At 26.5% G+C, this 57,671-nt stretch carries 66 protein-coding genes, 1 tRNA gene, 2 pseudogenes and 1 riboswitch (1 of these 70 only partly in view); of the genes and pseudogenes, 10 read left to right on the top strand and 59 right to left on the bottom strand.

All coding sequences use genetic code 4. The features are described 5' to 3' along the window. Window positions 1-319 precede the first annotated feature (319 nt). The 17 genes from AAHM98_RS00650 to AAHM98_RS00570 form a co-directional block, all read right to left on the bottom strand. The gene (locus AAHM98_RS00650; protein WP_342276598.1) at window positions 320-1,027 is read right to left on the bottom strand and encodes a hypothetical protein; all 708 of its coding nucleotides are present in this window, start codon (window positions 1,025-1,027) and stop codon (window positions 320-322) included. Between the two features lie 11 nt (window positions 1,028-1,038). Beyond that, window positions 1,039-1,395, bottom strand: coding sequence for an MG284/MPN403 family protein (locus AAHM98_RS00645; RefSeq protein WP_342276597.1), 357 nt, complete (start codon window positions 1,393-1,395; stop codon window positions 1,039-1,041). 447 nt (window positions 1,396-1,842) lie between these two features. Beyond that, window positions 1,843-3,303 carry a proline--tRNA ligase gene (proS, locus tag AAHM98_RS00640; protein WP_342276596.1) on the bottom strand — a complete coding sequence of 487 codons (1,461 nt, stop codon included), beginning with the start codon at window positions 3,301-3,303 and terminating at the stop codon, window positions 1,843-1,845. Window positions 3,304-3,311: 8 nt separating this feature from the next. After that, a complete protein-coding gene (locus AAHM98_RS00635) occupies window positions 3,312-5,096 on the bottom strand; it encodes a hypothetical protein (RefSeq protein ID WP_342276595.1) in 1,785 nt (594 codons plus the stop codon). 15 nt (window positions 5,097-5,111) lie between these two features. Beyond that, entirely contained in the window at window positions 5,112-5,834 is a 723-nt protein-coding gene (locus tag AAHM98_RS00630) for an acetyltransferase (protein WP_342276594.1), read from the bottom strand. 49 nt (window positions 5,835-5,883) lie between these two features. Further along, window positions 5,884-7,407 (bottom strand): cardiolipin synthase, encoded by a 1,524-nt coding sequence (cls, locus tag AAHM98_RS00625; protein WP_342276593.1) that lies wholly within the window; start codon window positions 7,405-7,407, stop codon window positions 5,884-5,886. 114 nt (window positions 7,408-7,521) lie between these two features. After that, window positions 7,522-7,612: transfer RNA gene (locus AAHM98_RS00620), tRNA-Ser, on the bottom strand. 177 nt (window positions 7,613-7,789) lie between these two features. Further along, entirely contained in the window at window positions 7,790-8,380 is a 591-nt protein-coding gene (gene coaE, locus AAHM98_RS00615) for a dephospho-CoA kinase (RefSeq protein ID WP_342276592.1), read from the bottom strand. Continuing rightward, window positions 8,343-9,329 carry a tRNA (adenosine(37)-N6)-threonylcarbamoyltransferase complex transferase subunit TsaD gene (gene tsaD, locus AAHM98_RS00610; protein WP_342276591.1) on the bottom strand — a complete coding sequence of 329 codons (987 nt, stop codon included), beginning with the start codon at window positions 9,327-9,329 and terminating at the stop codon, window positions 8,343-8,345. The genes coaE and tsaD overlap by 38 nt, the downstream gene beginning before the upstream one ends. Then, window positions 9,304-10,131 carry a purine-nucleoside phosphorylase gene (locus AAHM98_RS00605; RefSeq protein ID WP_342276590.1) on the bottom strand — a complete coding sequence of 276 codons (828 nt, stop codon included), beginning with the start codon at window positions 10,129-10,131 and terminating at the stop codon, window positions 9,304-9,306. The genes tsaD and AAHM98_RS00605 overlap by 26 nt, the downstream gene beginning before the upstream one ends. 882 nt (window positions 10,132-11,013) lie before the next feature. After that, window positions 11,014-11,955 carry a hypothetical protein gene (locus tag AAHM98_RS00600; protein WP_342276589.1) on the bottom strand — a complete coding sequence of 314 codons (942 nt, stop codon included), beginning with the start codon at window positions 11,953-11,955 and terminating at the stop codon, window positions 11,014-11,016. Window positions 11,956-12,198: 243 nt separating this feature from the next. Beyond that, window positions 12,199-13,113, bottom strand: coding sequence for an ABC transporter permease (locus AAHM98_RS00595; RefSeq protein ID WP_342276588.1), 915 nt, complete (start codon window positions 13,111-13,113; stop codon window positions 12,199-12,201). Next, window positions 13,113-15,314, bottom strand: a complete 2,202-nt coding sequence (locus AAHM98_RS00590; RefSeq protein WP_342276587.1) for an ABC transporter permease subunit — start codon at window positions 15,312-15,314, stop codon at window positions 13,113-13,115. Before AAHM98_RS00590 ends, AAHM98_RS00595 begins: the two co-directional genes overlap by 1 nt. Next, window positions 15,307-16,836, bottom strand: a complete 1,530-nt coding sequence (locus AAHM98_RS00585) for an ABC transporter ATP-binding protein (RefSeq protein WP_425289596.1) — start codon at window positions 16,834-16,836, stop codon at window positions 15,307-15,309. Before AAHM98_RS00585 ends, AAHM98_RS00590 begins: the two co-directional genes overlap by 8 nt. Window positions 16,837-16,901: 65 nt before the next feature. Continuing rightward, window positions 16,902-18,188, bottom strand: coding sequence for a BMP family ABC transporter substrate-binding protein (locus AAHM98_RS00580; protein WP_342276585.1), 1,287 nt, complete (start codon window positions 18,186-18,188; stop codon window positions 16,902-16,904). A gap of 361 nt (window positions 18,189-18,549) precedes the next feature. Next, complete coding sequence (locus tag AAHM98_RS00575; RefSeq protein WP_342276584.1) at window positions 18,550-19,887, bottom strand: BMP family ABC transporter substrate-binding protein; 1,338 nt, start codon at window positions 19,885-19,887, stop codon at window positions 18,550-18,552. A gap of 77 nt (window positions 19,888-19,964) precedes the next feature. Then, entirely contained in the window at window positions 19,965-20,381 is a 417-nt protein-coding gene (locus AAHM98_RS00570) for a helix-turn-helix transcriptional regulator (RefSeq protein ID WP_342276583.1), read from the bottom strand. Between the two features lie 83 nt (window positions 20,382-20,464). On the opposite strand from AAHM98_RS00570, the gene AAHM98_RS00565 reads away from it, so the two are divergent. Then, a complete protein-coding gene (locus AAHM98_RS00565) occupies window positions 20,465-20,977 on the top strand; it encodes a hypothetical protein (protein ID WP_342276582.1) in 513 nt (170 codons plus the stop codon). Window positions 20,978-21,090: 113 nt separating this feature from the next. On the opposite strand, the gene AAHM98_RS00560 is transcribed toward AAHM98_RS00565, so the two are convergent. Both AAHM98_RS00560 and AAHM98_RS00555 read right to left on the bottom strand, forming a co-directional pair. Continuing rightward, the gene (locus AAHM98_RS00560) at window positions 21,091-21,891 is read right to left on the bottom strand and encodes a hypothetical protein (protein WP_342276581.1); all 801 of its coding nucleotides are present in this window, start codon (window positions 21,889-21,891) and stop codon (window positions 21,091-21,093) included. A 417-nt stretch (window positions 21,892-22,308) separates the two neighbouring features. Next, complete coding sequence (locus AAHM98_RS00555) at window positions 22,309-23,700, bottom strand: peptidase M17 (RefSeq protein WP_342276580.1); 1,392 nt, start codon at window positions 23,698-23,700, stop codon at window positions 22,309-22,311. Window positions 23,701-23,875: 175 nt separating this feature from the next. Here AAHM98_RS00555 and pepF point away from each other — a divergent pair, with 175 nt between their 5' ends. Then, window positions 23,876-25,705, top strand: coding sequence for an oligoendopeptidase F (gene pepF, locus AAHM98_RS00550; protein WP_342276579.1), 1,830 nt, complete (start codon window positions 23,876-23,878; stop codon window positions 25,703-25,705). 16 nt (window positions 25,706-25,721) lie between these two features. After that, window positions 25,722-26,711 carry a GMP reductase gene (locus tag AAHM98_RS00545; protein WP_342276578.1) on the top strand — a complete coding sequence of 330 codons (990 nt, stop codon included), beginning with the start codon at window positions 25,722-25,724 and terminating at the stop codon, window positions 26,709-26,711. A 110-nt stretch (window positions 26,712-26,821) separates the two neighbouring features. Here AAHM98_RS00545 and AAHM98_RS00540 read toward each other — a convergent pair whose 3' ends face one another. The 7 genes from AAHM98_RS00540 to AAHM98_RS00515 all read right to left on the bottom strand — a co-directional run bounded on the left by AAHM98_RS00540 (window position 26,822) and on the right by AAHM98_RS00515 (window position 29,387). Beyond that, the gene (locus AAHM98_RS00540; RefSeq protein WP_342276577.1) at window positions 26,822-27,433 is read right to left on the bottom strand and encodes a hypothetical protein; all 612 of its coding nucleotides are present in this window, start codon (window positions 27,431-27,433) and stop codon (window positions 26,822-26,824) included. 107 nt (window positions 27,434-27,540) lie between these two features. Further along, window positions 27,541-27,792 carry a hypothetical protein gene (locus AAHM98_RS00535; RefSeq protein WP_342276576.1) on the bottom strand — a complete coding sequence of 84 codons (252 nt, stop codon included), beginning with the start codon at window positions 27,790-27,792 and terminating at the stop codon, window positions 27,541-27,543. A gap of 387 nt (window positions 27,793-28,179) precedes the next feature. Beyond that, window positions 28,180-28,305: a hypothetical protein gene (locus AAHM98_RS00530; protein ID WP_342276575.1), complete on the bottom strand. Its 126-nt coding sequence runs from the start codon at window positions 28,303-28,305 to the stop codon at window positions 28,180-28,182. A 2-nt stretch (window positions 28,306-28,307) separates the two neighbouring features. Beyond that, the gene (locus AAHM98_RS00525) at window positions 28,308-28,589 is read right to left on the bottom strand and encodes a hypothetical protein (protein WP_342276574.1); all 282 of its coding nucleotides are present in this window, start codon (window positions 28,587-28,589) and stop codon (window positions 28,308-28,310) included. Window positions 28,590-28,612: 23 nt separating this feature from the next. Beyond that, complete coding sequence (locus AAHM98_RS00520) at window positions 28,613-28,957, bottom strand: ATP-binding protein (RefSeq protein WP_342277241.1); 345 nt, start codon at window positions 28,955-28,957, stop codon at window positions 28,613-28,615. Continuing rightward, window positions 28,935-29,057, bottom strand: coding sequence for an ATPase/DNA packaging protein (locus tag AAHM98_RS08980; RefSeq protein ID WP_425289589.1), 123 nt, complete (start codon window positions 29,055-29,057; stop codon window positions 28,935-28,937). The genes AAHM98_RS00520 and AAHM98_RS08980 overlap by 23 nt, the downstream gene beginning before the upstream one ends. 186 nt (window positions 29,058-29,243) lie before the next feature. Then, window positions 29,244-29,387 carry a hypothetical protein gene (locus AAHM98_RS00515; protein ID WP_342276573.1) on the bottom strand — a complete coding sequence of 48 codons (144 nt, stop codon included), beginning with the start codon at window positions 29,385-29,387 and terminating at the stop codon, window positions 29,244-29,246. A gap of 195 nt (window positions 29,388-29,582) precedes the next feature. On the opposite strand from AAHM98_RS00515, the gene AAHM98_RS00510 reads away from it, so the two are divergent. Continuing rightward, window positions 29,583-29,813 carry a helix-turn-helix domain-containing protein gene (locus AAHM98_RS00510; protein WP_342276572.1) on the top strand — a complete coding sequence of 77 codons (231 nt, stop codon included), beginning with the start codon at window positions 29,583-29,585 and terminating at the stop codon, window positions 29,811-29,813. Between the two features lie 535 nt (window positions 29,814-30,348). Further along, window positions 30,349-31,977, top strand: coding sequence for a DEAD/DEAH box helicase (locus AAHM98_RS00505; RefSeq protein ID WP_342276571.1), 1,629 nt, complete (start codon window positions 30,349-30,351; stop codon window positions 31,975-31,977). A 47-nt stretch (window positions 31,978-32,024) separates the two neighbouring features. On the opposite strand, the gene AAHM98_RS00500 is transcribed toward AAHM98_RS00505, so the two are convergent. Then, a complete protein-coding gene (locus tag AAHM98_RS00500; RefSeq protein ID WP_342276570.1) occupies window positions 32,025-32,387 on the bottom strand; it encodes a hypothetical protein in 363 nt (120 codons plus the stop codon). Between the two features lie 308 nt (window positions 32,388-32,695). On the opposite strand from AAHM98_RS00500, the gene AAHM98_RS00495 reads away from it, so the two are divergent. Beyond that, window positions 32,696-33,199: an IS1595 family transposase gene (locus AAHM98_RS00495; RefSeq protein ID WP_342276569.1), complete on the top strand. Its 504-nt coding sequence runs from the start codon at window positions 32,696-32,698 to the stop codon at window positions 33,197-33,199. Between the two features lie 105 nt (window positions 33,200-33,304). Here AAHM98_RS00495 and AAHM98_RS00490 read toward each other — a convergent pair whose 3' ends face one another. Continuing rightward, the gene (locus tag AAHM98_RS00490) at window positions 33,305-33,958 is read right to left on the bottom strand and encodes a hypothetical protein (protein WP_342276568.1); all 654 of its coding nucleotides are present in this window, start codon (window positions 33,956-33,958) and stop codon (window positions 33,305-33,307) included. Window positions 33,959-34,126: 168 nt separating this feature from the next. Here AAHM98_RS00490 and AAHM98_RS00485 point away from each other — a divergent pair, with 168 nt between their 5' ends. Continuing rightward, complete coding sequence (locus AAHM98_RS00485) at window positions 34,127-34,705, top strand: hypothetical protein (protein ID WP_342276567.1); 579 nt, start codon at window positions 34,127-34,129, stop codon at window positions 34,703-34,705. Between the two features lie 284 nt (window positions 34,706-34,989). Continuing rightward, on the top strand, window positions 34,990-35,730 hold the full coding sequence (locus AAHM98_RS00480) for a hypothetical protein (protein WP_342276566.1): 741 nt from the start codon (window positions 34,990-34,992) through the stop codon (window positions 35,728-35,730). Between the two features lie 179 nt (window positions 35,731-35,909). Here AAHM98_RS00480 and AAHM98_RS00475 read toward each other — a convergent pair. The 19 genes and pseudogenes from AAHM98_RS00475 to AAHM98_RS00385 form a co-directional block, all read right to left on the bottom strand. After that, window positions 35,910-36,599 (bottom strand): annotated as a pseudogene (locus AAHM98_RS00475) (IS256 family transposase). Window positions 36,600-36,715: 116 nt separating this feature from the next. After that, window positions 36,716-37,036 (bottom strand): transposase, encoded by a 321-nt coding sequence (locus AAHM98_RS00470; RefSeq protein WP_425289595.1) that lies wholly within the window; start codon window positions 37,034-37,036, stop codon window positions 36,716-36,718. Between the two features lie 504 nt (window positions 37,037-37,540). Further along, entirely contained in the window at window positions 37,541-38,008 is a 468-nt protein-coding gene (locus AAHM98_RS00465; RefSeq protein ID WP_342276565.1) for a hypothetical protein, read from the bottom strand. A gap of 22 nt (window positions 38,009-38,030) precedes the next feature. Further along, window positions 38,031-38,474, bottom strand: coding sequence for a hypothetical protein (locus AAHM98_RS00460; RefSeq protein WP_342276564.1), 444 nt, complete (start codon window positions 38,472-38,474; stop codon window positions 38,031-38,033). 198 nt (window positions 38,475-38,672) lie between these two features. Continuing rightward, window positions 38,673-39,578, bottom strand: a complete 906-nt coding sequence (locus tag AAHM98_RS00455; RefSeq protein ID WP_342276563.1) for a hypothetical protein — start codon at window positions 39,576-39,578, stop codon at window positions 38,673-38,675. Between the two features lie 183 nt (window positions 39,579-39,761). Next, the gene (locus tag AAHM98_RS00450) at window positions 39,762-40,643 is read right to left on the bottom strand and encodes a hypothetical protein (RefSeq protein ID WP_342276562.1); all 882 of its coding nucleotides are present in this window, start codon (window positions 40,641-40,643) and stop codon (window positions 39,762-39,764) included. 2 nt (window positions 40,644-40,645) lie between these two features. Next, window positions 40,646-40,837 carry a hypothetical protein gene (locus tag AAHM98_RS00445; protein ID WP_342276561.1) on the bottom strand — a complete coding sequence of 64 codons (192 nt, stop codon included), beginning with the start codon at window positions 40,835-40,837 and terminating at the stop codon, window positions 40,646-40,648. A gap of 9 nt (window positions 40,838-40,846) precedes the next feature. Continuing rightward, window positions 40,847-41,047 carry a hypothetical protein gene (locus AAHM98_RS00440; RefSeq protein WP_342276560.1) on the bottom strand — a complete coding sequence of 67 codons (201 nt, stop codon included), beginning with the start codon at window positions 41,045-41,047 and terminating at the stop codon, window positions 40,847-40,849. Between the two features lie 10 nt (window positions 41,048-41,057). Then, complete coding sequence (locus AAHM98_RS00435; protein ID WP_342276559.1) at window positions 41,058-41,339, bottom strand: hypothetical protein; 282 nt, start codon at window positions 41,337-41,339, stop codon at window positions 41,058-41,060. A gap of 11 nt (window positions 41,340-41,350) precedes the next feature. Then, window positions 41,351-41,605, bottom strand: coding sequence for a hypothetical protein (locus tag AAHM98_RS00430; protein WP_342276008.1), 255 nt, complete (start codon window positions 41,603-41,605; stop codon window positions 41,351-41,353). 21 nt (window positions 41,606-41,626) lie between these two features. After that, a complete protein-coding gene (locus AAHM98_RS00425) occupies window positions 41,627-41,827 on the bottom strand; it encodes a hypothetical protein (protein WP_342276558.1) in 201 nt (66 codons plus the stop codon). A 1-nt stretch (window position 41,828) separates the two neighbouring features. After that, entirely contained in the window at window positions 41,829-42,062 is a 234-nt protein-coding gene (locus AAHM98_RS00420) for a hypothetical protein (RefSeq protein ID WP_342276557.1), read from the bottom strand. Continuing rightward, entirely contained in the window at window positions 42,062-42,187 is a 126-nt protein-coding gene (locus AAHM98_RS00415; RefSeq protein ID WP_342276011.1) for a hypothetical protein, read from the bottom strand. Before AAHM98_RS00415 ends, AAHM98_RS00420 begins: the two co-directional genes overlap by 1 nt. 1 nt (window position 42,188) lies before the next feature. Then, window positions 42,189-43,049 carry a hypothetical protein gene (locus AAHM98_RS00410; RefSeq protein ID WP_342276556.1) on the bottom strand — a complete coding sequence of 287 codons (861 nt, stop codon included), beginning with the start codon at window positions 43,047-43,049 and terminating at the stop codon, window positions 42,189-42,191. 103 nt (window positions 43,050-43,152) lie between these two features. Further along, window positions 43,153-43,356 carry a hypothetical protein gene (locus tag AAHM98_RS00405; protein WP_342276555.1) on the bottom strand — a complete coding sequence of 68 codons (204 nt, stop codon included), beginning with the start codon at window positions 43,354-43,356 and terminating at the stop codon, window positions 43,153-43,155. Then, window positions 43,349-43,618, bottom strand: a complete 270-nt coding sequence (locus tag AAHM98_RS00400) for a hypothetical protein (RefSeq protein WP_342276554.1) — start codon at window positions 43,616-43,618, stop codon at window positions 43,349-43,351. The genes AAHM98_RS00405 and AAHM98_RS00400 overlap by 8 nt, the downstream gene beginning before the upstream one ends. 395 nt (window positions 43,619-44,013) lie before the next feature. Then, on the bottom strand, window positions 44,014-44,946 hold the full coding sequence (locus tag AAHM98_RS00395) for a rolling circle replication-associated protein (protein ID WP_342276553.1): 933 nt from the start codon (window positions 44,944-44,946) through the stop codon (window positions 44,014-44,016). 621 nt (window positions 44,947-45,567) lie between these two features. Further along, window positions 45,568-46,203 (bottom strand): ribonuclease H family protein, encoded by a 636-nt coding sequence (locus AAHM98_RS00390; RefSeq protein ID WP_342276552.1) that lies wholly within the window; start codon window positions 46,201-46,203, stop codon window positions 45,568-45,570. 285 nt (window positions 46,204-46,488) lie between these two features. Next, entirely contained in the window at window positions 46,489-46,719 is a 231-nt protein-coding gene (locus AAHM98_RS00385; RefSeq protein ID WP_342276551.1) for a hypothetical protein, read from the bottom strand. A 293-nt stretch (window positions 46,720-47,012) separates the two neighbouring features. Beyond that, window positions 47,013-47,181: riboswitch (cobalamin riboswitch) on the top strand. A 212-nt stretch (window positions 47,182-47,393) separates the two neighbouring features. Between AAHM98_RS00385 and nrdF the strand changes: the two genes are divergently transcribed. Continuing rightward, window positions 47,394-48,413, top strand: coding sequence for a class 1b ribonucleoside-diphosphate reductase subunit beta (gene nrdF / locus AAHM98_RS00380; protein WP_342276550.1), 1,020 nt, complete (start codon window positions 47,394-47,396; stop codon window positions 48,411-48,413). Window positions 48,414-48,432: 19 nt separating this feature from the next. Beyond that, entirely contained in the window at window positions 48,433-51,045 is a 2,613-nt protein-coding gene (gene nrdE, locus AAHM98_RS00375; protein ID WP_342276549.1) for a class 1b ribonucleoside-diphosphate reductase subunit alpha, read from the top strand. A gap of 163 nt (window positions 51,046-51,208) precedes the next feature. Here the strand turns inward: nrdE and AAHM98_RS00370 are convergent, their stop codons facing one another. The 12 genes and pseudogenes from AAHM98_RS00370 to AAHM98_RS00325 form a co-directional block, all read right to left on the bottom strand. Continuing rightward, window positions 51,209-51,349 carry a hypothetical protein gene (locus AAHM98_RS00370; RefSeq protein WP_342276548.1) on the bottom strand — a complete coding sequence of 47 codons (141 nt, stop codon included), beginning with the start codon at window positions 51,347-51,349 and terminating at the stop codon, window positions 51,209-51,211. A 135-nt stretch (window positions 51,350-51,484) separates the two neighbouring features. Further along, on the bottom strand, window positions 51,485-51,832 hold the full coding sequence (locus AAHM98_RS08975; protein WP_425289594.1) for an HNH endonuclease: 348 nt from the start codon (window positions 51,830-51,832) through the stop codon (window positions 51,485-51,487). Between the two features lie 126 nt (window positions 51,833-51,958). Beyond that, entirely contained in the window at window positions 51,959-52,210 is a 252-nt protein-coding gene (locus AAHM98_RS00365; protein WP_342276547.1) for a hypothetical protein, read from the bottom strand. A gap of 8 nt (window positions 52,211-52,218) precedes the next feature. Beyond that, on the bottom strand, window positions 52,219-52,590 hold the full coding sequence (locus AAHM98_RS00360) for a hypothetical protein (protein ID WP_342276546.1): 372 nt from the start codon (window positions 52,588-52,590) through the stop codon (window positions 52,219-52,221). Beyond that, window positions 52,577-52,765, bottom strand: a complete 189-nt coding sequence (locus AAHM98_RS00355) for a hypothetical protein (protein ID WP_342276545.1) — start codon at window positions 52,763-52,765, stop codon at window positions 52,577-52,579. Before AAHM98_RS00355 ends, AAHM98_RS00360 begins: the two co-directional genes overlap by 14 nt. After that, window positions 52,766-53,131, bottom strand: a pseudogene (locus AAHM98_RS08970) (DNA adenine methylase); the annotation flags it as partial. A 74-nt stretch (window positions 53,132-53,205) separates the two neighbouring features. Next, on the bottom strand, window positions 53,206-53,463 hold the full coding sequence (locus AAHM98_RS00350; protein ID WP_342277239.1) for a hypothetical protein: 258 nt from the start codon (window positions 53,461-53,463) through the stop codon (window positions 53,206-53,208). Between the two features lie 25 nt (window positions 53,464-53,488). Beyond that, window positions 53,489-53,641 carry a DNA adenine methylase gene (locus AAHM98_RS00345; RefSeq protein ID WP_342276544.1) on the bottom strand — a complete coding sequence of 51 codons (153 nt, stop codon included), beginning with the start codon at window positions 53,639-53,641 and terminating at the stop codon, window positions 53,489-53,491. Further along, complete coding sequence (locus AAHM98_RS00340) at window positions 53,634-53,981, bottom strand: DNA cytosine methyltransferase (RefSeq protein ID WP_342276543.1); 348 nt, start codon at window positions 53,979-53,981, stop codon at window positions 53,634-53,636. Before AAHM98_RS00340 ends, AAHM98_RS00345 begins: the two co-directional genes overlap by 8 nt. Before the next feature lie 109 nt (window positions 53,982-54,090). Beyond that, on the bottom strand, window positions 54,091-54,600 hold the full coding sequence (locus tag AAHM98_RS00335) for a DNA cytosine methyltransferase (protein ID WP_342276542.1): 510 nt from the start codon (window positions 54,598-54,600) through the stop codon (window positions 54,091-54,093). 212 nt (window positions 54,601-54,812) lie between these two features. Continuing rightward, on the bottom strand, window positions 54,813-57,197 hold the full coding sequence (gene secA, locus AAHM98_RS00330; protein ID WP_342276541.1) for a preprotein translocase subunit SecA: 2,385 nt from the start codon (window positions 57,195-57,197) through the stop codon (window positions 54,813-54,815). Between the two features lie 156 nt (window positions 57,198-57,353). Beyond that, window positions 57,354-57,671, bottom strand: partial view of a DNA alkylation repair protein gene (locus AAHM98_RS00325; RefSeq protein WP_342276540.1) — the 3' portion only. Its footprint extends 363 nt past the window's final position; 318 of the gene's 681 nt are visible here — the last part of the coding sequence; its start codon lies beyond the right edge, outside the window; its stop codon occupies window positions 57,354-57,356.

The following is a 57,671-nucleotide window of genomic DNA, read 5'->3' as shown; positions in this document are numbered from 1 at the left end:
TATACTGTAATTGGTATTTTTCTTTAAACTATCATCATAGGGATCAACAATAGGATTAAAATCGTTAATTAGTGCAGCATTAACTTTCTTATCTTGATAAGATTTACTATTTTCTTCAGAAATATTTAAACTAGTGTTTTGGGCTAAATTAAAATTATTATGAAAAAAAATGATTTTTTCTAAATCAGTTTTTTTAAAATAACCTAAGTCATTAACACTATGGTTAATTATGATTGGGGCAATATTACCATTATAATATTATTACCAGTTATTTCAAAACTTTCATTATTTATATGTACATTATTAGGAGAACAACAAATTAATGAAAGTTTTGAAAATCATCAATATTGGTTCTTAAAACAATAGGATTATTAATTTCTAAGTTAAATATATTATTACTAAAAATACTAGGAGTTATTGTTAATTGATACAAAGGATTCTGATTGAAATAGAAACTTAATGTTCCATAATTATTATCACTAACATAAAATGCATCATTAATGTTACTAGGTTTATCACTAGTAAAACTATAGTTTAAAACATTAACATCATCTTTATTAATTGTCTTTACTGGTATCATAATTTTATATGTGTTTCAAAATAAATTATCAGCATTGCCAATATGACCAACAATGGGAGTTAAATTATTATCAAACAAAGTTGCATTCTTATTACCTGCTCCATTATCTTTTTGGTAGGTAACAGAAGTAGAAATACTAATACTACCACGCGCTTCTTGCACATCACTATAGTTAATATCATATTGAAAAATAACATTTTTTAAAATATTGTTTTTAGGTTCAACATAAGATGATGACATTCCATAACCTTTTTGTACGGTTAATTCAATATAATAATATGCTGTTTTTTCAGCATTTGCAATAGGAAAACCAACAACCCTGAAAGTTGGTATTAAAAATACTTGATTTACCAATTGTGAACCATCTCATTTACTTGTTTCTTTAAGATTAATTTTTTGTTCTAAATAACTACTTTTATTTAATAAATCAACATTATTATAATCCATTATCACACCACCTAAACCAAATATAAATACAAGAAACGATTAATAACTGTTTTTTGTAGTTTTTCATATTCATGGGGATGATAATGATTTTTTCATCAATTTTTATTAGATTTAGTTAAAAATGTTCTAACAATATAACTATATTCATTTTTAGGAAGTAAGGCCAAAACCGTATCAACAATTTGGACATGTTTTTCATAATTCTTTAAATTAATAGTTGTTATTTTTTCTTTAGCATAGTCAACAGATGTTTCTTGAATAATGCCTGTTTGACTAAAGTTATTAGTTTCTATTACTTTCTTAGCTTGAGTATATTTGGTAAAAATAGCTGCGACCACTCTTTGAACAATACTTATTTGTTCTTTCATTATTATCACCTCAATAACAACTAAAGAAAAAACTTAAAATTTCCTTTTTTAATTTTTATTTTTTAGTTTTTTACTAAATTACGTGAAGGTTATAGGGTAATAATAAATTTCAAACTTTATGTCTCTAATTTTCCTTACTATAATGATTTATTTTTTTAAAAGTTGGAATTATTTTAAATAAAATTTCAGATAAATATTACTAACACCATTAAAAACCTTAAGAAAAGATCACCTCTAAAATAAGCACTAATTAAAATTACCACTTAACCTTCAGTTAATTTGTCCAAGTTATAAATAACTGTCATAACTATTCCAACTAAGTCGGTTACAATAAACCTGAGTTAAAATTAAATGAGACAGTTAACAACAATTACATTTGATGACATGTTTTAGTGCTTTTACCAAAAACTTTAATGATTTTAAAATTAAAATCAAACATTTTTTTCCTTAATAAGCACGAGCAAAATAAGTTCAAGCACTATTAGGGGTTTTACATTTAAAACAATTACTTGGTGTTTTATATACTTCTAAGGGAATGCATCTTGAAACAGTAGATGTTAATTCCTTAACTTCTTTTTCGCAAATCACTTGATTACAAAAGGGAACAATGAAAAAACCTTTATGGATTTTTACTAGTTTTTTATATTCATCAAAAGTTGTAATTTCTTTTAAATTATTTTTTAAATTAGTTGCTGATTTAGTTAATAATTCTTGATTCATAGTAACAAACAAATTATTAATTATCTTTATAACTTGTTTTTCATCGTTAAAATTAGTAAATGTTTCACTTAAGTTATGACGTAGAACTAGTTTAATTTGATTAATTTCAATTTCTTTAGTTCCAATTTCAATTCATAATGGAATACCTTTAATTTGACTCTCACTTTTTTTAAAAGAAAAACTTTTATCATCATTATTTACCAAAACTTTAAAATGTGGTTTTAAATAATCATTTACTTTTTGGACAACTTTTTGAACTATTTCATTTTTTAGCGATAAGTTTAAAATCATAATTTGTGTGGGAGCAATGGTAGGTGGTAATACTAAACCTAAATCATCACTATGCACCATTATCAAAGCGCCAATTAATCTTGTTGATACTCCTCATGATGTTTGATAAGCTAATTCTTGTTTATTATCTTTATTAGTAAACTTAATATCAAAGACTTTCGCAAAACCTTGACCAAAATAATGACTAGTTCCTGCTTGTAATGCTTGTCCATCTTGCATCATACTTTCGATAGTATACGTAGCTTTAGCGCCTGCAAAACGTTCATAAACGCTCTTCTGTCCAACAATAACTTTAATAGCTAAGTGCTGTTCAACAAACTTAGCATATAATTTAATCATTGATAGCGTAAATGCTTGTGCTTGTGCAGCATTGTTATGAATAGTGTGTCCTTCCTGTCATAAGAATTCACTAGTTCTTAAAAAAGGGCGAGTATTTTTTTCTCAACGAATAACACTACATCATTGATTGTAAATTAATGGAAGTTGTTTGTAACTACTAATAATTTTGGAAAAGTGACGGCAAAATAAAACTTCTGATGTCGGACGGATAATAAATGACTCTGGTAAAATAACATCACCGACTTTAGTAACTGTGGCACATTCAGGGGCAAAACCTTCGATATGGTCTTTTTCCACTTGAAAAGCTTTTTGACTAATTAACATTGGTAACATCACATTTTCAACATTTAATTTACGAAATTCTTGATTAAGAATTGTTTGCATATTTTCTCATAATGCATAACCACGAGGACGGAAAATGATAGTTCCTGCTGTACTACCATTTTCAGCACCATAATCGCAAAGTTCACCTTGTTTAATGACATCAGTATATCATTTAGCAAAATCAGTATCTCGTAATGTAATATTTTTATTTAATTTTAAAGCATGGATTTTCATAATTTTATTTATTCACCTTTCATGTATTGACTCTTATGTCATTTTCAATAGTTTGGATAATTTAAAGCATCCAACGCTTTACTTGCTTGCTCTGATTCTAATATTTTTCCTAATAAATAATCAACTTTTAATGATTTTAAAACAATAATTTCAGGAACATTAATTAATCCTCGCGCTAAAATATTTTTAATACCTAAGATGTTTAAATAGTGAATACAAATAATAACATCAATATATTTACTAAAACTAAATGTTACTTGTTCTAATAAATTAGAAGTTAACACAACATAATCGGGTTTAAAATGGTTAATTAATTTAAAATTATCGATATGACGTAAATCATGGGTAAAACTAATTTTAATTTTATTGCTACGAATGATTTTGATAATAGGGTCATACTTATTTCAACTGTTGATTTCACCAATATCTTGGAAATCGAAAATTAAATCACAATTTTCAAATAAACTTTTGCGTTTATTAACAATGGAAATAATTTTGGTTAAAATTGTTTTGTCTTGTAATTCAACTAAACTAATAGGGATAATTAAATTTTTGTTTTGTTTTAGTTTGGCAAATTTTTCTAATGATTCAATGAATAATGGTTCACTAACTTTTCATCATAAACCAGAATTTTGAATGTTACGCATTAAAACTAAATATGAATCATAATAAGAATTTTTTACTAGATTTCATCAAGCATAATAACAGTTAGGTTCATTGGAATTATCACTTTTAAAAACGGGTCTAATACTAACATTTAACATTTTTTCCATTTGCTCTGATTGTAACACAGAATAATGATTAAAGTCAGGAAAATTATTAATATCATTAGTTCGTAATTTAATTTCAATTAAATCAGTTTTTTGAACTATCTCTGATTGATTTTTATCAATAATTTGATTGTACAAAATATAGACATTAGAACTTTCACTTTTAGCAGTAGCATATATACACAAAACTTGCGTTTGAATTTGTAAATAACTACTTTTTTCTACTAAATTACGTTTGATATAAGCATTTAATTGTTTTTGAAAACGATACAAATTAATACGTTTATTACGTGAATAAATCAGAAATTGACCATCGTAATAACGACAAATAATACTATTATCTAAACCTAAAGTTATTTTACTATAATATGAAATTAATAGTTCCATTCGTTCAATATTATTAACTGTTAAAATGTTTTCTAACGCTAAGTAATTTTTAATTTTAATTAGTATCATATATTCGAATTGACTAGTTGATTTTTTGCTATATTTTTTTTGACTAAAATTATCTAAAATACTTTGCACAAAGTTAGCTTTAACTACTGTTAATTCGCTTTGTTGTAAAACAATGGCTTGCGAAATAGCAAACCGATTATAGCGAATATTACTTTGCATTTGACAATAAAGGATTTTACTACTATTATCAAAATAATGAACTGATAAATCGTAAATAATAATTTTATTATGCAATTGAAAAGAAACCGAAAAATGACAAGGCTCAAATGGAATTTTGTTTACTAGCAAATCTTGAATAAAAATCTCAATTTCTACTTTTGTTTTTCTATTAATCATGGATTTAAAAACAAATAATGAGATACGTTTCTTACGGTTTAAAACTTCTAAACGGTCAGAAAAAGTAATAATTTCATTTTTTAAATCAATTTTTAATGGTACTAAACTTAATAAATCGCCGTGAATAATATTGTAATATTGATTGTTACGATGATTTAAATGTACAAACAAAATAATAATGATGGTCATAAAGGGAATTAAACTAATAATAACTATGGCAGATCAATTCATTTGTTATTTCCTCCTTTAATCGTTACCAGAAATAATATTACCGTTATTACCTTGATAAAGTTTTAGTTTTAAGTTTTGATTGTCAATATAAATTTTTGCTAAGCGAAACATTTTACGATCTTTTACTAAGATTCAATCAATAGCGGCGGCGGGAATAGTTTCATAAATTTGGATACGATTAGTATCAGGGTTTAATCCCCAATCTTTCGAAGTGTTTTGAAATAATTTATGAACATCAACGGAAACAATAGCAATTTTGTTAACATCAACATTTTGTTCGGCACATCATTTTCAAAAGAAATGACGAGTTGAATTTCCAAGTTCTAATTCTAAATAAGTAGAGTGTTCTAAATAAGTTCAAACCGTATATTCTTGTTTTGGTAATAACTCAATTTTTTCAGTAGGACGAATTCCTTGTTCTAAAATTAATGGAATATTATTAATATCAGTATAAAAAAAACAATTAAAGACATTTTTGCTTTCTAAGTGTTTAATAATCTGAATAGTTGGTCTGCGACGAAAATTTAAAAAAGCATTATTACGTTTTTTATTACGTTTTTTATTAAAAATTTTATTAGAAGGGTTAGTTTCAGGTTGTGGTTTATTTTTAAACTTAAATTTATCAAAAAAAGAATGTTTTTCCAATTTTGTTTCTGGTAAATTCGAGATTTCTAAATCTGGTTGATTTTCATCATTAAAGTATTCTTTAATTTTTTTAATTCTACGTTTTCAACCCATATTGCAACGACCACCTTAATAAATATTAATATAATTATACTAAATTTTATTAAAACAATGGTGCTAAAATGCGAAAAAGGGGTAAAAATACACGACGATAAAAAGTACTTCGTTTCATTAAAGGATTGATTTTAATCAAAGTAGAATGGGTAAAATCTTTTTCAAATTGGATTCCTAAATCGTTATTAGTTTTTTTATCATAAACTAATACTAATGTTTGATGGTCAGAATAAAGACTACGATAATCAAGATTAGTAGAACCAATAATAGTGATATTTTCATCAAAAATACCACTTTTAGAGTGATTAAAAACACTATTATATTCATAAATTTCCACTCCTGCTTCAATTAATGAATCATAATATGTGCGTGACATATCTAATGACAAAAATTTATCAGTAATTCCTGGCAATGTTAAACGCACATCAACTCCTGAATAAGCACTATTACGTAAGGCTGTTATTAAGTCACTAGTGGGAATTAAATAAGGAGTATTAATTCAAACCCGAGTTTTAGCAGAACTAATAAACTTAATAAACAAATCTTTCTGAATTGTTTCTTTGGTAACAGGGCCATCATCAATGACTTGGACAATAATATTATTTTTTATTTTTACTTTAGGATTTTCAACAGCAATATCAATAATATCTCCAGTAATAAAATGTCAATCTTGACGGAAAATTAAATCAATGGATTTAACAGCTTCACCAACAATCCGAATGTGAGTATCACGCCAAAACCCATATTTAGCTGATAAGTGAATATAATCATCACTTAAATTAATACCACCAGCATAACCAATAGTACCATCAATAACAATATCTTTACGATGGTTACGAAAATTATAAGTACCAGTCATAAAAGGTAAACGCACAGGTGAGAATTTATGAAAATGAATTCCCATTTTTTTAATTTTTCAAATTTTATATTTTGATAAACTAAAATAAGAACCAACCGCATCATAAATAATATAAATTTTAATACCAGCAGTAATTCGTTCTTTTAAAATTTCTAGCATTACTTCTAATAATTCACCTTCGGCAATAATAAAATAATTAATAAAAATATAAGTTTTAGCATTACTTAAATCTTCAAACAACTGATTAAATTTTTTAGGGCCATTACTTAAGATTTGCACATCGGTATTTTTATAAAAAGGGCGATGAGAAATTCTCGTTGTATAACGAAATAAACTAGCCATATCACTATCTAAATTTGAATTTTCTTGATTTAAACTTGCTTTAGAAAAAGTTCAATCTTCTTGTTCATAAAAATAGTTGTTAACTTTTAAATATGCTTTTTGTTTTTTACGATAGCGATAGGGACGACCAAAAGTTCAATATAAGAAAATTCCTAAAATAGGTAAACACAAAGTAACCATAATCCATGATAATTTAACATTTTCCACTCGATTGGTAATAAAAATAATAATTCCCGTTAAAATGGTAACGCTAATAATAATAATTAAAAATATTCATGAATAAGCAATATAGTTAAATACTAAAAAAACAAAACCAGAAATAAAAGCAATATATAAAATTAATGATAAAAATAAATTTACTCGTTTACGCATGAATAGTTTTTCTCCTAATTTAAATTTAGTTTTGTTTAATTCAATTATAACTAATTATTGCTTTTTTTATTTGATAAAATAAAAAAAGCAATTTCTGCTTTTAAATAAATATAATGGTGGAATGGGAGAGATTCGAACTCTCGCGACAGTTTCCCGTCCTAACTGATTAGCAATCAGTCCTCTTCAGCCTCTTGAGTACCACTCCAAATTAAGTTACTGTAATTATTTTTACAATTAATATTATAACTTTAATTTTTATAAATACCATGCCTTTTTGAAATTTTTTTAAGTAATTACTTATTTTTATTAATTAACTGCATTAAACTGACATATTAATATTTTAAAAATAGAACTGATGGTTAGTTTAAACTAACCATCAGTTCTATTTACCTACTATTAATTTTTTTTCAATTCTTTGTAATTGTCTAATTAAATCATTAATCGTACCGTTATTTTTAATAGTGTAATCAATATCTTTATTTAGAATTAAATATTTTTTTTGTTGACTTAATAGAGCAATAACTTGTAAATCATTAACATTATCTCTTGTTTTTACTCTTTGTACTTTTTTATCTTCATCAGTTTCAATTAACAATACTTTATCTACCAAAACATTAAGATTAGCATTAAATAAGACAGCACAATCAATAACAATTAGTGTCTGTTGACACTTATTACGTTCAATATCAGTTTTAATAATATTAATCATGGGCGGTCAAATAATTTGTTCTAATTTTCGTAAAATTTCAGGATTTTGAAAAGCTTCTTGACGTAACTTTTTCTTATCAATATTTTTATCGCTGCTAAGAAAATGGTTACCATATTCATTAATTAATTCAATTTTTGTCTCTTTTAATGAGTAAATATGATGCACAATCTTATCAACAGATATGACATATGCTCCCATACTTTGAAAAAATTCCGTGGCAGTAGTTTTACCTACGCCTGCTTCTCCAACAATTCCAATAATCATATTTTTCACCTTTTTTGTTTTCGATTTGATAACTAGCAACCATTCCAATCATTGCTGCATTATCAGTACAATATTCTAATTTAGGAACGATAATTTTTAAATTAGGAAATTTCATCTTTAATTTTAATACTGCACTTCTCAAACCTTTATTAGCACTAACGCCACCAGCTAAAACCAAAGTTTTAGGATGATATATGTTAATGGCTAATTCAATTTTATTAATTAAAACTTGAATTACTGTTGTTTGAAAAGAAGCAGCAAAATTTTTAACTTGAATATGTTCTTTTTCTTTGTCTATAAGATTGGCACAAGCTGATTTTAAACCACTAAAACTAAAATCTAAAGTATTATCATTTTTTGGTAATGGTAATTTATAAGCTGCTATTCCCTTTTGAGCACGTACATCAATTTCAGGTCCACCAGGATATGGTAAACCAAGCATTCGTGCTACTTTATCATAACACTCACCAACCGCATCATCTAATGTTTGACCAAGTACTTTAAATTGTAAGTGTTTTTCTGCTAACATTAATTGTGTATGACCACCACTAACTAATAACCCTAAAACTGGAAATGTTCACGTATCTTCAATTAAAGAAGCATATAAATGACCATACAAATGATTACAAGGTAGTAATGGTTTTTCTAAATATAAAGCAATGGTTTGAGCAATAACTTTACCAACATGTAAACAACTAGCAAGACCTGGTGTACTAGTATAAGCGACATAGTCAATGTCGGATAGTTTAATTTTAGCTTTTTTAATTGCTGTTTGCAAAACTGTTGGAATGTTTTCGCTATGTGCTCTGGCTGCTAATTCAGGAACAACACCGCCATATTTTTGATGGAGTTTGATTTGTGAAGCAATAATGTTACTTAAGACTTTTTTGTCTTTTATGATAGCAACACTAGTTTCATCACAACTAGTCTCAATTGCTAAGATTATCATCAATTTCCTCTTCTGCATAATGAGCAATGGCAGATTCCAATGCTAATATCATCATTTTTCGAAAACTAGTTTCACGTAAATCAGCAGAAATTGATTCACCTGTCACAAAAGAATCTGAGATAGTTAATAAGCAAGCAGCATTTTTCTTTAAATATTTGGCATTAGCAAATAAAGCAAAAGATTCCATTTCCACTGCTAAACATTTACTAATCATTGGGTCTTCACGACGATCATCTTGATCTGCACGATAAAAAACATCACTTGAGTGAATTAACCCATTTTTTAAATTAAGTTTTTCTGCTAATAAACGATCAACTGCTTTGATTTTGTGATTGTTGAAATTGGCATCAATCGTTTTAGCTGTTTTATTAATTGTTTCATAAATAGTCCCAACAGCGCAGATTTGGTTTTCGTCAATGTTAGCAGCATACTTAGCGAATGTTGATTCGCTGTAGGCTTTAGTAGCATTAAGAATATCATAAACTTTAATATCTTTTTGATATGCTCCTGCGCTTCCTACTCTAATAATACAATCAACTTCATAAAATTTATATAATTCATATGAGTAAATACCAATTGAAGGCATTCCCATGCCACTAGCAGCAATAGTAATATTACGACCTTTATATTTTCCAGTAAACATTAACATATTACGAACACTATTTACTTGGGTTCAACCTTGCAAAAAATTAGTAGCAATGTATTCAGCACGTAGCGGGTCACCTGGCATAATTACCACTTTGGCAATTTGTCCTGTTTCTGCTTTAATATGCGCAGTTGGTGTTGTTTTATCTGTTTTCATAGACTCTCCTTTTATTTATTAAATATCCTACTTATTATAATATATACTTCTATTTCTAACAACTTATTATTTTCAACAAGGTGAAAAATAGTAATTACGAAAGTGTCACCCCTAGGTTGGACAAAACTTAGTAAGGAGACCTCTTTTTATGAGACAATATAATAAAACAGAAAAATCATTTATATATGATTAAATAAAAACAACAAGGTGAAAAAATTTTAATTTCTAAAAGCGAAAATTAAAATTATGGAAAAGTCCATCTATACCAAAACCAGAACCAAAAAAATATCAAATTGGCAAAAAAAATTTAAATGCTATGAATAGACTAGGTTTACATCATAATCGTAAGAAAAAATCATATTGAACAAAAGGTAAATTAAAACCTGAAAATAAATTATTTAGTTAAAATTACAAAAAATATTTCTTTTATAACTAGTAAACCATTAGAAAATAGTTTTAGATACTAGTGAATTTAAAATTAACAATGAGAAAAAGTATTTATGAGCATTTGTTGATTTTAATTCAAGAAAATTGTTTCATCATCTTTGGTCTGATAACCAAGAGAAATCTAACTTATGACAGCATTAAACGAATTAAAAACTAAATATGATTTAATCAATTCAATCCTTCATACTGATCGTCGTTTATAATTTAGAAATTATGATTATTAAAAATTTATTGAAGATGACTAGTGGTTACGTTTCGTATCAAAATGCTAGAATAGAAACAGTTTTTAACACATTAAAAAACTTACTTTAAAAGACGAAAATTTGAAAACATGGATACCTTTATTTTACATATTAATCATTCAATTTGAAATGCTAGAAATTAGGGTATAATTATTCCAACCTAGTGGTTGAAACTCTCATAATTCCTTGATTACTACATATTTAAAGTTAATTTCACTTTATCTTTAAGTTTTTCTACTTCTTTAACTTTTTGTGCTAATTCTGCAACATTAGTAGCATCTCCACTGTTGTAAGAAGCAAGTGCAGGTGGTTTACCAGATGACTCTTTCATAGATGGCGTTTGAGTCATTGGTGGAAGTTTTTTTGATTTATTTGGCGGACAAATTGTTAATAACCTGTCACCAATTAGTGTACTATCTTTTTGACTAATTCCAAGATTTATAATTCGTTTATTACTAGAAACCTCTTCGTTTTCAGAAAACACAGTTTGTTTTCTTTTATTTGTTTTTTCATTTAAACTATAATCATGTGTATTTTCTTCAACATTTTGACTGTTAATAGAATATAGATTTTTACATTCTTTTCTTTGAAGTTTTAATGCTATCATTTTATTTTTTGCTTCTTGTAAAAATTTTTCTCTTTCACTAGAACTAAAGACTATACCAGTTGAAGTTGATGGTTCTTCTAAAGAAGAGGAAAATAATGAATTATTTTCACAATTTTCCATACTCATTCCTTGTTCACTTTCAGTATCATTTGTTATTGATTCTGGGTCATCATAAATATAATTATTAATAGTCTCTACAAGATCTACTTTCTCAAATTCTTGAATATCAAAATTAGTATATTGTAAATCCTTATCATTAAATTCTTTGAAATCATAAGTGTCATTGTCATCACGTAAGTTTTCGATATTAATAAACAAAGATTCAGTAATTCCATCAGTATGAATTTTAAATTCTAAAAAATTTTCTTCTAAATCTTCATCTAAATTAATTTTCTTATTATGTTCAAAAAAAATTTGAACTGCTTTTCTTTCTTCATTATCTCCATCTTTAATAGAAAATAAAAGAAAAAGATTATATGTTTCAGTTGGGTATTTAATCCAACAAATTTCATTAATTTCTGTTACCATTAGTTCCTCCAAATATTAATTATAAGAACATACATTAGTATTTTGTATGACCTTTAAAATTTTTTTCATCTTTTGCTCTTTACTTAATAAAATTGTTATCATAATAAGTCAAAAAACTCATAACTTAATTATATCCTATATTAGGTGTTAAATTTGAAAAAAATAATAAAATTCTGATAAAAAAATGAAAGAATCACCTCAAAACCTGAGGTGATTCTCGCTTATATACTAATTATTTTTATCCTATCGTTTGGATTTATTAAATGGTATTCCTAATGCCTTAGGGGTTTTACTTCATCGTGATGTAAATACTAATACTAACAATGATGTTACAAATGGTAACACGCTTCATAAATCAGCATTATTAGAAACTCATGGTGCAATATCTGGTAAATATGGAATACGAGAACCTGTTGTTTCAACAATGGCAAATAAAGCAGCACCAATCGTAATTAATGGCACTCGTCATTGACCAAATATTAGAATCGCTAAAGCAATAAAGCCATTACCACCAACCGTGCCACGGAAAGTTTGACTGGCATACATTGTAAAGACACCACCGGCAATTCCAGCTAAAAATCCTGAAATTAAAACAGCAATGTAACGTCTTTTAATAACATTAATACCTGCAGCATCAGCAGCATTAGGATTTTCACCAGTGGCAATATGACGTAATCCTCATTTTGTATGTTTTAAAATAATTGCCACTGCCACTAGAATAATAATTGCTAAAAATAAATATAAATTAAAGAATTCAGTAGTACCAATTTTTGGTAATGTATAGGGAATAGCAATAAAACCATTATTACCTGGTAATTGTACAACAAAGACGGCAATCGCTGCTGCTAGAATATTAATAGCAACCCCAGAAATAATTTGATCTGATTTCAGTGTCACACAAGCAAATGCATGAAAGATGGCAAATGACATCCCAGCAATTCCTGCTATTAAGAACGCAATGATTTGTGATCAATTTCCTCATGATGAGCCAATATTTTTACCGAAAGAAGCAAACGCTAATGCACCAATAATCATCATTCCTTCAATTCCAATGTTAACAACTCCAGCACGCTCTGAGATTAAACCTGATAGTGCTCCCAATACTAACACCACAAAGATTAAACTAGAGTGCTGAATAATTATACTAAGTGCATCCATTAATTGTCACCTCCTAATTTTTGGGTTTTAATTTGCATAATTGTTTTTGTTTCTTGTTCTAATAATGCACTGAATTTTTGTTGAAAGACATCTTTTTCAAATGCTAATTTTTTCGTAAATTGTTGGTTTAAAGTTGTAATACTGCTATTAATAGGAGAAATCTTTTTATGTTTCAAAATATGAATAGTATCATGCAATGTTTTACGATCAGCTTGCACTTTGGCATTAAATTGGTTATTTAAATTTTTAATTTCCAATTTACTTTGTGAAGTCTTATCTTTAAGTAATGGTGCAATTGTTTTTTGCAATTGTTTTTTATCAAGATTTAATTGTCATTTATATGCTTGAACTAAATCTTTAGTTCGTGATTTTTTTAAAACATTTTTTTGTTGTTTTAGTAAAGTTAGTTCACGAATTAATTCTAATTTGTAATTATAAACAACATTTTCATATGTAATTTTTTCACTAATATAACTATTTAAACTTTCACCATAAATTGCTTTTTTTTGGTTTTGAATATTATTTCAATTTCCAATTTTACCTTTTTTTCAAATAGCATTATATTGTTTGTGCATATAATAATTTAAGGCTTTTTTTTCTTGTTGCATTTGAGCTCAACTTATACCAACTTTATCATTTTTAGCATTTATTAAGTCTTGTAAATCCTGATTAACAATATTCTTTTGTTGTAAAATATTTTTTCTTAGTTGTTGTTTTGTTTTTTTAATAGTTAATAATGCTTGTTGTTTTGCTTTTACAAGTTTTTCATTTTCAACATTGTATTTAGTTGTTAAATTAGCAATTTCAAGTTTAAAAGAAACTTTTGATAATTTATTAATTTCACTTGCGTATTGTTGTTTTAATTGTTGAATTTGGTTTTCGATTTCTGTTTTATTTTTTTGTTGTTTAACCAGAATTTGATAATTTTCTTTTTTTAAGGTTTCAATGGCAAATTGATTTTCCTGATTTATTTTAACTTTCATGGCTTTAATTTGCAGATTATATTCTTTTTTAATTTTAAAGGTATTAACAAATAATTGATACATCTTGCCAATATAACCGTTAACAGTTTTCCGTTTATCTTTGCTAAAGACAATATTGCAATAACGAATTATGAATTTTAATGGTTCTAATCGTGCTAACAATACTGCACAAGCTGCAGAATAAATAATAACACCAAAGATAATATCACCAGTTGCTGTTGGTAAAGTTAATACAGTTCCAATTGAACCACCACTCTTAATTAAACCTCATAAGAAAGCAGCACCAACAACACCAAAGGCATTAATTTGTCCTACTAATGCAACAGCAATACTATCAAAACCAATAGTTGGTAAATCATCAGTTAAAAAACTAATTGAAGGATTTTTAGCCACATAGTAGATAACTGCCATCACACCAGCTAACGCTCCAGAAATAACGAATGATGTAACACAATAACGTTTACGATTAATACCACCATAGTCAGCAGCAAAGGGATTTAATCCTACTGTTCGTACTTTATATCCGAGCGTTGTTTTCTTTAACAAAAATCAAATTGTAATAACTAAAATTCCTGCTATTAATAACGGTAAAATACAATTATATCCACCAATACTCATACTCATATGCTCATGAATAGTCGCCGTTGTGCCATGACTTGAATCATATAAATCACTACTACGTTTGAACAATCATTTAACTAAATATCAAATTGTTCAGTTTAATAAAATTGACGTTACAACTTCGTGTACATTGAAGAACACTTTCAATAGTGCTGTCAGTAAGGCGACAGAAATAGCAGTTAAGATACCAGCACCAAGGGCAAAAATAATAGCAACTGGTTGTGATAAGTCATAACGAACTCCAATTGTAATTACAACCGCTCCTGCTGCTAGCATTTGTCCTGCCACTCCAATGTTAAACATTCCCGAACGAAACGACACTACTAAGGCAAGTCCTGCCACAATGTATACTGCTCATCATACTAATGTATTATCTCAATTATTAGCGGGTCAACTCGTAAAAGCATATGTTAATAATAATTGAAAATAAGTTATAGCATTTTGTCCTGAACCAATTATTACAAAACAAGCAATAATTAATCCAAAAAGAATGGCAAAGATGGAACCTTTAAATTTACTAACGCTAGACTGCATTTCACTTGATCCGATGTAAAGCAGACTACGACGTTTCAAAAATCATGTTTTTTGATTAAGCATTTTTAGTTTCTCCTTTCTCTAAGGTTTGTCCTGCCATCATTAATCCAAGTGATTCACGGAGCACATTTTTAGCATTTACATTACCCGTAATTTTACCAGCATGTAAAACAACGATTCTATCTGCTAATGACATAACTTCTGATAGTTCATATGAAATTAATAACACAGCGTTACCACGGGTTTTTTCTTCTAAGATACGACCATGAATGTATTCAATAGCACCAATGTCTAATCCTCTAGTTGGTTGTGCCACAACTAAGATTTTATGTTTTCGTGTTAGTTCACGACCCACAACTGCTTTTTGTTGGTTACCACCTGATAGACCACGCGCTAGCGCAAAACCACTTTTGCTACCACGAACATCATATGTTTGAATAATACCTTGTGCATAATATTGAATAGCTTTACTACGAATTAAACCACATTTAGAAAATGGATATTGACTAATGTTTTGTAATACCATATTGTCAATAATATTATATTCTAGCACTAATCCATATTTATGACGGTCTTCAGGGATATGACTTAAACCATGTTTATACAAATTTTGAATAGAAGCATGAGTCATATTTTTATTACCAAAGAAAATCTGACCTTTTTCTGTTTTGATTAAACCAGTAATAGTAGAAATTAATTCAGTTTGACCATTGCCTTCTACTCCAGCAATCGCCACAATTTCGCCAGCTTTAACTTCTAGATTAAAATCAGAAAGTCCCATAATTTTTTTGTTGCCAATTTTACGAACAAATAAATTATTAACTTTTAAAGCAACCTCACCTAATTCATTACCACCAGGATTTTTTACTTCAACTAAGTCTCGTCCCACCATTAAGGTAGCGATTTCTTCTTTGGTTTTAGTTGCAGCAAGAAAGTTTTCTACCACTTGTCCTAATCTAATTACTGTGACACTATCAGCAACATGTTTAACTTCTTCTAATTTGTGACTAATAAAAATAATTGTTTTACCATCACGTTTTAGTTCTTCAATAATTGCTAGTAAACTAGTGATTTCTTGGGGTGTTAATACAGCAGTTGGTTCATCAAGAACAATAATGTCAGCACCACGGTAAAGTACTTTTAAGATTTCAACACGTTGTTGCATACCAACACTAGCATTTGCAATTTTTAAATTAGGTTTGATTTCTAATTTATATCTTTCGGAAATAGCTTTTATTTTAGCTTTGGCATGTTTGTAATTAATTCACTGTCATTTAGAAATTGGTTCACTACCTAAGATAATATTTTGAACAATCGTAAAGTTATCAACTAATTTAAAATGTTGGTGAACCATTCCAATTCCTAATTCACCAGCCCGAATGGGTCCAGAAATTACTACTTCTTTACCATTTATTTTAATTAAACCTTTGGTTGGTTGGTATAAACCAAATAAGATTGACATTAAAGTTGATTTACCAGCCCCATTTTCACCAACTAAGGCATGGATTTCACCTTTTTTAATTTTTAAAAAAATATCCTTATTAGCAACAATTGTTCCTAAAAAGACTTTTGTAATGCCTTCCATTTCAACAGCATATTGTGCTTCTATTTTATCAATATTTGTGTTCACTCTCATCACCTCTTTCGTTACTAAAATGGATTTGATGTTGGTTTAATACCGTTGGCTCAAAAATCTTTTTGGAGATTTAGAACTTTTTGTCAACCGACAGATACTTTGTTAAGTAATACTGAGACTTCAGAATCAGTAGTAAGTGGTGTATAAATATCTTTGATCGCTTTGTTAGCAGCTAATCCGGTAAATCCAGGGCCACCATTGTAAATAGCATTATCAGTAAAAGTTTTTTGTGCTTCGGGGTCAGATGGATGGATTGGTGATTCATTAGTTCTATCAACTGATCTTCACAACATCAAATCAACAGAACTAACAATATCTTTTTGCGCAGATGTAATAAAACGATCAGCTGATTTCGGATATTGTGCTTGTTGATCTGTATCAACACCAATAATTTTACCATTACCAGATTTCAATGCTGCTAATGTGTCTTCTGTTTGTGGACCTGCCACTGGAAAGATAATATCGGCGCCTTGTCTAACTAATGAATCATTAATTCCACGAGAACTGTCTGAACCTTGGGTAAAATTACCGCTGAATTGGTTACCAGAAGTAACAAAATCAATATTTGGTAATGTCGATAAACTAAATTGGGGGTTTAAAATTTTTACTCAATCTAACAACTTAGTTTTTAAGGGATTGGTCTTATCATTAAATAACTTAATAGCTCAATAATAACCATACATATAATTAGTAACTGCTGAAATGTCTGCACCACCATAAGTTGACATTTTTAAATCATTGCCATATGACTCATGATTTGCTGCTAATCAAATAGCACCTGCTAAACCTGCTAAAAAACCTGATTGTTCAGATTTATATAGCAAACCTGCTAATTGTTTATTTGCTTTTGGCACTTCACTATTAGGTGTGTCACCATCAACAAAAACGAATTTAGTTTGATGCTTTAAAACACCATTTTGTGATTTAACTAACGCATCATGATGCAAGAATCCCGATGCAATAACAACCTTACTATTAATAAATACTGCTTTATTGTAAGATGTCATTAAGTTATCCAAAGTTGTTAATTGAGGATTATCTCATGAAACTTCAACTCTCTTATCTTTATAAAAAGGATCTACATAGATAGTATGACTTCAAACATAAAATTCTTTTTTAAACTGCATAGCACCATTGTATGAAGACTCATTAAATGAATGATCGGTAATAGTATGACCATCAGTTACTACTGTTATTCGATAAACACTAGGATCATTGAACTGATTTTGACATGCAACAATGGGCAAGATAGACATTGCTGATAATGCCAAAGCACTTAATGAAAAAAAGATTTTACGCATTTTATTCCAATCCTCCTTTTTAATTATAATTACTATTTATAAAAAAAAATTAAAAAAAAGAAAGCAAAAACATTACTTTCTTTTAGAATTAACCAAATTAGTGTTGACTATACATGTTGGTAGTAAGATACTAGTATTAGTATGTTCAAGATTCTTGTTATCCATTTTAATTGATGTAAAACAAGTAAAGGGGAATAACTTGTAATTCAAAAAACTACTAATTAATATTCTTTTTTTATTATTACTTATCAAAAACACTGTTCTACTCCTGTAAATGGTAACTCTATACTCTACCACTAATTAAATAGTAATCTTAATCTAATAAAAATTCAACAAATTTAATAATATTTTTAAATTTTTATTAAAACTTTGGTTTATATTTTAGTTCTTTATCATCAATTTTTGTTTGTCAAGCATCTTCTCATTTACTTGAACTTGAATTTGTGGCTAAATCATTTGATAGAATATTAAAAGCAGCAGTTACTTTCTGTGCTAATAATTCATATGATGCACTAACTAAATTTTGATAAATAAGATTAATAGCATCATTGTCAGAGATTCCTGTGTATCCTTTGCCTAATGATACTTGAGGTTTTGTACCATCAAAATATTTGCTAGCGTCGTTCAGTGGTTGTACAACACTCTTATCATAGTTTAAATTAAATGCATATCATAATCAATTGCTAACTGAGGCATGAATCCCTTTTAGCGCTGAAGTAAGAAACGTATTTTTAGCATAATCATATTGTTTAGTTTGGTCAACGTCAACACCAATTACTTTAGCATTACGGTTAATACTTGAATTTTTAATTGTTGATAGTAAGTCAATGGTTTGTGCCCCTGCTACGGGCATGACAATATCTTCACGGTTACCATCAATTAATTGTGAAGTAATAGATTTAGAATCTTTAGTCCCTGATTCAAAACCACCTGTAAACTGTTTAGCAATTTTATCAAAACTAATTTTATATTTAGAAGTAAAATCAGATGAAGACATAGGGTTAGTGTTAGGTCTAAGATCATTAACCATCTTTAATAAGTCATTATTAGTGCGGAAATTATTAAAGTAATAAACACCTCAATAATATCCCATCATATAACTAACTATGGTTTGTGCTGGCAAGCCCCCAAATGTTGACATTTTTAGACCATTACTATCATATGCTTCATGATTTGCTACTAATCAAATAGCACCTGCTAAGCCTGCTAGAAAACCTGATTGTTCAGCTGAATAAGTTAAACTTGCTACATCAATAGGATTCTCTAATTGTGCATCTACCAAAATAAATCTAATCCCTAATGCTTTATAAAAATTTTGAATTTTTGGTGTTAATGCTTCTAAGTGGTGAAATCCTGCCAAAACAATCGTTTTAGCACCCGCAAACGCTGCTAAATTGTAATTGTTTTGTAAAGTTGAAACATCATTATCACGAGAAATAATTCAGCGACAGCGCATTTTTTGACTTTGTCAAATTTCATCTCCTGGAAATTTACCAATTATCGTACGATTCTTATTAAAGTTATCGGTAAATTCTTGTGCTCCTTCTAACACTTGTTGATTAAAAGCTTTATCAAATAAATCACCACCATCAGTAATAATTCAGACATCACCAATACTAGAAATACTACAACCAGTTAAACCTGCTGTTGAACTACTAATTAGTAGTGTTGCACTTGCTACTCTTAAAAACGTTTTCATAACCCACTCCTTAGTTTAAAAAGTCTTAATATATAAAAATACTAATACTTAATAAAACTTTTTACAAGGTAAAATATTTATTTTTTAGCATATTTGCCATCAAAACTTATAATACCTGCATTATGAGCATCAATAATAACACGTGCACAATGAATGGGATTGTATAAGATACTTGTTTTCAGATGAGTGTTTGCCATTAATAATTTAATAAATAACTCAAAATCACTTTCTTTTAAAACAAAGTTATGAGTAAATCCTTTAATATCTTTCATTTCAACTGATAAGGCAATTAATATTTTACTGATTATTCCTCATGAAGAACATCCAACATTGCTTTCAATTCTACTAATTGTTGCTTGACGAACACCAACAAGATTCCCTAAATACGCTTGTGTTCATCCATGTCGTAGACGCATACGTCTAATTTCTATTTCGATAGCCAATTTCATTGCCCCTATTCTTTTCATTTCATTATATATGTCATTCCCAAACATTATTATGTTATAAAAAAATAAGAAAACAACAATTTTATTCTTTTTTTGTATAAAAATATAATAAAATTAAAGTGGTGATATAAATGAAGAATGAATTAATAAAATATTGAGGGAAAAAATGCTTTTTCGCAATCAGTATGCTATGACTATTTAGTCAAATTATATTTGTGATAATAGCAGGAATTTTAATAAATTCTGTTGATGATAAATTAATTAATATTTTAGTAATTGTAGGAATTAATAGTTTAATGTTATTAATTATGTTTGGATTTTCAGTTAGCATCTACACTTATGAAACTGTTTATCAAATTAAAACCACAGGTAGTACATATGAAACTAAACTTTATCGATACTTACTAATTTTATTTGGATTTGGATGGTTAATATTTTTTATTTCAAATGCTTTGTTTATGTTAATAAATGGTGCTGTTTATAATATTAAACTTGATTATTTTGATACATTAAATCAACAATTATGAAAATTAATAGTTTTAACATCATTTAATTTAATCATGATGATTTTACATCGTCAATTAATGGCTTACACTTTAAATCATTCATCATTACCATGAAGTAAATGAATAGATAAAAAATAAATTTCAACTCCTTAATGTTTAGGTTGGGGAAAAACAGATATCAAAAAATCAAAGCATTCTCCTATTTCTCTTACCTATTTTCAACAATAATTTTGTAAAATTAACTTACACAGTTAATTGGAAAGCCTCATTATTTCTTGCTTTAATACTTCTTGTTGAGTTGTTATTGTAACTATTTCTTGTGCTAACTTTACTTTATTTTTAACTGAATTAATTACTCTACATCTTAATTTTTTGTTTATTTCTAAAATTTCAGTTGCTGTTGCAATTGTTTCTTGCTTTAACTTTACTTGTTGTTCATTTGAATTAACTGAATTAGAAACTAATTGTTCTAATAATCGTATCATTTTAGTTACTTGTTGAGTGTCTAATTTTTCCAATTCTTGCTTTAATGCTTTTTGTTGGGTTGTTATTGTAACTATTTCTTGTTCAGCTTTCACTTTATTTTTATAATTAGTTTCTAATTCAGTTACTTTTTTACCTTGTTTCTTTAATTTTAGTTTTTCAGCATTTAATATTTTTAGTTGTTTATTCAATGGTTTTTTTAGAATTCCTTTTCTAATTTCTAATACTTCAAGTTTTTCATATAATTCTATTGTTTTAGTTACTTTCTCAATTGCTATTTCAGTTATTTGTTGAATTAATATTTGCATTTCAGTTACTTTTTTAGATGCTATTTGAACTATTATTTTCTGCTTTAATTTTTCTATTTTAGTTTCTTGTTCTTCTAATTGTTTATTTAACTTTCCCATTTTAGTTGTTAATACTACTAGTTGTTTATTCAATGGTTTTATTTCAATTTCTACTTCATCTAATTTTTCTTTTAATTGTTTACTTAATTTTAATATTGCATTTGCTTTTGCAGTTATTTTTTTATACAATTCTAGTATTTTATTTGACATTTTTTCTAACAATCCTTTTCCTCCATTTACTGGTCTCTCTTTCACTAACTATCTTCTTTTGAAAATAAAAAAATCTATTACTTTCTTAAAAAAATAATGGATTAAAAACCATATTTAATTTTTTATTTGTATTATACATACATTTATTAACTTTATATAATATATTCATAATGTTCTAAAAAAGTGTTTAATATTGAATTATTAGAAACTAACCATAAACATATTCACAATTCAAAGGAATTAAAGAAAATTCATCATATATTGAAATAATAATTTATTTTTATTTAGAATAAAAAGTATTGAAATATGAACTTGTCAAGTAAAGTAGACAGTAACACTTGAAACAATTACTGTTTCATTAATTATAATGTTTAACATTTAACAGCCTAAATAAACAAAGTTTATTGTGAAAAAACCTTACAAATTTAATTATTTAGCACTATAGTTTTTCATATATTGTACTAATGATTTAATTAATACACCCTTACCACGATCATTTTTATAAGCAGTTCCAGCAATATCTAAATGTAAGAAAGGTTTATCTTCAGCAAATTCAACTAAAAATGCAGCTGCATTTGATGAACCACCATATGGGTCTTTTGATATATTACTTAAGTCAGCTAATTTAGATGAACGCATGTTCAAAAAATTTTGTTGGTGAATTGGCATACGTCAAATTTCTTCATTAGATTGTTTAGAAGCTAAATTAAAATCATTAAATAATTTATCATCAGTGGCAAAAGTGCCAGTCATATAACTACCCAATGCTACTAACATAGCACCAGTTAGTGTTGATAATTCAATAATACGGTTAGCTTTTCCTTTTTGTAAAGCATAAGTCATACCATCTGCTAAGACTAAACGTCCTTCGGCATCAGTATTATTAATTTCGACGGTTTTACCATTCATTGAAGCAAAAATAGTTTCTACTAAAGTAGCATGGCCACCAATTTTATTTTCAGTTAAACAAGCAACTGCGATAAAGTTCAATTTTAATCCTAATTTAGCGCCAGCAATCGCTGCATTACAAACAGAGGCGGCACCTGACATATCAAACTTCATACCTTTCATAGCAGATGAAGGTTTTAATGAATATCCACCACTATCAAAAGTAATACCTTTACCAACTAACCCTAAAATATCATCAGCATGTTGGGGGTTACCTTTATATTCTAAAACTACAACTTTAGCATCAAAATGACTACCAGCATTAACTGCTAATAATAAATTCATTTTTAAGTCAGTAATTTCTTTTTGCCCTAAGACTTTAACTGTTAAGTTTTTAATTCCTTTAGCAGCATCAAGAATGTGTTTAGCAAATACTTCAGGGTATAAAACATTAGGCGGCATATCTTGCAGATTACGTGCTAAGTTAATACTTGCACCAAGAGTATCTACTTGTTCTTGTGAAGTATAAGTTGGGAAACTTGCTGTTGAAATAACATTGTATTTAACTTTTTTTGTTTCTGATTTTTTGGTTTTCAAAGTATATTCTTCTGCAGTGCCAAATCATAATGCTTCATAAATAGTTTGTAATAAAACACTTTCATCAAGATTTGATGTTACAAATGATTTAATGTCAATGTCTAAATCTTGAGTGTTAGTGCTACTAAAACATAAAAAGAAATCATAAACATCGTTACGAGTTAATTCTTTACTTTCACCCAAATATAAATAATAAGTTTTAGTTTCTGAAATTAATGTTAATTTCTTTTTTTGTTTAACAATTAATTCATGGGGTACTTTATCAGCAAATACTGCTGTTAATTTTAATGTTAGTTTTGCTTTACTACTAATTTGTAGTAAACTGTTTTTTGCCATCTATTTCACTCCTAAATATTTTAATTATCAAAGTAATCACAATATATTTCCTTTACGTCCTTTTTATTTATCTTTATCCAATTTATTAATAGATATTTCTGAAAAATAAGTAATCAGTTAATATTATTGTTATTATTAATGTATTGTAATATTAACACAGAATGGAGCAAAAAATATGAAGCGTTCACAATTAAATGAAAAAGATAAAGAAAAATATTGTTGAGATTTTACTCACTTATTTGCTAATAACGATGCTTGAAAAAAAGCTTTACCACAATTTGATAAGTTTGCTGACCAAATTTTAACTTTAAAAGGTAAATTAAATAACATTAATAATTTTAAAAAGTATTTAACTATTGGTAAAGAAATGTCAATCCTAGGTTCTAAAGTAGTGCAGTATTTACACTATGGTAACCTAGACACAACTAATTTAGAATACCAACAATTATCTAGTTTATTTGGAATTCAACAAAGTAAAATTTCTGAAAAATTAGCATGAATTGAACCAGAAATCAAAGCCATTGGGCCAAAAACTATTAAAGGATGAATTGCTAAAGAGCCACAATTAAAAGTCTATGCTCATGATATGGAAGTATTCTTTAAATTTGAACGTTTTATTTTATCAGAACATGATGAAACTTTACTTAGTAAAGTTAGCAAATCACGAAGCGCTGCTGGGGGATTATATGATACTTTAGTTTATGCAGATAAAGAAAAAGTAATGTTTAACTACCACGATAAAGAACAAGAATTAACACAAACTTTATACTTAGATATCTTAGAAAATAGCGATCCTGTTAAAGACCAACAAGTAAGAATTGAAATGGCTAAGAAATTCACTGAAGACATTAAAAATAAAAAACACTCCCTTGCCCAAATCTATGAAAGTATTTTAGAAGTCGCTGTCGAAGAAATCAAAATTCGTAATAATGATAAAGAACCTGATAAGAAAAAACACTTAACAACTTTAGAACAAAGTTTACTAGGTGATGATGTACCATTAGTATTGTATGAAAACCTAATTAAAGCAGGACAAAAACATGCCATCTTAGTAGAACAATTTTATGATTTAAAACGCAAGTTCTTTAAACTAAAAAAATTCTATGGTACTGACACAAGTTTAAAAATGACAACTATGCCTACTAAAAAAATTACCGTTGAAGAAGGAATTGCTAGTGTAAAAGAAATTCTTGCTGTTTTAGGTGACGAATATCTAGAACAATTAGATTTAGCACTTCTTCCAGGAAGAATTGATTACTACGAAGATACTAACAAACGTGTTGGTGCATACTCAACAGGTGGTAGTGGTGTCGAACCGATTATCTTAATGAACTGAGATGATACCCTTAACTCACTAAATACTTTAGCTCATGAACTTGGACATTCAGTTCATACTTTATTCTCAGAAAAATATCAAGAATATCCTAATGCCAACTATCCAATTATTTTAGCAGAAGTAGCATCAACTGTTAATGAACACTTATCATTTGATTATTTATACAATAAAGCCACTGATGACCAAGAACGTATTTACTTATTACAAAGTCATATTGAAACAGTAATTGGTACTTTCTTCCGTCAAATCCAGTTTGCTGAATTTGAATGAAAAGCTCATCAATTAGTTGAAGCAGAAACACCATTAGATGCTGATATCTTAGCTGACCTATATGAAACGACAAGTAATAAATATGGACAAAAAGTATTAGATAAAGCTGACGAAAAAAGTAAATCATATTCATGACCACGTATTTTACATTTCTTCCAATCACCATACTATGTTTATAAATACGCTACTTCAATTACTGTATCTTACAAATTGTATGAAGACATTAAACAAGGAAAAAAAGAAAATCTAATTAATTTCTTAAAAGCAGGAGCAAGCAAATATCCCTTAGATATTTTAAAAGATGCAGGGGTTGACTTAACGCAAATTAATGTTTATAATCCATTAGTTAATAATTTAAAAAATATGATTGAACAATTAGGAAATTTAATTAATAAATAACCAAGGAGAACAAAAAATGACTGTAAAATTTGATTTTGAAGATATAAATCTAATTGCTAAAAAGGGAACTGTTAAATCACGTAAAGAATGCAATACTAGTGTAAAACTTAATGGATTTACTTTTAAAGTTCCCATTATTCCTGCCAATATGAGTGCTGTAATTGATGAAAAATTATGTGTATGATTAGCTAAAAATAATTACTTTTACGTAATGCATCGTTTTGATATTGACCAAGTTAAATTTGTAAAAATGATGCATGAAAAAGGACTATATGCTTCTATTAGTATTGGTGTTAAAAATGAAGACCGTATCTTACTAGCAGAGTTTAAGAAACTAGATACAATTCCTGAATTCATTACCATTGATATTGCCCACGGGCATAGTGATGCTATGGAAGGAATGATTAAATTTATTAAAACCACTTTTGCTAAAACAAAAACTAAACCATTTATTATTGCTGGAAATATTATGACTAAAGAAGCTGTTAAAGATTTAGAAAAATGAGGAGCTGATGCCATTAAATTTGGTGTTGGTCCTGGTAAAGCTTGTATCACTAAATTAAAAACGGGTTTTGGAACTGGTGGTTGACAATTAAATGCATTACAAGACGTAGCAAGTAGCGCTACTAAACCATTAATTGCTGATGGAGGGATTAGATGTAATGGTGACATTGCTAAAGCCATTGCCTTTGGAGCAACTATGATTATGGCCGGTAGTATCTTAGCAGGTTATGATGAAACGCCTGGTAAGATTATTAAAGAAAACGGTAATGAATACAAAGAATATTTTGGTTCAGCAAGTATTTTTAATAAAGTTGAAGCAACTAATATTGAAGGGAAAAAAATCTTAGTCCCTTACAAAGGAAGTATTGCTGCTACATATAAAGAAATTGAAGAAGACTTGCAATCAGCTATTTCTTATGCTGGTGGTAAAGATTTATCTGCTTTAACTAAATGTGATTATGTCATTGTTAAAGGTACGATTAATAATGGTGATGACCGTTAAACTAAAGATTAATATATAAAAAATGTTAGAGATAATCTAACATTTTGCTTTATTTAATATAATTAACATATTATTTGATATCAATTAATTAGTGTTAAAATAACTGTTACTTAATATTTCATTCTTTCTCTAATTTTCTCTTGATTTGTAATTTTTTCAACAACTTTTTCATTATTTAGTAAAAAACTGTGCAACGAATTATTTACTATTTCATAAACATATATAACAATCCCATATTTTATTTTTCCTTTACTTGCAAAAAGATCAGTACATTCTATAGATATTTCTAACTCATTATCTGCTAAATTAAAAGGTTGAGTTATGTTTTTTTTCTTGTTTAGATAATCATTTTTATCTATTAAAACTTTATTAGGATTATATTTTTTAAAATTTTCAATAAGCTCATGTTGCGTTTGTTGTGATTTTGTAGAAACTTTTTTACTGTTGGATGAATTTTCTAAGCAATTTTTATTTCCTATTTCACCATTACTTTTGTAAACTTTTGCTCTAACTTTTACACTTATGTCTGTACTAGAATATTCATCACCAACATTTATATTCGTATTAGTCATATATGATACAGAACTAACAAGAAGAAAACTTCGATAATTTTTATTGCTTTTAGGTATTTCATCAAAAGGTAAAATTATTTTATTTGAAGAGGGAGAGATCAGTCCAGGAAAGAAAAAGACAGTTAAAATAATTTTACCTTCTTTCTTCATTTAGTACGTTTGTTACTTGTTGAGAATTAAATTTAGAATTTATTATATTTTCTAAATTAATATAGGCTTTTATTGTATTAATAGGCATTCCATATTTGTGTTTTAAACTAGTTACTAAGGGCGCAAGCATATGAAGTCCCATCTTCTCATTTTCCTAAAAAACCATTTTTATCATCAATTACTCATGATGTAAAATCATCATCAGAATTTAATCGTATGTCATTACCAAAGTCAAAAATATTTGGTTTATCAAAAATATTAAAAATTTTACAATCACCAGAATATGAGGACTTTATTATTTTATTTTCACTATTTCTAAATAAAGAACCAACACTTAAAGACAATAATGAGAATTTCATTTTCTTTTTGAATTCTATCTAGTTGTCTACCCAATTCTGAAATTCTGCTACTTCTATTTTTTGGAGTTTCTTCAATTTCAATTGAAAGATTTCATATTTCTATTTGCTTATTGTCTTTTATTATTTGTTCTAACTGTCTTATAAAACTTGTTAAATTAATTTTATCATTCGGAATGATTCCAAAATGTTTTACTCTAAATAAACCAAGTCCATCTTTATAAATTTCATTATTAAATATATCATTCCCAGCAACAACAGAACAAACTTGGGTTCCATGTGTAAAATTTGGAAATGAATTTGATAAATCTGCTCATGAATCTATAACTCCTATTTGAAATTTTGGAATATCTCCATAATTTTCAATATTTTTTTTAACATACTGGATAATTAATTTTTAATTCTTTTATAAAAATCTATACTAGTTTTAATGTCTCTAAAATGTGGTGTACTAAATCCACTACTGTAAAGTGGACTTATAGTATTGATATTTTTTAATTTAAAGATATTTTTCATAACTAACTTAACTCCTTAGAAATATGATTTTTAACTGTTCTTCTATCTTTTTCTAAAATTTTACTTATTTCAGAAATATTTAATTTAAAATCAATAAGAAGTTTTTCATTAATTTCTTTAAATGGTTTTTTCGACAATTGTGATATTAAATTTTTATAAAGATTTTCACCTAGAAAAATATTACTATCTATTATATTTTCTATCATAGAATATGTAGCAATACTTTCAAACTTTTCATTATAATAATCAATAATTTTATTTATAATACCATAATCTATTTGCATATTATTTTTTTCAATTTTACTTATTAATACTTTATAAAATTAGTTCTTTCAACATTATTTAATTCTATGTGAACGTTAAATCTTCTAATAATAGCCTCATCAATATAATCTGTATAATTCGTGATCGCTATAATTGAGGTTGAGGTACCTATAGGAATAGAATCCATCATAATATTAAAACTACCAATCATCCTTTTGTATTCATCATTCAAAGTATTAGATCTATTTCCTAAAAAAGAATCAATTTCATCAATTAAAATAATACCTTGAGAATTTATTTTTTGTATATCTTTCAATAATAAATCTATGTTTTTTTGAGTATCTCCAAGATAAGACGAAACTATTTTAGATGCCTTTGCTATATATATATATATATTGGTAATGAACCTTTTTTGCTAAATATTTAACATAAGTGGTTTTTCCTGTTCCTGGTCTACCTAATATAAACATTTTAAAGGTCTTTGTCATAACTTTTTGATTTTTCTTTAAAAAAACTACTATATTATTGGAATATTCTGTTAAAGGATCCGATATAATCATCTTCCTCAAAAATAAAATTATAATATTCTAAAATGTCTAAGTCTTCTACCCTTTTAACACTATTACTTGCTGTTTTAATATTCTGTTTATTTATTCCTAACAAATCATATATTTCTATCGAAATAGTAACACTACCTTCTTTATATAGAAAATCCGCATATTTTTTTTTATCATTGGTATTAACTTTTCATTTTTATCTATTTTATAAATATCGATCATTTCTTTGATAATTGAAAATGCTAATTCATCTTTATTCATATTTACACTTCCTTCAAAATTCTTATATATAATTATATATTATAACTTTAAAAATATACATTATGATTTCTATTAAACTTATTTTAATTAATACCCATTGTTAACTTAATTCCTGAGTTAAAAATGAAAAGAAAAACTAACTTTCATTTTTTAAAATTAAAGTTATAATAAATTTCATTATAGGAGGAATAACGAATGCCAAGATTAACAACTGAATCAAAAGAAGAAATAATCAAATTAATAAAAGATAACTATAAAACTAGGATAATTGCTGAACGATTTGGAGTTACTCAACAAGCAATTACTCAAATTAAAAATAATTATTTAAAATATGGTAATGATAGTTTAATAGTCCAAAAAGTTGGTAGAAAACTACTTGCTGATAAAACTCCAGAACAGTTAGTTATTTTATCAATGAATACTTAAAACCAGGAATGGATTTATTTTCAACTGTACAAGAATATTATGATTTTATCATGAATAATTTTAATAAAACTCAAGTTGCAAACTGATGAAAATCAGATTTCGAAAAAACAGCGATGATTATTTATGATTCTATTGGGCAAATAATTGATTATATCAAGTTACATAATCCAAACTATAGGCATAACCATGATAATATTCCATGCTAGACTTCTGATACTGATTTCATTTTAAATACAATTTCTAGTCAATAATAAGTAAATTTTGCTTTTAATTTTGTAAAAAAAGTAGGAGAAAAATAAAAAAGGTATCAATACGACCTAAAATTCAATTTTAGGTTTTTCATTTTTTATATAACAAAGTACATGTGTTGATTGCAAAAAACCTATTCCAGGATCTAGAAGTTGATGTATTGATTATCTTTCTAAATTAATAATTAGTTTATTTTTCACTCTAATTAATATTAAATTTAGATTTTTTCTTTATATTTTCAGTATAATAGATTTAGAATAAAATTAATGTAAAGTAGGATCAAACCATGGTGGAAATCTTAAATATTAATAATAACACTATATCTATTAAGATTTTAAATAACAAAAGAACTATTTTAGATAGTTTAGGTATTAAACCTGACGGTAATAATGAATTTAACATATCTATTAACTTGTTTGCTATTAAAACCCTCCTTAATTATTGTGATGATAATAAATTAAAACTTAAACATGATGAATTACTAACCAAATGAACAAATTTACAAAAAGCAAAAAGTTTAAGTGATACTACTGGTAATCCTAAATTAAGATATTACCAACGAGTTGATGTTGCGATTTTAAAAAAAAATCAAAGATTTGGTTTATTTAATGAAATGCGAACAGGAAAAACACCAACTATTTTAGCTGCTTTATCAGAAATGAAAGTTAGCAAAGTTTTATTTGTTGTTCCAAAATCAACAATTTTACTAACTTGAGTTCCTGAACTAAAAAATTGAACTAACTTTGAATGCATTGCTATTAAAGATGACACTATTAAAATTAGAACACAAAAATATTTAGATTTTGCTAAAAGCACGAATTGCGCCTTAGTGGTTAGTAAAAATACTTTTAAAAATGATGTTAAGAATCAATTAATAACTAAATTTGATTTTACATTAGTTATCGATGAAGCTCATTTTTTACGAAATTATAAAACTGCTCAGAGCGAGTCGATTTTAGATGTTGCTAATCATGTTTCATCAGTTTATTGTTTAACAGGAACACCTGCTAATAATCATCCCAGCGATGTTTTTGGAATTTTAAAAGTCATTGATAATAAATTGTATCAAGACATAGATTATTGAGATTTTGTCGAGCGTTATTTTGGTATTATTAGAAAACGAATTACTAATTTTGTTACTATCAATTTACCTAAACCAAATATTAAACCACAACTTGCTGATGAATTTGATTATTTAGTGAAAAAAGTATCAATCATGCGTAAACAAGTTGACGTTCGTGATGAAATGCCAACTATTATCAAAAATGATTTAATTTTAACTATGCCCAAAGGGCAAATGTCTCTTTATCATGAAACATTAGAAAATATGAAAGAAGACCTATTTTACAATAAAAAAACGAAAATTACTTTCTTACAGATTTTTATGAAACTACGAACAATTTGTGCAACTCCTATTAACGAAGGAATGAAGGAATTAGGTGCTAAATTTAATTGAGTATTGGATTATTTAACAGATAATGAAACCGATTCTATTATAGTTTATAGTACTTTTAGTGACAAAGGTATTCATGTATTAAGTGAAATTTTAACTAAACACAAACTAAAACACCAAGTTATGACTGGTAAAAATATTCAAGACCAAAGAGTAAAAGCTATCAATGATTTTCAAAGTGGTGCAGTTAAAATTATCTTATGCAATATTAAAACAACTAACGTAGGAGTTACATTAGATAAAGGCGATGTGATGATTTTTCTTGACCGTGAACTAAATCCAACGGAAAACGAACAAGCTGAAAGTCGTTTTTTCCCGACTCAATTAACTGATAATAAGCCACGACAAATTATTAATTTATATTGTCAAGGAACAATTGATTTAAAAATAAAAACAATGCTTAATAATAAAATTGATATTAATAAAATCATTAATGAACAAGGTATTAAGTTTTTTGAATAATTCTTAACCTAATCTCCAAGTTATAAATAACCTAGTTTTAAAAAAGATTAGTTATACAATATTTTAAAGTTTTGTAAAATGATTTGGTTCATTTGATAAGCGATTAGTTTAACTTGACCATATAAAATAAGATTAAGATAATTACCATCATAAACTATATTTTTACTATTTGGAGGTAATAAACTATCATCTATTCGTAATTCCTCTTCATCTCATCACTCTGCTCTTCATTTTTGGTGACTTTTACTTAATAATTGACGATTATTTCTATAACAATTTAATAGTTTTTCATTAATATTTCTATTAGTTATAACTCTAATGAAATGGTTAAAATAATTATCAAATGTTTGATTTAAAAATTCTTGTTCACAATTTTGTTTTAAATTAAAATCTTTTTTGATATATTTCATAGCATACTCTAATAGTTGATGATTATAAATATATTTAAAAATAGGAAATTATCCCCGCATGTACTTGTGGAGGAAAAAATGAAACTCAACGAGTTCAACAACAGTTTTCAAACAGAAAAAGATTGTTTAAAATATATCGCAAGTTTGAAAACAATTAAATGTATCAAGTGTGACACCAAATGTCTAAATGTTTCTGATTTTAGAAGAATAAGATGTTTGAAATGTCATCAAACATTTAACATCTTACATGGCACCATTTTTTATAAGTCACAAACCAAATTGACATTTTGATTTTATCTTATCTTTAGATGAATAAACACCAAGCATGGTATACCTCTGCAACAGATCTTACAAAAGAATTAGGTGTGACTTATAAAACAGCTTGAAGAATGGATCATGAAATCAGAAATAGAATTGCAAAACAAGAATCACAACTCATTATCAATGGCATTCCACAAATGGATGAAATGTTTCTTTCATATATGGGTTCAAAAAAACAAGGGAGATCTTTGTTGAATAAAACATTGATTGTTGGCATTTATGAAAAAACAACCAATAATTTAATTGTGAAAGTTTTAAAAAAAGCAGACAAGAAAAACCTTTTGAAGTTTGCTTTGCAGCACATTTCTGTTAGCTGTCCATTGTTTACTGATTCTTGAAAAGGATATCATCAATTTGGTTATGTGTCATCAAATGGTGTCAACACAAATCAAATTGAGTCAGTGTGAAAACATTTGAGGAAGACTTTCAGAAACTCATGTCAGGGTTTCAAAAGAAAACATTCACTTATATGCCAAAGAATATGCATATAAGTTTAATAAACTTCTAACTTTTGAAACCCTGATGTTGTGCTTACTATAAGTACATGCGGGGATAATTTCCTAGGTAGGCTTTTATTCTTGTTTATGTGATAAAATTTAAAAAAGTACATAAAGGGATAAAAGCCTAAAAATATTTTTAGTGATAAATTTTCATGTTTCTGGTTTTAAATCTAAAATTTGATTGAAAAACATTCACATTATATTTTGAATAAAAGATAATTGCACATTAATAAATAATTTTTTAAAACCATTTTCCATTAATTTACTTTGAAAAACAACTTTTTTCATTAAATAATCAGATAAAACTAAAGCAAAATTACAAAGTTCATCAACTATTAATTTATTAGTAGTTATTGTTTTAATCATTTCATTTTCTTTAATTTTATCTTGATTAAATTCATCAGGATTTTTCTTTTTTAATTCTGACTTATCAATAATAAAAAATTTAAAAAGAATATAATATTCAACTCTATAATAATTAAATGATTTTGAAGTTAAAATTTTAGCAACTTCTCTTTTTGATAAAACTACAGCATTAGCTACTCTTCTAGTGTTAGGATTATATAATTTTACCTGGTGTTCTCTTGGTCAATAGCCTACTACACGAGGTATTCCGTTTAAAGACTCAATACTTGGTAATGAAAAATCACTTTTAAATAAAACAAAAAGTGAAGAATCATCAACTATTGATATTTGTTCTGTTTTGTATAATTCTCAATATTTTTCTATGATTTTGTCTTTCATTAACATAATACTTTAATCTTCCTCATTAATTTTATTTTATACTAAAACTATAGCATAATTATTACTTTTTATTATATAGGAATAAGTAAATAATAAAATTATTTACTTTATCAAAAATATGTATTAAAATTTAGCTAAATTAAATTAGAATTATACAATGAAAAGAGGGAATTTATGAAAAAACTTTTAACCATTACTACCTCATTAATTTTATCAAGTAGTACAGTAATAATTTTGGCTGATAATATAAATACTTATCAAACAGCAAATAAAATAAGAGTAAATAGCCATATTAACTGAATAAATGTTCAAAAAAACAATAATAATTATTTTAAAAACATTAAAGAAAATTATTATAAAAATCCCAGTTTAAAATTTATTTTTAAAGAGAATAAAGAAGTTAATATTGAAGATGTAATTGGCTATGCGCAAAACAAAGCAAATAGTTACACAGAAAAATTTCAAAAACAAAATTTTAATTTAAATCAAATTTTAAATACATTATCAAAAAATAATCCAAAATTTGGCAAAAAATATAATCAACATTTAAACCAAAAAGATACTATAATAAATACTAATTTACTTTCTTCAACAAATTCAGGTTTATTAAAAAATACTAATTTCTCATCTTTAGAAAACTATGTTAATAATTTAAAAATTGCTAGAACAACTTTCATTTCAATATCTGCTGCTGCAACAGGATTTTGGGCAGAGCTGCTTGATGATTTGGAATTAGCATACCTTGGGCTGTAGGAACTACAACAGCAAGTGCACTTGCTGGTGGTATAGCTTGCTAGAATAAATATAGCATTAGTAAAGTTTGACAATCAATTAAGTTCAATTAATAAATCCACCATCTCACTTTCTTCAATATATAAATTAGGACATATATCTTACGCAATACTAAACCCATTGCTAATTGGTGCTAATGCAACAGCTACGTCTTTAAGTTGAGATTTTCCAACAATTATATCTATAGTGCCCATTGCATCAGCGATATTAGCATGAATAGATTTATTTAACTAAAGAGGTAAAATATGTCAGAAATTGTATTTTTTTGTTTTATCTTTTGTATAGTATGTAGCATCGTTGGACCTTACATTACAACATACATGGCATGAATTAAATATGCCAATGATTGTAAAGAAATCTTTGCTAAACATGGAAACCTAAATAATTTAACTTTTATTATTAAAAATAATAAATACAAGTATTTAAGTATTTTTATTATTTTTAATTTATTCAATATTATCACTTTAACTGTTTTCTTATGACTATGAATTGCTGGAAATAATAACATCTATTATATTATTCCTTTTATTATTGCATTTTCATGTTCTTATATTGTCCTTTATTTTTTAATAAAATTAATCTTTACAAAATTCAAAAAGGTTGGAATGTATTCAAAAGAAGAAGCAATTAAAAATTTTAAAATTTATCAGCAAAGTCTTAATTCTGATTTAAAATTTAGGGATTTTAAATTATATAAATGTAATAAAGTTGCACCCAGAAATCAACCATTTCACTTTAATCAATGAAGATACAAAGGTAAAATTAGAAGATTAAAACACAAAAATTATAATTTAGAAAAACACGATATTAAATTATTAAGTATCTATATAAGATATTTAAAAACATATGCGAATTTTTTTAAAGCAATAGAATTTAACTCAAAAGAAGAAATAAATGATTATTATGTAGTAATTGATAATCGAAAACATCAAACTTTAGAACCTTTAAAGGACGTTTTAATTAATAATTTTTTTTTCTTGAAATAAATAGAATTGGATACATAACAAAAAAGGAAAAGTTTCAGTTAAAACAACAATATTATTTAAAAGTAATCTTAACAGTAATGATATTCTTTAATTTTTAAATAAGGATTCGAGGCTTTCCAATTAACTGTGTAAGTTAATTTTACAAAATTACTAATTCAGATTAATTCAATCTTCAAATTTTATCATAAAATGAGCGATTGCTTCATTTCAATTTTGAATTGGCATTGTTCATTTTTTGCCATTGATTCAATTTCTAAATAAAAGATTTTGAAAACTGACATGTCATTAGGAAAAACTTTCTTATTTCTTGTAACTTTTCGTAACTGACTGTTTACTGATTCAACAGCATTAGTTGTATAAATAACTTTTTTAATTGCTAGAGGATATGTAATAAAAATCATTAAATTTTCTCATTTTTTGCGTCATGATTTAGCAATTTGTGGATATAGTTTATTTCATTTAGTTTCAAATGATTCTAAATCCTGGAATGCTTGCTCTTCACTAGAAGCTTTGTAAATGGGCTTTAAATCAGCAACGAGTTCTTTGCGATGCTTGTATGAAACAAATTTTAAACTATTTCTAATTTAATGCACAATACAAAGCTGATGTTCAGTTTGTGGATAGACTGCAGTAATAGCTTGACTCATTACCGTTAGATTATCAGTACAAGCGATTAAGATATCTTTTAAACCCCTATTTTTTCATTTCTGTTAGGTTTGCTAGTCAAAACTTGGCTCCTTCATTTTCGCTAATTAAAGACCTAAAAATATCTTTATGACCAGTTAAACTAATGCCTAATGCTACACGGATTTGTTAATGCTACGTTTATCCTGCCTTACTTTAACTACTATACAATCAAAGTAAACAATTGGATAAACGGTCTCTAATGGTCGATTTCGCCATGCTTTGACATCATCAATAACATCTCAGTAATTTCACTAATTAAGCTCTCACTAATCTCAGCTCCATGATATAACTCTTGTAATTAAATTCTAATATCTGATAAAGTCATTCCTTTAGCATATAAAGAAATTACTTTTTGATCAAATCCATCAAATCGTCTTTTACGTTTCGGAACTAACATTGGTTCAAAATTACTATTACGATCTCTTGGTACATCAATTTCAACCGTACCTTGTTCAGTTATTATTCTTTTTGTTGTCGTGCCATTACGAACATTATCATTATTACTACGTTGATTTCTATCGTGTCCTAAATGATTTTGCATTTCAGAATTTAACATTTTTTCTACTAGTCTTTTGGTTAGTTCTTTATATAGTCCTCCTTCTTTAAATACTGTTGTTAAATCATCTGTATTTTCTAGTAATAAATCTACTGCTTTTGATGTTGATGAAAAAGATTACTCACTATCTCACTTTAAAGTAATCACTATTTGCTCACATATCATTTTTCTTAATTAGCTAAAAACACTATTATCTTTTATGCGTAATTAATCTTTTTATTAATAACTATTTCATCGTTTTGTTTTGCATTATGACGTTTAATTGTAATTTCTTTATTATTTTGGTTTATAGAAACTTCAGAATAACCGCCATAAAGTGCAGTACCACCTAAAACATCATAAATTGTTTTTTTACCTACAGTAAACTGGAATTATTTTTTCATCATATCTATTTGGTTCAAAGTGAATATGCCCTGTTAACATCAAAATAACATTATATTTTGCTAAAATTGTATTTTCAAATTCAGTTCTTAATTCGGTTAATGCTAGTCCTGGAGGATTATTTTGGTCAACAGTAACATCATTGTTAATCGGTGCTAAACTACATTGAACAAAATGAATTCCTGATTAATTTCAAGAATATACAGGCACTTCATCTTTTGAAGTATAATAAAGTATATGGGCTGCTGTCATAGCATTGTGTTTAACAATATTTTGATTAAGTCATGTTTGATTAAATTTAGAATTAGGCCCAGAATCGTGATTTCCAAAACCCGCTAAAGTATGATTGGAAATAGATGACATCATTGATTTATAAGAAAATAAATTACCCGTATATTCAATTCCTCCTACTAAATCACCTGAAATCACAACACCACGATTGTTATTTTTTGATAATTCTCTAGCAACAGCACTAATTGTTTGAGAACTATAAGAATGTTCATACCCAACATGAATATCTGCTGCTGCTAAAAAGTTAATTTCATTATTATTCTTTATTGTGCTTATTAAATTTGAATTTGCATTGTAAGAAAAACTACCACTAGTTATTGATAAAGCACTACTTATTGTAAGTATTAATAATATTTTTTTCATATCTTTTACACTCCATTATTAATTAAAAAATTATACATTTTTGTAAATTTGATCCTATTACTTCTCTTTGATTATCTTCTGAACTATTATTTATTGAATTTATTTGTGTTTGTGATAATAAAGAAGTTTCTTCATTGGTTTCATTTTCAGTATCATTTTCTTCAATAACTTGTCTTCTATTTTCTCAACATAATTTTACATATTCAACAGTTTTTACACTAATAGTTGATACTAATCCAATTGTTACTGTTGAAATTAAACCTCATATTGAAACACCCTTGGCTGTAGAACTATATGGATTAAGATCACTATTTATATAATCATCAATAAAATCATATTCCATAATACCTGATCATTCCGCAATCATTGTAGGAATAGAATATCATCCAGCAATACTTCCCATAACTCCACCGAAAATAGTTGAACCTAGTATAATTTTATTTTGAATTTTCTTATTTCTTTCCATCTCCTTTTTAAAATAAAAAAACCATTTGCTTTTAAAATAAAGTAACGGCTTAAAAACTTATATTAAGTTCAAGTTATAGGGGCTTTGCCCCTTGCTACTTCGTAGCACACCCCACCAACTTTTAAAAAGTTGGACAAATGGCGTAAACGCCCTAGCCAACCAACCAAGGTTCTGGTTGGCACAGACCTTAAATACATTTTACTTCTTAACAAACTTTTTATTTTTATCATAACTACGCTTACCACGAACCTTAACAACATCTTTTGCTTTATCATGTTGTAAAATATTATCTAACTTATCTAAACCAACTGCTTTAATATCATCAACAGTAAACTCTAAACCTTGTGACTGTTCATAATCCTTAACACTACTCAACTCACTTTTTAAATCATGAATATAATGCAAAGCACGACTATTATATTTTTGTAAATAAGACCTAGGAAATCACAAACTAAAAGTCATAGTCTCACCACTATAACTTGGTGGAAAACCACCCTTTTTAATTATTTTCTTAGTTTGTCTTTTCGATAAAACAATTTTATTATAATCATCAACATTAGTATAAATATTAAGTTTAAACTTAACTAAAAATAATAAAATACGCATTCTTTTAACTTGAACTATATACTCTACTTTTTCACGTGCTTGTTTCGGTATTCTATCGGGGTGTTGTTCAATCATATACATAATTCCATTAAAATTATGACCTATTAATTTACAAAACATTCCTAAACTTTCTTGTGTTTCTTTAAATTCCGGTGATAAATCATTACTATTAATCTTTAAACCTAATTCATCAAAAACAAGCATATCATTCTCTTTAAAAGCATAATTACTATTTAATCAATTAAATTTAAAAACATCATCATAAGAACAACGATAACTAAACTCATTACGCACCTTAATAGGAATAGGACTAACTACCCTACCTTTATGTTTTTGTGCTAAGCAACAAGCAAGTGCTGACTTACCAGTACGTGGTGGTGCTGAAATAATATAACTACCTACACGTTGCGATATCTTTATATTTTTTCTAGTTATTAAAAACGGATAAAAAATTATAACTAACAAAATTCCTAAAATTAAATATCCATATCAAGGCATTATCTTTCACTCCTAACCAATTAAAACCCTACTGCTTTTAAAAATACTAATAAAGTTAATACTTGTTCTAAACCACTAGTAAAATCAACATTTAAAACAGAACTAATAGTATCATCAAAAATATGTCTTAATAAACCATCAATCTTAGCAAAAAACTCTCTTAATGGTTCTACTGGTAAAAGTTTACCAACAACTCCAAAACATATACGTTCTTATAATAAAATGACCAAAAACATCATATCAACTAACTCGTTCATATTCAGGATTAAAAGGACTATTTGGGGGTACTGGTGTTATATTTTCACTTGAAAAAATATTAATTTGACCAAATCTAACTGATACCGACTGTTGTGGATTTTCAATAATAGAATTAATAGAAAAAGTTATAGTTAAATACTTCAAATTAGGAACACGAACAGGCATAGTAATAAAATTATACATATCTTGTAAATAAGAATGACTATCAACCAACCCTTTAAAAACATATTTTGTATTACCTTCATAATCTAAAAATGAAAAATTAAAACTAGAACCAAGATAATGAAAATTAAAATAATTAAAATAAAACATAAACCCTTGTATATAAAAACTTAAAGGTTTAGAAATTTCAAATTCTAACTGAACATTAAATTTTTGTTGACTAACAACACCACCAAATTCAATATAATTATCTTGCTTAGTTTGTACTAAATTATGATTAAAAATAATCCTTGAAAAAGCATTTAACTGTTCATCATCAAAAATCAAATGACTAGTAAAATCAACATGTTTTTGTAAAACACCTGCAACATCACTAACATAATTTAAAAAATATTGATAATCAGGATGAAAATAATCATAAAAATAACCACTTACTAATTTTAAATCAGGTTGGTCAATATCAAAATAAGCAGAATTTCATGGAATTGTTGCTCAATCATCAAAACTATGATATTTAACATGCTTAACCATATCATCTGTAATATCATAATTAACAACATTAGGGTCATTAGAAACAATCAAAGAAGTAGGTGCTTGTACAGAAGTATTTATAATTAAAAATAATTTAGCAAACTTAAATCACATAATTATTTACCAAATAAACACTTTAAAATTCACCATGAACCATAAAATAAAACAAATCCAATAAAAAACTGAGTTCCATAAACTACTAAATTTCATAAAATAATAGTAAAAGCATCAACCGGACTACCTATAAACATAGTTCAATAATCAACTATACATTGATGTATTTGATTATAAATATCTCAAACACTCATAAAAAACACCTACCCAAACAATGACCTAAAAATAAATTTAATACTACGATAAATAAAATTAAAAAATACTCCTAATACAAGTCAAAAAGTTAAATTAAACAAAATATAAACTTCATTAGTAACATCAACCGTTTGATTTAAAAACATAGAAATATCATTATTAGAAAATATAAAAATAAAATGCAAAATACTAACAACAAAATCAGACATAATTAATCACCTACATTAATTCCACTAACATCTTGTGTTTGTTTATAACCGTTAGCAACAGAGACTTACCAACTGAAACAGAAGCCTTACCAATTTTCTTAACACCATAACCTAATCCTAATGTTGGTAACATTAATTCGGGTAAAATCACTCTAAATGCAAATCTAAGCAAAATTAAAAATACCATTAACGTACCTAAATTAAAACCTAAGTCACCAATTGGAAAACTAAAAAACTTCATAAATATTTGACTAAATAATTTCATCACTGTTGTAATAAAAGGTATAAACATAATTCCACTTCCTAATGTCTCGTAAATCTAAATAATCCTAAAATTAAATAAAAAACAAAACTAACATTTATTAAAGCAAGGATTGGCAAAGGCAAAGTATACAAACTATCATAAAAGAACGACTTAATAAAAAGTGTAACAGTATGCAATCCAGTAAATGAACTTAAATACTGCATATAAATAGTTTGAACTAATGTATTAACAGTTGGTAAAAGTTTACCTAACAAAGGCAAAACAAAAACTAAACTAAAAAATAACTTTACCATTTGCTTATTCCTTTCTAATTACTAATGAGTTCCATGAATAATATGACCAACAAATTGTTTAATAAACACTAATACCATAAATACAATTGAAATTAGCACTGGTCAATTTGTAAGCCACCATCACCAGTTGTAAATACTCAACCAAAAATAAGTAAAAGCATTTAATAATTGTTGTCCAACACCACCTATCATGGTTAATAAGGCACTTAATCCTGTTGGCATATTAATCACCCCCTTTCTCTAATTCTTTTTGTTGTTTTTCCATTTCCAATCTACGTTTTTTCTTTTCAAAATCTTTACGACAATATAAACAATCAGGGTCACTATCATTTTCCTTTACATGTTTTTTATGTTTTCATTTTTGAATACCTTCACGTATTCAATTACGAGAAAATCAAAGAATAAGACCAAAACCACCCATATATGCTAAATATTTAACTATCTCTTTCATATCCATTATTTTCTACCCCCTAAAAAATCATCATAATTCATATTTTCATTTAATCTTTGTTCAAAATTTCTTTTTGCTTTTTTCTTATGCAATTTCTCTCTTGACATATTTTTTCACTTTATCTTTTTCATTTTAAACACCACCTAACGTATAAGCATAAGAATAATCCCAATTTAAACTTGCTCTATCTAAATTAATTTCAGACATACTATCGTTTAAATCAACATCAACCATACCGTCATCTGTACTTTGATAATCATTAATACTAACATTAATTAATCTTGCTATTTCATCAGTAAATACTTCTTGTAATTCTGTATTATTATGTGTATTTCCCAATGGTAATAATAAAGTATTAATAATCTCACTTGCTCCGGCAATAATCGTAGAAACTGCATAAGCATTATTAAAATCATTATTAATACCCATTGCTACACCACTACTAATTAAAAACCCACCAGTTGCCATATTACAAATCTTTCTTATACTCTCAAAACGATTAGGAATTAATTCACTTAAACCACTAACAACATTCGCTATACCAAAACTATTTAAAGACACATAAGTATCTCAATCTACAAAAGGTACATCAACTATCGGTTTAACAGTTGTAAATGGTGGATAAGTTGGTTTAGGTGGTTCAGTTGGACACGGTGGTCAAAAACAAGGTTCATCTTTTAATAAAGACACAGACTTATCTACATATTGAACAAACTTAGCATAATTTATTAAACCAATTGTTCCTAAACCTAATAATATTTTTTTACTACTATTAATAAATTTAGTTTTAGAAGAAGGTCTTTGATTAATATTCCATATATCAATTCCTAATTTCTTACTAAATAATAAAGAATTAATACTTCCCAATATTGGGTCTTTTAAATATTGACCATAATAAACACCAACTCCAATCATAGCACTTAATGGACTTAATCCTATTCTTACTATCTTTGTTGAAGTATAATTACTAATTTGCTCTATTTCGTTAGGCATAAATAAAACTCCTTACTATTAATAAGGAGCATATTTATACCAATTTGTATAATTGGGAGTAAAGTACACAAAAAAGTATAAATATACTCCCTATTTAGTTTTTTTAATTTTCTTTTTGTTGTAATTGTTCTTTTCTCATTGTTTTATTTAACGCAATATCTAATATACAATTTGGACAATAATATTGTTTAGTATATAAATTTTGTAAAACTTTCTTAGGACAAATAACTTGGTCACAAAGTTTACACATATACATTGACAAATGAAATAACTGTTCACAAGCATAATTACTTATCTTTTTATTCAATAATATCAACAATAATACCGGATAAATCCAAAACTAAATTATAATAATTACCAACTTTTAAAGTTAATTTATGTAAATATTTTGAAAAATCATTAACTACTAATGGGTTATACCACTTATCTCTTACTTTACCAGTAGAAATATTTGTTTGTTTATTAATTTCTAAAAAAGTCAAAACATCAAAATTTAAAAACTTACCATAATTATTTTTATCAGGTATAATCTTATCTTTTTCAATATTAACTAACTGAGTTTTAAACATAAAAATTGCCAATCCTTTCTAAAAATTTTAATAAAAAATTAATAAAAGAATTGGCAAACAATAAGTAATTAAACTATAAATAAAAAATAATCTAATAAAAAAAGTTTTTAAATGAAGTATTTAACTATCCCGGACAAGGAATTGTATTACCAATTCAAATAAGCTAAATACTATTTAAAAACTAGTTTTAAAAAATATTTACTTACAATATTATAATAACATAATAAATAAAAATTTCAACAAATTAATAATAAAATAGCAGACACCATTATTCCTTGTCCGAACAACAACAGTACCTGCACAATTAAAGTATAACAAAAACACAAAAAAATACAAATAATAAAAATTAAATAATCAAAAATGAAAATATTAAAAACAACAAAATTAAATTTTAATTAATGTAAAACTCTTTTTTGCAAAAATACTTTTTCAATTTTACTTTTATCAAAAACTTTATATAGAAAATCTAAAATTTCATTTCTATTAAATTTATTTTTCAATCAATACCTAAACCGTAAACTTTCTAAACTTACATATTGCTGAAAATCTCTAAAATAATCATCAGTAACATTATAATCATAACTTCCACCAATTAAATAAGTAACACCTTGTTCACTTTTCTTAGTTTTAAACAAATAAAACTCTTTTGCCTTTTCACACGCTTTAACTAAATCTTGTAAAAGTAAATTTTTAACACCACGAACTATAATCGGATTTTTACAATTACGACTAAAAGAATACGCCTGAACACCAACATCTTTTTGATTTAAAGACTTAATATTCTCTTGCACTTTTGTTACATACTTACTTAAATACTTAACAACAAATTCATTAGTACCTTTTTTAACAACAATTAATTTAATACCCGATTTTTGAGCATATGGTCATCACTGAAATATCATACTATAAGGTATTTTACGATTAAAAACTATATGAAAATGTACTGCTCCACGCTTTTGATACTCATAAACATAAAAATACTTCAATTCACCCATATATTTAGCACGCTTAGGGTCATTTCATCAACGCTTTAAACGTTTAAAGAATATAGAAATATCATGTTTTGCTTTTCTAATATCAGTTTCATTCTGCTGATAAGTCAAAGTTAAAAAACTTAAAACCTTAGCATTATAAAAATTATGTAATGCTTTTTGAATTAATTTAGACTTAGTACGAACATTATTATGTCTTAACTTACTATCATTACCCACATTCTTAACACCATTCTCATTACGTTTATTATTGAAAACATCAATTGGCAAAACAACATTCTTAACATAACAAGCATAAAAAATCTTTTTAACATAAAAATTATATAAAATATTCATTTATAAAACATCCCGGACAAGAATTTTTTAATAAAATTAAATGATTTATAAACTAATACAAATCTTTAATAATCATATCATAAAAAAATAAAAAAAATATCAAATTTAACCTTAAAATAAACTTCGCGGTGAAAAATGATACTTAATAAATTATTATATACTTATTCTTCTTTGATAATGTTGAATATAACCTTTTAAAGAGTATTAGTGTTAATTATTTCTTTCTATAATTCAAGAAAATATTTATTAACTGTATCCACATTTATCCTGACTATTTTAATTATGACTACTTGCTTAATATTATATAGGTATTTCAAATTATTATGTTTATGTGCAAATTAATAAAAATTAAAAATTAATTTTAAGACAAATAAGTGAATTTAAAATAGTTAGTAAAGTTCAACTGATAAAAATTACAATTGCTATTAAAAATTCCAAAGGTATTTTACTAGTAGTTTTATAACTACAGTTATAATAATCATCCCTTTTAATATTTTTTTAGCAAAACTACATGCTCAATTAAACGAAGATAAAAAATTATACTCATACTGAATAAATTATCTTACGGGTTATCTTTAATTTTTGTATAAAATCCTGGTTAGTTAAGTTGTAAATAACCATCTATTTAATAACTTCTGAAACATGAGGCAAATTAAAAGCTTTTCATGCTAAACTATCTGCTTCGTCATTTAAAACATTACCAGAATGTCCTTTAATTCATTTAAAATAAATTTTTACATCTTTAGCAACTTTATCATAAAATACTTTATAAGCTTTAGTTTCTGGCTTTGTGGTTTTTCATTCACCAGTACATCATTTTCTAATACCATCATAATCATGACAAATAAGCAGTGATTTCACATTATTATTTAAGACTAACTGCATAGCTTTTTGCGCACCCATAATTTCACCAGCAACATTTCTTAATTTTACTCAATTTTCATCATTAAATTTTTCACAATAAGTAGTTTTTTTACCTTTATTAATAAAAACTAATCCATATGAAAATTGATTTAGTTCTTCATTAAAACTACCATCAGTATAAGCAATTACTTCATAATGATGATTATAACTTGGTTGATTGTGGGAACTTGGGGATGGTTTGGTATCATCTATGTACCCTTGAGCATCAGTTGGATTATCAAAGCGTTTGTATTGTGCTCCTGAAAAACCACTTATTTGTTCTAAGCATTCTTCTCATGTTTCATAGATGCCAATTCTACGACCTTTTTTTACTGCATAAAATTTATTTGCCATTTTAACTACTCCTTGTCTTTTTCTTCTTGATTAATACTATTTAAAATAACGTTTTTTGCGGTTAAACCTAATTTAAATCTAAATTGGTCATTTTCAATTTTTAAAATATTAATTTGTTCTTCTAATTGATAAATATCTTTTTCTAAATTCTTAATTTTAAAATAAGGATTTTGTTCAAAAGTGAAACTAACAAATTTTGATATTAACCCTTGCTGTTCTGAACTAGTTAATTGATAAGCATCGTTTGTAGAAAAATTAACTTATCTCTCTTTCAAATCACTAGAATTAACCTTCAATTCCCTTAGAATAAAAATAACCAGTTTTATTATTAATTTTTAAAATTAAAGGTTTTTCATATGTTTTTTCATCAAGTAAATGCGTTCCTCATCAAATTAAAGATGTTTGTGTTTTGTATTTTAATAATATAGTTGGCCTTCCGTATTCATGATCTAATTCGTTTGTTTTATGTAATTTGTAAACACTCATATTTTTATTAAAATCATTATTTTTATTCATTTTTAAAAACCTCTATTTTCTATTGAAAATTATTGCAAATTAATTTTATTATGTTATTATTTATATATCAGAGTTCACCTTTGATAAATTTTGAGGGGTAGTAATATCCTGTTGGGTAACCAAACCTGGTGCAAATTAGAGAACCTTTTGGTTCTTTTTTTATTTTATAATTTTCACTTAAAAACCCACATGCAATCTACTAAATCTTATCATATCATTACTCTGTTTTATGAAAAAACAAAATGTTTTTAATTTACATTCTCATTTTTTGTAGTATGATATTCTTACAACTAAATAAACCTAAAACTTTAGATGTTCGGGAAAAGGATGAGAATTCATTGCTGTCCCACAGCAACTGTAATGCTGATGAACGTTATTATAACCATTGAAGATAAATCTTTGAGAAGGGTAACTAGTAAAATGAAGCTAAGCCAGTAGACCGGTCTAAATTTTTAAATAGTAGTTATTCCTGGGGATGGATCAACGATTGTTATAGTAACGATATTTTCATACTTTAATAGTAAGAAAATTATATCTTTATTTTTAATAATTAATGATAAATTTGTGCAAACACCGACAGGAAACTTAGGTGTTTTTTAGTTCTTTTTTTTATATAGGGGGTATAAAATATCAAATTGTATTAATTTTATTTATAAATATGAAAGGAAAACTATATGACAAAAGGCAATAAATATTATCAAAAATCATTATCACCTTTAGCATATGCTATGAATAATTTTCAAGGAAAAATGCGTTCTATAAATTGAAATGTTATCAATGATGATAAAGATTTAGAAGTATGAACTAGAATTACACAAAACTTTTGATTACCAGAAAAAATTCCCGTATCAAATGATTTAACATCTTGAAGAACATTAAACCCAGAATGACAGCAACTCATCACACGAACTTTTACTGGTTTAACGTTATTAGATACTATTCAAGCAACAATTGGTGACACAGCCCAAATTCCTAACTCATTGACTGATCATGAACAAGTTATTTATGCTAATTTTGCTTTTATGGTTGGTGTTCATGCACGATCATATGGAACAATATTTTCAACTCTATGTTCAAGTGAACAAATTGAAGAGGCACATGAATGAGTTATTAATACACAAAGTTTACAAGCTCGTGCTCGTGTTTTAATCCCTTACTACGTTGGTGATGATGTTTTAAAATCAAAAGTAGCAGCAGCACTTATGCCTGGATTTTTATTATATGGTGGATTTTACTTACCATTTTATTTATCAGCACGTGGGAAATTATCAAATACCTCAGATATTATTAGATTAATTTTAAGAGATAAAGTTATTCATAATTATTATAGTGGCTACAAATATCAAAGAAAAGTTGAAAAATTATCAGTTGAAAAACAAATAGCAATGAAAAAATTCGTATTTGATTTGTTATTTGAATTAATAGAATTAGAAAAAACTTATTTACTAGAACTTTATGAAGGTTTTGGTTTAGCTGATGATGCTATTAAATTTAGTTTATATAATGCTGGTAAATTTTTACAAAATTTAGGTTATGATTCACCATTCACAGAAGAAGAAACTAGAATTAAACCAGAAATATTTACCCAATTATCAGCCAGAGCAGATGAAAATCATGACTTCTTCTCGGGAAATGGTTCATCTTATGTTATGGGGATAACAGAAGAAACAACCGATGAAGATTGAGAATTTTAATTAAAAAGGAGAACAAAAAATGCATGATGATGTTATAAAAGTTTCAAATGAAAACATAGTAAAACCAATCGGTGAAATTAATTTAGTTTATTTTTCATCACCTTCAAACAATACTCACAGATTTATTCAAAAATTAGAAGTACTAAATTCACGAATTCCTTATGACTTAGAGGAAGAAATTGAAGTTAATAAAGACTATGTTTTAATAACACCAACCTATAGCGGTGGTGGTAATATAAAAGATGGTGCTGTTCCCAAACAAGTAATTAAATTTTTAAATAGTAAACAAAATCGTAATTTTTGTCGTGGTGTCATTGCTTCTGGCAATACTAATTTTGGTGAAACATTTGCTATTGCTGGACCAATCATTTCTAAAAAGTTAAATGTTCCTTTACTTTATCAATTTGAATTACTAGGAACCCAACATAACGTTAATAGTATCAAAGATATCTTAATTAATTTTTGAGGGAAAAATAAAAATGCAAATAATAAAGAAACCACAAATACACTAGATTCTGAAACATATATTACTCTTAATGCCCAAGCAAAACTTTTTACTAAAGATCAAGATAATTTTCAACTTGATATTGCCGCTGCAAAATCATATATGGAACATCATATTATTCCTAACTCAAAAAAATTTAAAGATGTTAAAGAAAGAATTGAATATTTAGTTAAAAATCAATACTACGATGAACAAATAATTAATAAATATACGATTGAAGAAATTGAACAATTAACAAAATATGCTTATGAATTTAAACATGAATTTCCCAGTTTTATGGGTGCTTTGAAATTTTATAATGCTTATGGTTTAAAAAGTTTTGATGGGAAACAATATTTAGAACACTATGAAGAACGTGTTGTTATGAACGCATTATTTTTTGGTGATGGAAATGTTAAAAAGGCTCAAGCAATTCAAAAACAAATGATGTTAGGCAGATTTCAACCTGCCACACCAACATTTTTAAACGCTGGAAAAAAACAGCGTGGCGAATATGTCTCTTGCTATTTATTACGAGTTGAAGACAATATGGAATCAATTGGTCGTGCTGTTACAAGTTCTTTACAACTATCAAAACGTGGTGGTGGAGTTGCTTTATGTTTAACAAATTTAAGAGAATTTGGAGCACCTATTAAAAATATAGAGAATCAAGCAACAGGAATTATTCCAGTTATGAAAATTTTAGAAGATTCATTTTCCTACGCCAATCAATTAGGACAAAGACAAGGTGCAGGCGCTGTTTATCTAAATGTTCATCACCCTGATATTATGCTATTTTTAGATACCAAACGTGAAAATGCTGATGAAAAAATTAGAATTAAATCACTATCGCTAGGAATTGTAATTACTGATATTACTTTTGAATTAGCAAAAAATAATGAAAATATGGCACTTTTTAGTCCCTATGATATTCAAAAAGTTTATGGCAAACCAATGACTGATATTGCTATTACTAAAGAATATTACAATATGTTAAATAATCCGCAAATTAAAAAAACTTTTATTAGTGCCCGAAAATTATTTCAAACAATTGCTGAATTGCATTTTGAAAGTGGTTATCCTTATTTATTATTTGACGATACAGTAAATAATCGAAATGCCCACCCTGGAAGAATTGTTATGAGCAATTTATGTAGCGAAATTGTACAAGTAAGTTCTGCTAGTGAATTTAATTCTGATTTAAGCTTTAAAAAAATTGGGGATGATATTTGTTGTAATTTAGGAAGTGTTAATATTGCGAAAATGATGGAAAGTGGTGAAGAATTTTCACAAACAATATATGATGCCATTTATTCATTAGACTACGTTTCAAGAAATAGTGATTTTGCTAGTGTCCCTTCCATTCAACAAGGTAATAGTAAAAATCATGCCGTTGGATTAGGAGCTATGAATTTGCATGGTTTCTTAGCAACAAATCATATTTTTTATAATTCCAAAGCAGCAGTTGATTTTACAAATATATTTTTCTATGTAATGGCATTTCATGCTTTTAAAGCATCAAATAAACTAGCAGTAGATGTTGGTGCTTTTCATGGGTTTAAAAATTCAAAATTTGCTGATGGTTCATATTTTGATAAATATACTAAATGTGAGAAAGAAAAATGAACACCAGCAACAAAACTAATTGAAGAATTATTTACCAAATATAATATTAAAATTCCTTCACAAGCAGATTGACAATCTTTAGTGTCAGACATTAAAAAAAATGGAATTGCTAATTCACATTTGATGGCTATTGCTCCCACTGGTTCAATTAGTTACTTATCTTCTTGTTCTGCTAGTTTACAACCTGTTGTAGCACCAGTTGAAGTAAGAAAAGAAGGTAAATTAGGTAGAGTTTATGTCCCTGCTTATAAAATTAATTTTGAAAATAAAAAGTATTATATGTTAGGCGCTTATGAAGTTGGACCAGATGCCATTATTGATATCGTAGCAGCAGCACAACAACATATTGATCAAGCAATATCATTAACCTTATTTGTTGATTCTTCAGTTACAACTCGTGATTTAACTAAAGCCTATATTAAAGCTTTTAAACAAGGGTGTTCATCTATTTACTATGTTCGTGTGCGACAAGAAGTTTTACAAAACAGTGAAAATTATGAATGTGATGCTTGTGTTATATAAAAAAAGTAGAAAGTCCTAAAACATGCCTAGTTAACTTTAATTTACAATTCAAGAAATTAAGAAAATGTTTTATTTCTAATTTTAATACAGAAATACTACTTTTAAATCTAACTTAAAAGTAGTATCAAGAATTTTTTTTAAAATTAAAAAATAATTTTAAATATTAGTTAGTTCTTGTTCCTTGGATATCATATAAATAAAGTAAATCTCACACTTTTATTTCTGGAGAGTTAGGGGAACTATAATTATCAGTTTTGTATGAAAACTTAATTTTGCTAATAGTGCCTTCCCCAATGTTAGACACACTATCTGTTTTTTTATGTAAGGTTCTAATTTATTTTTAAATTTTTCATATAAGTTATTAAAAATGATTAAAAAGTGATCTTCTCATAAAATTCTATAATGACTACCTATGTCAGCATCAGGCATATAAGCTGTTTTATATTCAGTTGCTGGATCATAAGTTTCATCAAATGTTTGTGTAGAACAAGCAACTATATTTGTAGTTGCAGCTGTAGTTAAAGTTATAGCACCTACTATACCTAATTTTTTTTTCTAAAAATCTATTTGTAATTCATCCATCATTAACTCAATTTTCATTTTTAATTCTTTCAGATAAAATTAATATACCACTCTCATCAAAAGAAATATAACCTTTACCAAATAAAGAATCATGTAAAGGATTAATTAATATTCCATTATTGTTATCAGCTTTTTCAAAATTATTTGAACATTGCGAAAATGGTTTAATATGACTAGCTATTAATATTGGCAAAGAAATATTTAATAATGCACAAGTATTATTAAATTCAATAAGAAGTTGCTTTTTTAAACATTAATCTTAAATATTGATCAAATTTTTTACCCTCTCTATCATCGTCTATAAATAAAATACCTTTATCAATATCCACATTTAATTTAAAAAATAATAATTTATTATTTTTATCTTGTTTTTTTCAAAAGAATCTAAAAAATCTAATATTGTCAATAAATATTTGATTTGATTATATTTTCTCTTTTTAAAAAAAATACTATCTTTTACTTTATTTTGAAAATTATCTAAAAAAGCAGATGAATTTTCTTCAATAGACATATTTTCATCATACTCTCATTGCATTAAATAAATTAATTCATTTTCAGAAATACAATTATTATTTTGTAACATCACATTTATTAAAATTTTATATTTTTTATATTATTTTGATTAAAAGATGCTTCATAAAATGCTTCAGATAAATATATTTTTCTTAATTTTATTCTTTCTTCTTTGATAATTTTATAACTTATAGGATTTAGTATTACGCAATTGTTATTATCTTTATATGCTAAACCTAATTTAGTATACTGATTAATTCACTTTCTAATAGAAATATCATTAATTTTTAACTTTAATTCATTTCTGAAAAAAAGTTGTTGTTCTTTAAAATCTTTATTTTTTTTTCTTATAGATAGTATTTTTAAACCATCAATAAATTTTGTACCAAAAAAATTTGTATTATGTAATGTTAATTTTCAATATGAATCATAAATTTTAGTTTTTTCCATTTTTATTCCTTTTTTTAGTGCAAACTATAATTTTTTCTTTACTAGTATTTTTATTTAACTTTCCTGATAATTTATATTGATGATCAATATTTATTTCTTCAATTTTAAAATTTTGTTGTAGAACTTCAATAATATATTTATTTTCTTGTAAAGACTTATCATTTATGCTTAACAATATATATTTTGCCTTTATAATGGCTACATCTACTATTTCTTTAAAATATATTTTAAAATTTTCTCTATTTGTTAAATCTTTACATTGTTTATATTTAGTATTACCAAATAAAACATCAATAGGGCCATAAAAATCATAGTATTTATTTAATGTACCAGGATAAGGAGGATCTAAGTAAAGTATATCAAATGAATAATTTTTTATAACATCAATAAAATCTAAATTAGTACAAATAACTTGTTTATTATTTTTAAAAATAGCATTATTATAACTATCTAGATTATCTAAAATATGAGTTAAAAAAGGTATATTATGATATGCTCTTTTTCTTCCATACTTTTCATAACTAAAATTTTCATCACGTAACTAAATTATTTTATTAAACGGTATATTAAAACGAGAATATGGCATCTTTCTTATCATAGATCTCCTTAATAAACTTAAAAATATATATATATTTTATAACCATCAAAATAAGAAGACATTTTTATTAATATTTTTAATTCTTCTTCTAAAAAATAATTATTTCATTCTCTTATAAAAGAATCTATTTTATCTTTCTTTTCATTGAAAGAATTTTGAAAAATAAACATTTCATCATCTTTTACTTTATTATACAAATGAGTAATTTCATCTATAAGTAATTTTTCTTCATTATTTTCAATAATAGCTTTATAAATAACATAATTTGAATATAAAGAATCATTAACAATGACATTAAAATTATTTTTTTTGAAATGATAAGAAACTTACTCCACTTCCACCAAATAAATCCATTATTGTTAAATTTTTATCTTCATTTTGAATTTGCTTTAATATTTTATCAACAATAGCTGATTTATTACCAATGTAATTTATTTTTGGAAAATTACTCATTTAAATACTCTTTTATTTTTTTTGCAAATTTTTCTGATAATTTAAGTGGAACAGCATTACCTATTTGTTTTTCTTGTGAACTTCTATTACCATAAAAAATAAAACTATCAGGAAAAGTTTGAATTCTTGCTAACTCCCTTATGGTAAGAGCTCTATTTAATGAATAATGAAAAACTTTTCTATTATCTGTTGTAATGCAAAAACTCGGTTTGTTGCTGTCTAATCTAATATATTTTCTTATATCACCTGTTTTTGGTTTTAATTCTTCAGGGATACATTCTCGTCCTTTACCCTCTTTTACGTAACTCATCTTTAATAACATTTGTTCTGAATGATTCATAGGTACATGATTTCAAGAACTATTATATTCTTTATTTTCTAAATCAAAAATAACATCATATAGTGTTCTTTTAATTTTACTCTGTTCAATTTAAGAAAAATTTTTTAACCTAGTACCAATAAAAAACACTCTCTCTTTGTTGCGGAATACCATATTCTACAGATTTAATTATTTTATATTCTATACTATAACCAATAGTTTTAAAATTTTCTATAATATCATCTTTAAACTTTCCTGAATTAAAACTCAAAAAGTTTTTTACATTTTCCATTAAAAAAAATTTTGGTTTTACCTGTTCTATAATTCTAATATATTCTTTATATAAGTAATTTCTAGGATCATCTTTAAAATTTCTAACTAAATTGCTTGCTAAAGAAAAACCCTGACATGGTGGGCCGCCTATAACAACATCAATTGTTTTATATTCTTTTAAATATGTTAATCCATTAATTTGTTTTATGTCCAAACATTCAATATGATTAGCAATATTTTTTTTATATGTTTCAATTAATGTTGGATCATTATCAATAGCTTTGACAATTTTAAATCCTTGTTTTTTAAAACCTAAATCTAAACCTCCACATCCTGAGAATAAAGATAAAACATTGTATTTTTCCATTAAGGCATTCATCCTTTCTCTTATTTTTCTTGAGATTAAATTACTTTAGTTCTTAACTCTAAAATTTTTTATCATTTGTTTAAAAAACTTTACTATTACTTTTTTACTTATAAAAAGGGATTTAATCTTTAATGCAGATAAAACTAATATGGGATAATATGCAAAAAGTTGTTTAGAAAAGTCAAGTTTTGTTTTATTATGAAGGTAAAATATTATCCAATTTTGGTTTTTGTTTCAACATTAGCAGCAAGTACTGTATCAAGCACATCTTGACCACCACGAATTTGTTGTTGGTCTGGGTCAATACTATGTAACATAATAATAACCTGATGAGCAACATTAATTTTCATACGATTAAATAATTTAGATGCTTCTTCAATATAAGCTTGTAATGGATTTAATTGGGCATAACCACGTAAATGAATTCCCGCACGTAATTTACTTAAACTATCAATATGATCAGTTCAGTATTGATCAAAAGTTTGAAGGATAACATTATGTTCAATTTGTTTAATAATTACTGGATTCAATTTTTCCCGTTTTTCAAGGTAAAAGATATTAGATTTATCCCTTATTAAATCAATAACATCCTCATAACTCATGCGTTTTAATTCATCAATTTTTAAATCATCGGGTTTAATAATGCGTTTTTCAATTCCTTTAACTAACTGTTCGTAATCAACAAACTGTTCTTTACCAACTTTTTTATTGAAAATATTTAACAAATCTCTGGCTACTGTTCTATGCATACTTTTAATTAAATCTAAAAGCACCTCAGAAAGTAAAATATTATCACGTTGATGATATGTTGCTTCACGGTGTTGCGCAATAACATTATCATAATCTAACAAGTTTTTACGAGCATCAAAGTTTAAACCTTCAATTTTTTGTTGTGCTCTAGTGATAGAACGTGTTAACATTTTTGATTTAATAAAATCCTCACCTAAACTGGCAAAAACTTTTTTTAATTTCTCACCACCAAAACGTAACATTAAATCATCTTCAATTGAAACATAGAAACGTGAGAACCCAGGATCACCTTGTCTTCCTGCCCGTCCTCGTAATTGACTATCAATTCTTCTTGCTTCATTTCGTTCTGTTCCTAAAACTGCAAGTCCACCAACTTCAATTACTCCTGCGCCAAGTTTAATATCTGTTCCACGTCCTGCCATATTAGTAGCTAGGGTGATAGAACCTTTTTCACCAGCACGACCAATAATCTCAGCTTCACGCGCATGATTTTTGGCATTTAAGATTTCATGTTTAATTCCTTGTGCTTCTAGCATGTTAGCAATTCGTTCTGAAACATCAACGTTAGCAGTACCAATCAGAATCGGTTGTCCTTTTTCATGACGTTCTTTAACTTCAGCAATTAATGCTTTAAATTTAGCATTTAATGAAGCAAAAACATGGTCAGGTTTATCTTCACGAATAATAGGTTTATTAGTTGGTATTCTAATTACACGCATGTTATAGATTTTTACAAATTCTTCTTCTTCAGTTTTAGCAGTCCCTGTCATTCCGCTTAATTTATTATATAAACGAAAAAAGTTTTGATATGTAATAGTAGCAACAGTAGTTGTTTCTTGTTGAATAGTAACCTGTTCTTTTGCTTGTAACGCCTGATGTAAACCATCACTGTAGACACGTCCTGGCATTAAACGACCAGTAAATTGGTCAACTAAAACAATCTCACCATCTTTAACAACATACTCGACATCCAATTTAAAAACATGATTAGCACGTAATGCATTTTGAATATGATGAAATAATTCAGAACTATCAATATCAAATAAGTTTTTTAAGTTAAAAGATTTTTGTGCTTTATTAACACCACTAGTTGTTAAGGCGATTTGACGTGATTCTCAATCAATTTTATAGTCATCAGGAATTAATGTTTTAGCAAAGACATCTGTTGCTTGATATAAAGGCGTTCTATTTTTTGCACCTCCAGAAATAATCAATGGGGTTCTTGATTCATCGATTAATACCGAGTCAGCCTCATCAATAATTGCAAAATTAAGTTGACGCTGTACTTTATCATTAAAATTTCTAGCCATATTATCACGTAAATAATCAAATCCTAACTCAGAGTTAGTTGTATAAGTTACATCTTGTAAATATGCATCACGTTTTTGTTGAGGATTATTATCACGTAAACTAACACCAATAGTAATACCTAAAAATTCTAAAATTGGTCGGTTTAGTTCCGCATCTCTGGCAGCTAGATATTCATTAACGGTAATAACATGAACACCTTTACCACTTAAGGCATTTAAGTAAATAGGCATAACTGCAGTTAAAGTTTTACCTTCACCAGTTCTCATTTCTGCAACATCACCATTGTGTAAAACAATTCCACCAATTAACTGAACCGGATAGGGATGCATACCAGTAACTCTTCGCGCAACTTCTCTAATTGAAGCAAAAGCTTCTACTAAAATATCCTCTAGTGTTTCCCCTTCTGCTAGTCGTTTTTTAAAAACAACAGTTTTATTAGACAATTCTTCATCACTAAGTTTACGCATAGTTTCATCAAGAACAACAATAGCTTTTACTTGTTTATTAATTTTTCGTAAAATTTTACGGTCTCACATAGATTAAATCACCATTTATTTTCTGTATTACTTTCTAATAATATTTATTACTTTTTTGTAATAAAACCTTTATCATTTTAACATAAAAGTTAGGAAATTTTTAGTGCTGAAACAAATTATTTTGTTTTCATTTAATTACTATACTACAATTATTAATTAGTGTTCATTAATAACACTAATTATTTTTTTACTAACATTATTTTCTTTAATAAACTGGTTGATTTTTGTTGGATTAATAAGTGCTGCATTTCGTAATGCTCATCCAATACTGCGAATTAAATAAAAATTATTTGTTACTAACAAGGGCTTAATTAATGTAAGAAGTAAATCAATATCAGTTTTTATTTTAAACATTAATTGTGATTGAATAGCAATTCTTTTAATTCAATCATTTTCATCATTAATTAATTTAAATAAATATTCATTTCTAACTTTAACATCATCATTACTAAAAATTAGAACTCCAAAAATATC

Origin of the sequence: Spiroplasma endosymbiont of Nebria brevicollis, from assembly GCF_964030895.1 — a bacterium.
GTDB lineage: Bacteria > Bacillota_I > Bacilli_A > Mycoplasmatales > VBWQ01 > Spiroplasma_E.
This window is presented reverse-complemented; position numbering and strand designations above follow the sequence as displayed.